Source organism: Brevundimonas kwangchunensis, assembly GCF_039523815.1.
Classification (GTDB): domain Bacteria; phylum Pseudomonadota; class Alphaproteobacteria; order Caulobacterales; family Caulobacteraceae; genus Brevundimonas; species Brevundimonas kwangchunensis.
This window is the reverse complement of record NZ_BAAAGA010000002.1, coordinates 131884-185819: the sequence shown is the minus strand read 5'-3', so window position 1 is coordinate 185819 and position 53936 is coordinate 131884. Positions and strand designations below refer to the sequence as shown.

The 53936-nt window shown below is 69.0% G+C and carries 61 protein-coding genes (1 of these 61 running past the window's edge); 14 read left to right on the top strand and 47 right to left on the bottom strand.

The features are described from left to right. Both ABDZ95_RS05815 and ABDZ95_RS05810 read left to right on the top strand, forming a co-directional pair. Positions 1–654, top strand: the final stretch of a protein-coding gene (locus ABDZ95_RS05815; protein ID WP_343791628.1) for an MFS transporter. 1038 nt of this gene lie to the left of the window's left edge; 654 of the gene's 1692 nt are visible here — the last part of the coding sequence; its start codon lies off the left edge, out of view; its stop codon occupies positions 652–654. Between the two features lies 1 nt (position 655). Beyond that, positions 656–1777: an HlyD family secretion protein gene (locus ABDZ95_RS05810; protein ID WP_343791626.1), complete on the top strand. Its 1122-nt coding sequence runs from the start codon at positions 656–658 to the stop codon at positions 1775–1777. Positions 1778–1879: 102 nt separating this feature from the next. Here ABDZ95_RS05810 and amaB read toward each other — a convergent pair whose 3' ends face one another. After that, complete coding sequence (gene amaB, locus ABDZ95_RS05805; protein WP_343791624.1) at positions 1880–3376, bottom strand: L-piperidine-6-carboxylate dehydrogenase; 1497 nt, start codon at positions 3374–3376, stop codon at positions 1880–1882. Positions 3377–3488: 112 nt separating this feature from the next. Between amaB and ABDZ95_RS05800 the strand changes: the two genes are divergently transcribed. The 3 genes from ABDZ95_RS05800 to ABDZ95_RS05790 all read left to right on the top strand — a co-directional run bounded on the left by ABDZ95_RS05800 (position 3489) and on the right by ABDZ95_RS05790 (position 6499). Continuing rightward, entirely contained in the window at positions 3489–3899 is a 411-nt protein-coding gene (locus tag ABDZ95_RS05800) for a CBS domain-containing protein (RefSeq protein ID WP_343791622.1), read from the top strand. Positions 3900–3974: 75 nt separating this feature from the next. Then, entirely contained in the window at positions 3975–4553 is a 579-nt protein-coding gene (locus ABDZ95_RS05795) for a hypothetical protein (protein ID WP_343791620.1), read from the top strand. A gap of 92 nt (positions 4554–4645) precedes the next feature. Next, the gene (locus ABDZ95_RS05790; protein WP_343791618.1) at positions 4646–6499 is read left to right on the top strand and encodes a PAS domain-containing sensor histidine kinase; all 1854 of its coding nucleotides are present in this window, start codon (positions 4646–4648) and stop codon (positions 6497–6499) included. Here ABDZ95_RS05790 and ABDZ95_RS05785 read toward each other — a convergent pair. From ABDZ95_RS05785 to ABDZ95_RS05710, 16 genes are all read right to left on the bottom strand, one after another. After that, complete coding sequence (locus ABDZ95_RS05785) at positions 6496–7002, bottom strand: periplasmic heavy metal sensor (protein ID WP_343791616.1); 507 nt, start codon at positions 7000–7002, stop codon at positions 6496–6498. The two genes, ABDZ95_RS05790 and ABDZ95_RS05785, sit on opposite strands and share 4 nt — an antisense overlap. Continuing rightward, complete coding sequence (locus tag ABDZ95_RS05780) at positions 6999–7427, bottom strand: hypothetical protein (RefSeq protein WP_343791614.1); 429 nt, start codon at positions 7425–7427, stop codon at positions 6999–7001. The genes ABDZ95_RS05785 and ABDZ95_RS05780 overlap by 4 nt, the downstream gene beginning before the upstream one ends. Positions 7428–7431: 4 nt before the next feature. After that, a complete protein-coding gene (locus ABDZ95_RS05775; protein ID WP_343791612.1) occupies positions 7432–7995 on the bottom strand; it encodes an RNA polymerase sigma factor in 564 nt (187 codons plus the stop codon). Between the two features lie 67 nt (positions 7996–8062). After that, positions 8063–8701, bottom strand: a complete 639-nt coding sequence (locus ABDZ95_RS05770; protein WP_343791610.1) for an EF-hand domain-containing protein — start codon at positions 8699–8701, stop codon at positions 8063–8065. A 65-nt stretch (positions 8702–8766) separates the two neighbouring features. Continuing rightward, positions 8767–11634: a bifunctional [glutamine synthetase] adenylyltransferase/[glutamine synthetase]-adenylyl-L-tyrosine phosphorylase gene (locus ABDZ95_RS05765; protein ID WP_343791608.1), complete on the bottom strand. Its 2868-nt coding sequence runs from the start codon at positions 11632–11634 to the stop codon at positions 8767–8769. Beyond that, a complete protein-coding gene (locus ABDZ95_RS05760; RefSeq protein ID WP_343791606.1) occupies positions 11631–13046 on the bottom strand; it encodes a sensor histidine kinase in 1416 nt (471 codons plus the stop codon). Before ABDZ95_RS05760 ends, ABDZ95_RS05765 begins: the two co-directional genes overlap by 4 nt. A 9-nt stretch (positions 13047–13055) precedes the next feature. Beyond that, positions 13056–13727 (bottom strand): response regulator transcription factor, encoded by a 672-nt coding sequence (locus ABDZ95_RS05755; protein ID WP_343791604.1) that lies wholly within the window; start codon positions 13725–13727, stop codon positions 13056–13058. Positions 13728–13796: 69 nt separating this feature from the next. Beyond that, complete coding sequence (locus tag ABDZ95_RS05750) at positions 13797–15344, bottom strand: trypsin-like peptidase domain-containing protein (protein ID WP_343791602.1); 1548 nt, start codon at positions 15342–15344, stop codon at positions 13797–13799. A gap of 112 nt (positions 15345–15456) precedes the next feature. Then, positions 15457–15948, bottom strand: a complete 492-nt coding sequence (locus tag ABDZ95_RS05745) for a cytochrome c-type biogenesis protein (RefSeq protein ID WP_343791600.1) — start codon at positions 15946–15948, stop codon at positions 15457–15459. Continuing rightward, positions 15945–17924, bottom strand: a complete 1980-nt coding sequence (locus ABDZ95_RS05740; RefSeq protein ID WP_343791598.1) for a heme lyase CcmF/NrfE family subunit — start codon at positions 17922–17924, stop codon at positions 15945–15947. The genes ABDZ95_RS05745 and ABDZ95_RS05740 overlap by 4 nt, the downstream gene beginning before the upstream one ends. Further along, a complete protein-coding gene (gene ccmE / locus ABDZ95_RS05735) occupies positions 17921–18409 on the bottom strand; it encodes a cytochrome c maturation protein CcmE (RefSeq protein WP_343791596.1) in 489 nt (162 codons plus the stop codon). The genes ABDZ95_RS05740 and ccmE overlap by 4 nt, the downstream gene beginning before the upstream one ends. Then, positions 18406–19209 (bottom strand): c-type cytochrome biogenesis protein CcmI, encoded by an 804-nt coding sequence (gene ccmI / locus ABDZ95_RS05730; RefSeq protein WP_343791594.1) that lies wholly within the window; start codon positions 19207–19209, stop codon positions 18406–18408. Before ccmI ends, ccmE begins: the two co-directional genes overlap by 4 nt. Before the next feature lie 37 nt (positions 19210–19246). After that, complete coding sequence (locus ABDZ95_RS05725; protein ID WP_343791592.1) at positions 19247–20539, bottom strand: hypothetical protein; 1293 nt, start codon at positions 20537–20539, stop codon at positions 19247–19249. Between the two features lie 152 nt (positions 20540–20691). Continuing rightward, entirely contained in the window at positions 20692–22128 is a 1437-nt protein-coding gene (locus ABDZ95_RS05720) for an ATP-binding protein (protein ID WP_343791590.1), read from the bottom strand. Next, the gene (locus ABDZ95_RS05715; RefSeq protein ID WP_343791588.1) at positions 22125–22805 is read right to left on the bottom strand and encodes a response regulator transcription factor; all 681 of its coding nucleotides are present in this window, start codon (positions 22803–22805) and stop codon (positions 22125–22127) included. The genes ABDZ95_RS05720 and ABDZ95_RS05715 overlap by 4 nt, the downstream gene beginning before the upstream one ends. 8 nt (positions 22806–22813) lie before the next feature. Then, complete coding sequence (locus ABDZ95_RS05710) at positions 22814–23116, bottom strand: hypothetical protein (RefSeq protein WP_343791586.1); 303 nt, start codon at positions 23114–23116, stop codon at positions 22814–22816. Between the two features lie 262 nt (positions 23117–23378). Here ABDZ95_RS05710 and ABDZ95_RS05705 point away from each other — a divergent pair, with 262 nt between their 5' ends. Next, on the top strand, positions 23379–23759 hold the full coding sequence (locus ABDZ95_RS05705) for a hypothetical protein (RefSeq protein WP_343791584.1): 381 nt from the start codon (positions 23379–23381) through the stop codon (positions 23757–23759). A gap of 63 nt (positions 23760–23822) precedes the next feature. Here ABDZ95_RS05705 and ABDZ95_RS05700 read toward each other — a convergent pair whose 3' ends face one another. The 9 genes from ABDZ95_RS05700 to ABDZ95_RS05660 form a co-directional block, all read right to left on the bottom strand. Further along, on the bottom strand, positions 23823–24119 hold the full coding sequence (locus tag ABDZ95_RS05700; protein ID WP_343791582.1) for a nucleotidyltransferase family protein: 297 nt from the start codon (positions 24117–24119) through the stop codon (positions 23823–23825). A 2-nt stretch (positions 24120–24121) separates the two neighbouring features. Next, the gene (locus ABDZ95_RS05695) at positions 24122–24607 is read right to left on the bottom strand and encodes a YxiG-like protein (protein ID WP_343791580.1); all 486 of its coding nucleotides are present in this window, start codon (positions 24605–24607) and stop codon (positions 24122–24124) included. A 56-nt stretch (positions 24608–24663) separates the two neighbouring features. Next, a complete protein-coding gene (locus ABDZ95_RS05690; protein ID WP_343791578.1) occupies positions 24664–25236 on the bottom strand; it encodes a nucleotidyltransferase family protein in 573 nt (190 codons plus the stop codon). Next, positions 25233–26036, bottom strand: coding sequence for a bifunctional hydroxymethylpyrimidine kinase/phosphomethylpyrimidine kinase (gene thiD, locus ABDZ95_RS05685; protein WP_343791576.1), 804 nt, complete (start codon positions 26034–26036; stop codon positions 25233–25235). The genes ABDZ95_RS05690 and thiD overlap by 4 nt, the downstream gene beginning before the upstream one ends. A 20-nt stretch (positions 26037–26056) precedes the next feature. After that, positions 26057–26875: a dihydropteroate synthase gene (gene folP, locus ABDZ95_RS05680; protein WP_343791574.1), complete on the bottom strand. Its 819-nt coding sequence runs from the start codon at positions 26873–26875 to the stop codon at positions 26057–26059. Then, positions 26872–27471 (bottom strand): YdeI/OmpD-associated family protein, encoded by a 600-nt coding sequence (locus ABDZ95_RS05675; protein ID WP_343791572.1) that lies wholly within the window; start codon positions 27469–27471, stop codon positions 26872–26874. The genes folP and ABDZ95_RS05675 overlap by 4 nt, the downstream gene beginning before the upstream one ends. Then, a complete protein-coding gene (locus ABDZ95_RS05670; RefSeq protein ID WP_343791570.1) occupies positions 27471–27773 on the bottom strand; it encodes a winged helix-turn-helix domain-containing protein in 303 nt (100 codons plus the stop codon). The genes ABDZ95_RS05675 and ABDZ95_RS05670 overlap by 1 nt, the downstream gene beginning before the upstream one ends. A gap of 3 nt (positions 27774–27776) precedes the next feature. Continuing rightward, complete coding sequence (locus ABDZ95_RS05665; protein ID WP_343791568.1) at positions 27777–28418, bottom strand: hypothetical protein; 642 nt, start codon at positions 28416–28418, stop codon at positions 27777–27779. A 63-nt stretch (positions 28419–28481) separates the two neighbouring features. Then, complete coding sequence (locus ABDZ95_RS05660; RefSeq protein ID WP_343791566.1) at positions 28482–29699, bottom strand: acyltransferase family protein; 1218 nt, start codon at positions 29697–29699, stop codon at positions 28482–28484. A 286-nt stretch (positions 29700–29985) separates the two neighbouring features. On the opposite strand from ABDZ95_RS05660, the gene ABDZ95_RS05655 reads away from it, so the two are divergent. Then, positions 29986–30402 (top strand): GreA/GreB family elongation factor, encoded by a 417-nt coding sequence (locus tag ABDZ95_RS05655; RefSeq protein WP_343791564.1) that lies wholly within the window; start codon positions 29986–29988, stop codon positions 30400–30402. Positions 30403–30463: 61 nt separating this feature from the next. On the opposite strand, the gene ftsH is transcribed toward ABDZ95_RS05655, so the two are convergent. From ftsH to ruvC, 15 genes are all read right to left on the bottom strand, one after another. Further along, positions 30464–32422, bottom strand: coding sequence for an ATP-dependent zinc metalloprotease FtsH (ftsH, locus tag ABDZ95_RS05650; protein ID WP_343791562.1), 1959 nt, complete (start codon positions 32420–32422; stop codon positions 30464–30466). Positions 32423–32459: 37 nt separating this feature from the next. Beyond that, complete coding sequence (locus tag ABDZ95_RS05645; protein WP_343791560.1) at positions 32460–33620, bottom strand: tRNA lysidine(34) synthetase; 1161 nt, start codon at positions 33618–33620, stop codon at positions 32460–32462. A 116-nt stretch (positions 33621–33736) separates the two neighbouring features. Next, the gene (locus tag ABDZ95_RS05640; protein ID WP_343791558.1) at positions 33737–34642 is read right to left on the bottom strand and encodes a tetratricopeptide repeat protein; all 906 of its coding nucleotides are present in this window, start codon (positions 34640–34642) and stop codon (positions 33737–33739) included. Between the two features lie 41 nt (positions 34643–34683). After that, complete coding sequence (locus ABDZ95_RS05635; protein WP_343791556.1) at positions 34684–35763, bottom strand: DUF3667 domain-containing protein; 1080 nt, start codon at positions 35761–35763, stop codon at positions 34684–34686. A gap of 109 nt (positions 35764–35872) precedes the next feature. After that, the gene (pal, locus tag ABDZ95_RS05630) at positions 35873–36433 is read right to left on the bottom strand and encodes a peptidoglycan-associated lipoprotein Pal (RefSeq protein ID WP_343791554.1); all 561 of its coding nucleotides are present in this window, start codon (positions 36431–36433) and stop codon (positions 35873–35875) included. 127 nt (positions 36434–36560) lie between these two features. Continuing rightward, positions 36561–37919 carry a Tol-Pal system beta propeller repeat protein TolB gene (tolB, locus tag ABDZ95_RS05625; RefSeq protein ID WP_343791552.1) on the bottom strand — a complete coding sequence of 453 codons (1359 nt, stop codon included), beginning with the start codon at positions 37917–37919 and terminating at the stop codon, positions 36561–36563. A gap of 106 nt (positions 37920–38025) precedes the next feature. Continuing rightward, on the bottom strand, positions 38026–38847 hold the full coding sequence (locus tag ABDZ95_RS05620; protein WP_343791550.1) for a TonB C-terminal domain-containing protein: 822 nt from the start codon (positions 38845–38847) through the stop codon (positions 38026–38028). 3 nt (positions 38848–38850) lie between these two features. Further along, positions 38851–39345, bottom strand: coding sequence for an ExbD/TolR family protein (locus ABDZ95_RS05615; RefSeq protein WP_343791548.1), 495 nt, complete (start codon positions 39343–39345; stop codon positions 38851–38853). Between the two features lie 2 nt (positions 39346–39347). After that, positions 39348–40070: a protein TolQ gene (gene tolQ / locus ABDZ95_RS05610; protein WP_343791546.1), complete on the bottom strand. Its 723-nt coding sequence runs from the start codon at positions 40068–40070 to the stop codon at positions 39348–39350. Between the two features lie 150 nt (positions 40071–40220). Then, entirely contained in the window at positions 40221–40658 is a 438-nt protein-coding gene (locus ABDZ95_RS05605; RefSeq protein ID WP_343791544.1) for a hypothetical protein, read from the bottom strand. Further along, positions 40655–41116 (bottom strand): tol-pal system-associated acyl-CoA thioesterase, encoded by a 462-nt coding sequence (gene ybgC / locus ABDZ95_RS05600; protein ID WP_343791542.1) that lies wholly within the window; start codon positions 41114–41116, stop codon positions 40655–40657. Before ybgC ends, ABDZ95_RS05605 begins: the two co-directional genes overlap by 4 nt. Further along, positions 41113–41478, bottom strand: a complete 366-nt coding sequence (locus ABDZ95_RS05595; RefSeq protein ID WP_343791539.1) for a hypothetical protein — start codon at positions 41476–41478, stop codon at positions 41113–41115. The genes ybgC and ABDZ95_RS05595 overlap by 4 nt, the downstream gene beginning before the upstream one ends. A gap of 39 nt (positions 41479–41517) precedes the next feature. Then, entirely contained in the window at positions 41518–42543 is a 1026-nt protein-coding gene (gene ruvB, locus ABDZ95_RS05590) for a Holliday junction branch migration DNA helicase RuvB (protein WP_343791537.1), read from the bottom strand. Between the two features lie 142 nt (positions 42544–42685). Beyond that, complete coding sequence (gene ruvA / locus ABDZ95_RS05585; protein WP_343791535.1) at positions 42686–43306, bottom strand: Holliday junction branch migration protein RuvA; 621 nt, start codon at positions 43304–43306, stop codon at positions 42686–42688. Continuing rightward, entirely contained in the window at positions 43303–43818 is a 516-nt protein-coding gene (ruvC, locus tag ABDZ95_RS05580; RefSeq protein ID WP_343791532.1) for a crossover junction endodeoxyribonuclease RuvC, read from the bottom strand. Before ruvC ends, ruvA begins: the two co-directional genes overlap by 4 nt. Positions 43819–44025: 207 nt before the next feature. Between ruvC and ABDZ95_RS05575 the strand changes: the two genes are divergently transcribed. Together ABDZ95_RS05575 and ABDZ95_RS05570 are read left to right on the top strand one after the other, a co-directional pair. Beyond that, positions 44026–44439 (top strand): MarR family winged helix-turn-helix transcriptional regulator, encoded by a 414-nt coding sequence (locus ABDZ95_RS05575; RefSeq protein ID WP_343791530.1) that lies wholly within the window; start codon positions 44026–44028, stop codon positions 44437–44439. Further along, the gene (locus tag ABDZ95_RS05570) at positions 44432–45664 is read left to right on the top strand and encodes an MFS transporter (RefSeq protein WP_343791528.1); all 1233 of its coding nucleotides are present in this window, start codon (positions 44432–44434) and stop codon (positions 45662–45664) included. The genes ABDZ95_RS05575 and ABDZ95_RS05570 overlap by 8 nt, the downstream gene beginning before the upstream one ends. 123 nt (positions 45665–45787) lie before the next feature. Here the strand turns inward: ABDZ95_RS05570 and ABDZ95_RS05565 are convergent, their stop codons facing one another. Then, positions 45788–46474 carry an MgtC/SapB family protein gene (locus ABDZ95_RS05565; protein WP_343791526.1) on the bottom strand — a complete coding sequence of 229 codons (687 nt, stop codon included), beginning with the start codon at positions 46472–46474 and terminating at the stop codon, positions 45788–45790. Positions 46475–46545: 71 nt separating this feature from the next. After that, positions 46546–47238: an MgtC/SapB family protein gene (locus tag ABDZ95_RS05560; protein ID WP_343791524.1), complete on the bottom strand. Its 693-nt coding sequence runs from the start codon at positions 47236–47238 to the stop codon at positions 46546–46548. Between the two features lie 107 nt (positions 47239–47345). Between ABDZ95_RS05560 and ABDZ95_RS05555 the strand changes: the two genes are divergently transcribed. Together ABDZ95_RS05555 and ABDZ95_RS05550 are read left to right on the top strand one after the other, a co-directional pair. Further along, positions 47346–48767, top strand: a complete 1422-nt coding sequence (locus tag ABDZ95_RS05555) for a M20/M25/M40 family metallo-hydrolase (protein ID WP_343791522.1) — start codon at positions 47346–47348, stop codon at positions 48765–48767. Positions 48768–48921: 154 nt separating this feature from the next. Beyond that, complete coding sequence (locus ABDZ95_RS05550; protein ID WP_343791520.1) at positions 48922–49128, top strand: hypothetical protein; 207 nt, start codon at positions 48922–48924, stop codon at positions 49126–49128. 4 nt (positions 49129–49132) lie between these two features. On the opposite strand, the gene ABDZ95_RS05545 is transcribed toward ABDZ95_RS05550, so the two are convergent. Next, the gene (locus tag ABDZ95_RS05545; protein WP_343791518.1) at positions 49133–49594 is read right to left on the bottom strand and encodes an energy transducer TonB; all 462 of its coding nucleotides are present in this window, start codon (positions 49592–49594) and stop codon (positions 49133–49135) included. Positions 49595–49660: 66 nt separating this feature from the next. Next, positions 49661–50434 carry a YebC/PmpR family DNA-binding transcriptional regulator gene (locus ABDZ95_RS05540; RefSeq protein ID WP_343791516.1) on the bottom strand — a complete coding sequence of 258 codons (774 nt, stop codon included), beginning with the start codon at positions 50432–50434 and terminating at the stop codon, positions 49661–49663. Positions 50435–50566: 132 nt separating this feature from the next. Between ABDZ95_RS05540 and ABDZ95_RS05535 the strand changes: the two genes are divergently transcribed. Then, a complete protein-coding gene (locus tag ABDZ95_RS05535; protein WP_343791514.1) occupies positions 50567–50767 on the top strand; it encodes a hypothetical protein in 201 nt (66 codons plus the stop codon). Here ABDZ95_RS05535 and ABDZ95_RS05530 read toward each other — a convergent pair. Continuing rightward, a complete protein-coding gene (locus ABDZ95_RS05530) occupies positions 50764–51201 on the bottom strand; it encodes an acyl-CoA thioesterase (RefSeq protein ID WP_343791511.1) in 438 nt (145 codons plus the stop codon). The genes ABDZ95_RS05535 and ABDZ95_RS05530 overlap by 4 nt on opposite strands. A gap of 152 nt (positions 51202–51353) precedes the next feature. Here ABDZ95_RS05530 and ABDZ95_RS05525 point away from each other — a divergent pair, with 152 nt between their 5' ends. Then, a complete protein-coding gene (locus ABDZ95_RS05525) occupies positions 51354–52487 on the top strand; it encodes a zinc-dependent alcohol dehydrogenase family protein (protein ID WP_343791509.1) in 1134 nt (377 codons plus the stop codon). 24 nt (positions 52488–52511) lie between these two features. Continuing rightward, positions 52512–52937, top strand: a complete 426-nt coding sequence (locus tag ABDZ95_RS05520; protein WP_343791507.1) for a hypothetical protein — start codon at positions 52512–52514, stop codon at positions 52935–52937. A 147-nt stretch (positions 52938–53084) separates the two neighbouring features. Here ABDZ95_RS05520 and ABDZ95_RS05515 read toward each other — a convergent pair whose 3' ends face one another. Continuing rightward, positions 53085–53837, bottom strand: coding sequence for an SseB family protein (locus tag ABDZ95_RS05515; protein WP_343791505.1), 753 nt, complete (start codon positions 53835–53837; stop codon positions 53085–53087). Between the last annotated feature and the right edge of the window lie 99 nt (positions 53838–53936).

Here is a 53936-nt window from a genome sequence, read left to right as displayed (position 1 = left end):
GGCTCGCTGGTCAGCGCGTTCACGATGAACCCGGCCAAGCTCTACAAGCCCATCGCCATCGCCTTGGGGCTGATCGCGGTCGGGGCCTTCATGGATGCACACTCGACCGTCCTGACCCGTCCGGCGCAGCTGTACTTCAGCCAGATCCTGCTGGCCTTCGCCGCCGCCTTCTTCATCGGGCCGGCGATGATGACCGGCATCGTGCAGGTCCTGCAGAAGGGCGCGCAGAACATGGTCAGCTTCATCGTCGTGTTCGGCATCGGCCAGAACGTCGGCGGCCTTCTCGGCTCGGCCATCGTCGGCACGATCCAGACCGTGCGCGAGAAGTTTCACTCCAGCCAGCTGAGCGAGAGCGTGAACCTCGGCGACCCGGATGTGGTGCTGCGCCTGCAGCAGCTGTCCGGCGCCTATGCCCGCGTGATCGGCGATCCGGCGCAGAGGACGGCGCAGGGCCAGCATATGCTGCAGCAGCAGATCAGCCAGCAGGCCCATGTGCTGGCCTACAACGACGTCTTCCTGCTGATCGCCGTGTTCGCCGCCATCGGCTGCGTCTGGGTGACGCTGAATGACCTTCGCCCCCGCTTCGAGACCCGCCGGGCCGCCCGCAAACAGGCTTCCGCAGATGTCGCGGCTGCCGCATCCGCCATCGACTGACATGACCGACACCGCCGCCTCCCCCGCTCCTCCGCCTTCCGCTCCGGCGCAGCCCGCCCCCGCCCCCGCCCAGCCGGCCGGGCCGCCGCGCAAGCGCGTGCTGATCTCGGTGCTGCTGGGCCTGACCGCCGTGGTCGGCGTGTTGCTGGTGCTGTGGGCCTGGCGTCTGCCGCCGTTCACCTCGGGCGTCCAGCACACGGACAACGCCTATGTGCGCGGGCAGGTGACGGTGATCGCCCCGCAGGTGACCGGCTATGTCACCGCCGTCGAGGTGCAGGACTTCCAGACCGTCCGGCAGGGGCAGGTTCTGGCGACCATCGACGACCGCATCTATCGCCAGCGGCTGGAGCAGGCGCGGGCGCAGCTGCACGCCGCCGAGGCCGCGCTGGCCAATTCGGCGCAGAGCCAGACCTCGGCCCGCGGCTCGGTCGCACAAACCCGCGCCAGCATCGCCGGCGCGCAGGCGGGCGTGACGAAGGCGCAGGCCGATTACGACCGCTCGCGTCGCCTGTTCGAGGGCGGCTGGGTGGCTCAGGCCCAGGTCGATGTGACCCGCACCGCCCTGCAGGCCGCGCAGGCGCAGCTGGCGGCCGCTCGGGCCTCGGAAGGCATTGCGGAGACGGGCGTCACCTCGGCCGTTGTGAGCCGCGGCTCGCTGGAAGCCGCTGTCGAGAACGCGCGCGCCGCCGTGCATCTGGCCGAGATCGATCTGTCGAACACCCGGATCGTCGCCCCGCGCGACGGACGGCTGGGCGAGATCAGCGTGCGGCAGGGCCAGCAGGTGGCCGTGGGCGCGCAGCTGATGGCGCTGGTGCCGGACCGCATCTGGGTGACCGCCAACTACAAGGAAAACCAGCTGGGCGACATCCGCGTCGGTCAGCCGGCCGAGCTGTCGGTCGACGCGCTGGGCGGTCAGGTGTTGACCGGCCGGGTCGAGCAGATCGCCCCGGCCACGGGCTCGGAGTTCAGCGTCATCCGCCCGGACAACGCCACCGGCAACTTCACCAAGGTGGCCCAGCGCGTGCCCGTCCGGATCGCGCTGGATCCGGGGCAGGAAGGGCTGGACCGCCTTCGCCCCGGCCTGTCGGTGGTGGCGCGGGTGGATACGCGCAGTAGGGATTAGGGGCTAGGGATTAGGGATTGGGTTGCCAAGGCCCGGATCTCTGTCGGCGAACAGGATGCCGCCGCCGGTAATCCCTAATCCCTAACCCCTAATCCCTCTCGCCTAGACATCGAACTTCACGCCTTGGGCCAGAGGCAGGTCGCGGCTGAAGTTCACGGTCTGGGTCTGGCGGCGCATGTAGGCCTTCCAGGCGTCCGAACCGGATTCGCGGCCGCCGCCGGTGTCTTTCTCGCCGCCGAACGCGCCGCCGATCTCGGCGCCCGATGGGCCGATGTTGACGTTGGCGATGCCGCAGTCCGAGCCCCAGGCCGACAGGAATTGCTCGGCCTCGCGGACGCTGTCGGTGAAGACGCAGGACGACAGGCCCTGAGGCACGGCGTTCTGCATCTCGATCGCCTCGTCGAAGTTCTCGTAGGCGAACATGTAGAGGATCGGGGCGAAGGTTTCGTGCTTCACCAGATCGGTCTGGCCCGCCGTTCCCATGCCGATCAGGGCCGGCTTCACATAGACGCCCGGCCGATCCAGCCGCTCGCCGCCGACGATCAGGACACCTTCCTTGGCGCCCTGATCCACCGAGGCGCGGAAGGCGTCATAGGCCGCCTCGTCGATCAGCGGACCGACCAGCACGCCGGGCTCACGCGGATCGCCGACAGGGAGGCTGTCGTAGGCCTTCGTCAGGCGTTCGGCGAACTGCCCGGCCACGGACTGGTGCACGAACAGGCGACGCAGGGTGGTGCAGCGCTGGCCCGCGGTGCCGACGGCCGAGAAGGCGACGGCGCGGACGGCCAGATCGAGATCGGCCGACGGCGCCACGATCATCGCATTGTTGCCGCCAAGCTCGAGCAGCGAGCGGCCGAGGCGGGCGGCGACAGTCTGCGCGACCTCGCGGCCCATCCGGGTCGAGCCGGTGGCGGAGACCAGCGGGATGCGCGCGTCGGCGGCCAGCGTCTCGCCAGCCTCGCGGCCACCGATGACGACCTGCGACAGGCCATCCGGCGCATCGCCGAAGCGGGTCAGGGCGCGCTCGAAGATCGCCTGCGTCGCCAGCGCGGTCATCGGCGTCTTCTCGGACGGCTTCCAGATCACCGGATCGCCGCAGACCAAGGCCAGACAGGCGTTCCACGCCCAGACCGCGACCGGGAAGTTGAAGGCCGAGATGACCAACACCGGGCCCAGCGGCTGCCACGTCTCGCGCATGTGGTGGCCGGGACGTTCGCTGGCCAGCGTCAGGCCGTAGAGCTGACGCGACAGACCGACGGCGAAGTCGCAGATGTCGATCATCTCCTGAACCTCGCCGAGCCCCTCGGACGTGACCTTGCCGGCCTCGAGCGTGACCAGGGCGGCGAGATCGTTCTTGGCGGCGCGGAGCTCCTCGCCGAACAGGCGGACCAGTTCTCCACGACGCGGCGCCGGCAGGCGTTTCCACGCGGCGAAAGCCGTGGCCGAGCGGGCAATGACGCTCTCGATGTCCCCTGTCTCGCGGACCGGGGCGCCGAGCGAGCCGTCGATCGGGGAGCGGGTCGGGAGCCCCTCGCCCCAGGCCGCTGCGGGCACGCCCAGACGGTCCAGAATGGTCTTCGCCTCGTTCGCTGCGGCCATGGTTTGCGCTCCCTCGTCAGCCGCCTCGTCTAGCCCTCCCTCGGGCGGCGGGGAAGCGGAACCGCCGCCCGGTCGCGCGGGTTCTGTGTGCAACCGTTCAAGGAGACCACCGATGAAAGTTCGCGATCTGATGAGCAAGGATGTGCAGGTGGCCCGGCCGGGCGACAGCCTGCAGGACGTCGCCCGCCGCATGCAGGCCGGCGATTTCGGCTTCATGCCCGTGGCGGACGGCGACACCCTGATCGGCACGATCACCGATCGCGACGTCGTCGTGCGGGCGATTGCAGGCGGCGCCGCGGCGACCTCGCCGGTCGTCGAGTTCATCACCCGCGATCCGCACGTCGCCCGCGCCGACGATGACCTGAAGACCGTTCTGGACACCATGAGCAGCCGCCAGATCCGCCGCCTGCCGGTGCTGGACAAGAACGATCGGCTGGTGGGCGTGGTATCGCTGGGCGACCTGTCGACGCGGGTGAAAGAGAAGTACGCCGGCGAGGCGCTGGAAGGCATCTCCCGCGCCTGATCGTTGCGTTAACCGTTTCGCCAAACCCGCTGTTCACCCGCCATCGGCATTGTGTCGGGGTTTGAGGAGTGGGTCATGGCGCGCGCGCAGTTCCAGAAGGGCCAGAAGGTCTGGGTCGAATGCGTCGGCGCATGGGCCCAGATCGAGAAGGTCCAGCCCGTCTGGGCCAAGGGCTTCGAGGAGCCGGTTCGCGTCACCTATGACGTCGGACTTGGCCGCGAATTCCTTGCCCACGAACTGCTGGCCCCGGTCGAGGACCGGGCCGCCGAGGCGGGCCAGCAGTGGCGCCTGATGCGCGCCCGGAACAAGTGGCAGACGGCCGAGGATACGCCGCACCATCCCTTCCCCGGCACCTACCCCGTTGTGGTCACCGACAAGGCGGACTGGGGCGGCTGGCGCGTGCCTGGGGCCGAATACGACCGCGATCCCGAACAGATCGAGTTTCAGGCGCGCCTGATCGCCGCCGCGCCCCGCCTGATGGCCATCGCCGAGCGCATGGTCGCCAGCGTCGACGAGGCTCCGGACGATGCGCCCCCCGAGATGGTCGCCATGGCCCGCGAGGCCCGCACCGTGCTGAAAACCATCACCAGCGTTCTGGCGTCGCCGGCTCTCGAAGCGGGCCCAAGTGCGACTCCTGTGACTCACGCCGCCTGAAAGCGTTGATGAGGGGTTAAGCCCTTCTCGACACGAATCCGCGACGCAGCCTAGATTCCTGTGATCGTCGTCGAATCGTCCGGGAGATCGCCTTGCGCGGTGAAGAGCGCCGCATAACCCAAGGGCGAAGGGCCGCTGATCGTCAGCGGGGCGCGCCTGCGTGGCTGCGCATCTCCATCCTCGCGCTGGCGCTGGCGATCACCGCCCATGTGATGCTGGTCGCGCGCGGGGCCACGGGCCCGGCATCGAATACGCTCGCCTCCGACCTATGGGTGCTCGGTCCGCCGATCGGCATTGGCCTGTTCACCCTGATCCTCGTATTGCTGATGCAGCGTCGGCAGGTGGGGATCAGCAGGGAATGGGCGGCGTCCGAACGGCGCTTCCGGGGCGCCGTCGAGGCCGCCCAATGCGGGGTCTGGGACTGGGATACGGACACCGGTCAGGTCACCATCTCCGACTACATGGCCCGGCTCATGGGTCTGGAACACAGCGGGCCGGTCTCGGAAGAGGCCGTGATGAAACGGATCCATCCGCGCTACCGCGACGCCGTCCAGCATGCCCTGCGTCAGGCGCAGACCTACGGCGCCTTCGAGGTCAGCTTCGCCGTGCCGGACGAGAACGGACGCGCCCGCTGGATCGACGCCCGGGGTCAGGCGCGGGGCGAGCGCGGCGAGGAAGGCTACAGCTCCATTCTCGGCGTCGCGCTGGACACCACCGAGGCCCGACGCGCGAAGGCCCAAGCCCAGTCCGCCGAGGGGCGTCTGCGTGACGGCATCGAGAGCGTGTCCGACGCCTTCGTCCTGTTCGATCGCGGCGGGCGTCTGATCCTGTCGAACCAGGCCTTCCAGGACGCCTTCGGCTTCGAGGACGGCGTAATCCGCAAGGGCGCGTTCAAACAGGACCTGAACCGCATCGCCGCGCTGGCCATCAAGTCGGAGCATCCGGCAGCGGGCGGCCGGGCCGGCGCGCGGGAGGTCGAACTGCATGACGGCCGCTGGCTGCAACTGATCGAGCGCTTCACCTCGGACGGCGGTTCAGTGGTCACGGCGGCGGACATCACCGCGATCAAGCAGAAGGAAGCCGAGCGTCAGCGCGCGGTGGAGCGCCTGCATGCGACCATCACCGAGCTGGAGGACCGCGAGGAGAAGCTGTCCCTGCTGGCGCGCAAATACGAGGTCGCCATGACCCGCGCCGAGGCCGCCAACCAGGCCAAGTCCGAGTTCCTCGCCAACATGAGCCACGAGCTGCGCACCCCGCTGAATGCCATCAACGGCTTCTCGGAAATCATGGCTGGCGAGATGTTCGGGCCGCTGGGCGACCAGAAATACAAGGGCTATGCGGGCGACATCCTGAAGTCGGGCCAGCACCTGCTGAGCCTGATCAACGACATCCTCGACATGGCCAAGATCGAGGCCGGCAAGCTGACGCTGCACTACGAGACCGTGTCGGTGAAGGAGATCGTCGACGACGCGGCCCGCCTGATGCGCGGCAAGATCGACGAGGCCGGCCTGAGCCTTCTGGTCGACGCGCCGGATCTGCCGGACATCGAGGCCGACCATCGCGGGCTGAAGCAGGTTGTTCTGAACCTGATCTCCAACGCCGTGAAGTTCACGCCGGAGGGCGGCGAGATCGTCGTCGCCCTATCGCAACTGGACGACTATCGGGTCCGCGTGGCCGTGACTGACACCGGCATCGGCATCGCGCCCGAGGATCTGGTCCGTCTGGCCCGCCCGTTCGAGCAGGTCGAGGGCCAGCACTCGAAGACGACCCAAGGCACCGGTCTGGGCCTGGCGCTGACCAAGTCGCTGATTGAGTTGCACGGCGGCGAGCTGAAGATGGAGAGCGAGCCGGGTCGCGGCACGACCGTCAGCTTCGACCTTCCGATCCGCAAGCCAGCCGTCGCGTCGGCCCCGGCCGACGCCGAGGCTCAGGCCCGCGCGGCCTAGTTCGCTCTTTCCGCCTGCGGCTGCGCAGGGCGCGGATCGCGGGCGCCGTTGCGGCCCCGGCGATTCAGGATATCGGACACCGCAGCGCGATCCGCCGGCTCGAGCGTGCCGAGCAGTTGAACCGCATCTGCTTCCAGCCGCGAACGTCCCCGCAGTTCGGCGGCACGAGACTCGTTCAGCAGGGTTGTGATGCGCGCGGCGTCGAACCCGTCGCTGGCGGCCAAGGCGACCGCCTCGCGGCGCTTGGCTCGGGCCTCGTCGAAATCCGGCCGGGCGGCGAGCGCCGAGGCCTTCAACGTCGATTTGACCCGCTGACGTACCTCGGGGTCGAGACGCGTCATCACGGCATGGAACGGCGCACGGTCGCGCGGCACGCGCTGCTGAGCCTCGATCCGTTGCTCCTCGCGCGCCTGGGCCACGACCGTGGTCACCCCGGCCGCTATGGCGAACAGGTTCAGGGCCACAGAGGCGGCAAGAGCGATCTTGAGGGCGCGCGCGCTCAACCCAGAACCTCCACATCATCCACGCCGAACAGCGAGGCCTGATACAGGACGGCGTCGGCGCGGGCGTCGGCGGTCAGGTGGGACGTCAGCAGCACGCCGGCCATCACGCCGGCCGCGGTCACGGCCACGCCGCCCGCGCCGAACGCGAGGGCCAGCTTCGCCATCCAGCGGCCGCCATGACGGCGCGCCTTCAGACCTGCCTCGGTCGCCGAAGCAATGACGCGGTCGCGCAGGGCCATCGACGGCTGCGGATTGCGCGAGGCGAACAGCAGGTCGTCGACCGCATCGGCCTCGGCCAGTGCGTCCTGCGCGACCTCGGGTTGGGCCAGCGCGAAGGCGCGGGCAGCCTCCCGCTCGCTGTCGGGCCAACGCCGTGCATCCGCCCCATAGGCGGCGACGAGGGCGAGGAACCGTTCTGCCGTCATCACTCTACGCTCCTTCGGCGCCCGGCCGCATGTCGGCCAGCGCCTGCCTCAAGGCCCGCCGTCCACGCGACAACAGGCTTTCCAGTGCTTCGACACTGACCGACATCAAGGCCGCTGCCTCGATATTGGTCAGCTCCTGATAGTGGCACAGCACGATGGCCTCGCGCTGGCGATCGGGCAACCGCGCCAACGCCGCATCCACGCGCACGCCGACATCGGCCGCCAGAAGTCCTCGATCCGGCGCAGCGCTCTCATCCGGGCGCTCGGGCACTGCGTCGGTCACGACCTCGCGCCTCTTGCGCAGGCGGTCGTAGCAAAGGTTCAGACCGACCCGGTGCAGCCAAGTGTCGAACTTGGCCTTGCCAGGGGTCCAGCCCGGAGCCTGCTTCCAGGCGCGCAGCAAGGCGTCCTGGGCCACGTCCTCGGCCTCGACCGGATCGCCCAGCATCCGCTGCGCCAGCGCCAGCATGCGCGGCAGCTTGCGTGCGACCATGGCCTGAATGGCCGCGGGGTCGCCCTGACCCACGCGGCGCACCAGATCCTCGTCGGGGTCGGCGGTCAGCGCCAATCCGGTCCTCGTCCCTCTGAGCAGAAGGACTGGCCGATCGAGAATGACCGTCGTCCCCGACATTCCCTTACTCCGAAGCCGGGGCCTGAGGCGACGCCTGTTGTGCGGTTCTGGCCGCCCGACGTTCGGCCATCCGCTCGCGGCGCTGTTCACGCATGGCGGTGCGAGCCGAGGCGCGCTCCTCGGCGGTGACGAAGCCGTCGTTGTTCGCGTCCAGTCGGGCGAAGGCTTGTTCGGCGCGGCTGCGGGCGTCGGCGATCACGATCGGGCCGCGGTCAGCACCACGACGCATGCCCGCGTGCTGGGCGCGAGGGCCACGATGGCCCCGTTCGCCGCGCATCCGCTGCGGACCACGCTCGCCGCGAGCCTCGCGGGGGGCGTCGAACTCCGCGCGGCTGATCGAGCCGTCGCCATTGGCGTCCAGCTTGGCGAAGCGGGCATCGGCGCGCTGGGCGCGGTGCGCCTGACGGACGGCCTGCATTTCCTCGCGGGAGACGGAGCCGTCGCGATTGGCGTCGGCCGTCGTCAGGCGGGCCACGCGGGCGTCCACGAATTCGGCGCGACTGATGCGGCCGTCATTGTCCGTGTCGCCACGGGCGGCGCGGACGGGGCGCTCCTGCGACGGAGCCTGCTGGGCGGCCGCCGCGCCGGCGGCGACGGTCAGGGCCACGGCGGCGAGGCCGCCTGCGATAAGGGTCTTTCTCACTTCGATGATCTCCACGGCCGTGCTCCGGCCTGTCGTCCCTGTCAGGAGATCAAACGCGGTTCGCCTCAGTCTCCGTCGCGGAGGGCTGGAAGTGAGGTCTCGAAGGCCTCGCGCGCCGCCGCGCGGACAGCCCTGAGATGGGCCTCCAGCGCCGGGAAATCGGGCTGGCCGCCGGCCTCGGCCAGCAGCTGGCGGAAGCGTTCGGGCTCAACCGTTGGATCGACCTTGTCGTCGAAGGCGGCGGCCATGACCTGATTGAGCGCCTGCTGCAGTCGCCAGGCTTCGGCCAGCGCGGGCTGATCCTTCAGGGCATCCAGCGTGGACGCCGTCAGCGAGCCGCCGCCGGCTGCCTCCACAAGCTGACCAGTCTGGGCCACGAACTCGGCGTCGACCTGACCGCCGGGCGCGAGCTTCAGGTCCCAGGCGCCATGGCCGGGCCGTTCGCGCGCCATCAGATCGCGCATCCGGCGGGCGTCGGCGCGGATGTCCGCGTCGGGACGGGGGCGGCGCAGGATGGCTTGGAGCGAGGCCGCGACCCGGTCAGCGAACGCCGCATCGCTGGCCCAGACCACCCGGGCGCGGGTCAGGGCCATGAACTCCCAGGTGTCGCCCTCGGTCGCGTAGTACTCCTCCAGCGAGGACAGGCGCAGGGACACCGGCCCCTTGGCCGCGCCGGGGCGCAGCCGCATGTCCACCTCGTACAATCCGCCCTCGGCCGTATGCGCGGACAGGGCCGCGATCAGGCGCTGGGTGAAGCGGGAGAAGAAGACCCCGGCCGCCCAGCCCTTGCTGTCCGACATCGCCTCGGCGGGCGCGTCGTAGAGAGTCATCAGATCGAGGTCCGAACTGGCGGTCATCTCGCGCGATCCGGCCTTGCCCAGAGCCACGACAGCCACCGCGCCGCCGGGAAGCGCCCCGCCCTGCCGTTCGGTCTCGGCCATGGCGGCTGGAGCCAGAGCGGCCATGACGGCGTCAGCCAGGGCCGTCCAGGCGCGGCCGGCGGCTTCGGGGCCAGCACGGCCTGTCAGCGTCTGGATGCCGATGCGGAACTTCTGATCCCGGTGGATGCGGCGCACGGCGTTCATGGCGCCCTCGAAGTCCGCAGACGCTCCCGCCTCGGCCGCCATCAGATCCGCGACTCCGCTGTCCTCGTCGATCGAGCGCTCGAAGCGGGCATCCAGCATGCTGTCCAGCGCGGCCGGATAGCGGCCCAAGGTGCGGGCAAGACGCGGCGCGAAGGCCATGACGCCGACGACCAGATCGAACAGCTTGGGCTGGGCCAGAAACAGAGCCTGCACCTGCACCCCGCCGCTCAGGCCGGCGAAGAAGACGGCGAACCGGCGGAAGGCGTCGTCCGCCGTACCGGTGTCCGCCATGGCCGTCAGCAGGCGCGGAGCCAGACGGGTGAACAGCTCTCGCCCCCGCGCCGAGCGGGTCGCGAGGATGCGGCCGTGGTGCCAACTGCGGATGGTGTCGGCTACGGTCGCGGGCTCGGTGAAGCCCATATGCGCGAGGGTCTTCAGCGTCTCGGGATCGTTCTCGACGCCGGTGAAGACCAGCGAGCCATAGGGCGACGACAGCTGCTCCTCGCCCTCGAACAGTTCGCCGTAGCGACGGTTCACGCCGACCAGCAGGGCCTCGACGCGACGATCGAAGGCCGCGAGATCACCCTCCCCGGCCAGTGCGCCGACAGCCGAGCGACGCGTCGGATCGAGCGGCAGGCTGTGGGTCTGCTCGTCGTCCAGCATCTGCACACGATGCTCCAGACCGCGCAGCTCGACATAGGCGGCGGTCAGTTCGGTGCAGACCTCGGCGGTGACGTGACCTGCCTCACGCAGGGCCGCAAGGGCATCGACGGTACGAGGCGTGCGCAGGGCCGGGTCACGACCGCCAAGGATCAGTTGTTGGGTCTGGGCGAAGAACTCGATCTCGCGGATGCCGCCACGGCCCAGCTTCAGGTTCGCCCCCGCCGCCTCCAGCCCCTCGCCGGTCTTATGGACGTGGATCTGACGCTTGATCGACTGGATGTCGAGGATGGCCGGGTAGTCCAGGCTGCGGCGCCAGATGAAGGGGATCAGCGCCTTCAGGAAATCCCGGCCCTCGGCCTCGTCGCCCAGCATGGCGCGCGCCTTGATGAAGGCCGCCCGCTCCCAGTTCTGGCCGACGCCTTCGTAATAGGTCAGGGCGAAGGGCACGGCGACGACCGGCGGGGTCGAGGACGGATCGGGACGCAGGCGCAGGTCGACGCGGAAGACATAGCCGTCGCCGGTGCGCTCCTGCATCAGGCCGGAAAACGCGTGGGCGACGCGGTCGACGAAGCGCTGCGGCTCGACGCCGTCCAGAACCGGCTCCAGAACCTCGGGCGACCAGAACAGGCTGATGTCGATGTCGGACGAGTAGTTGAGCTCATCCGCCCCGTGTTTGCCCATGGCGAGGCCGAACAGGCCGGGGATGGGGCCGCGCGGATCGTCGGGCGCGCTGGTCAGCTTGCCGCGCTCGCGCTGGTCATGGGCGACGGCGCGCAGGGCGGCGCGGGCCGAGGCGTCGGCGAACCGGCTGAGCGCGCCGGTCACCTGATCGAGGTCCCACAGGCCGCCGAGGTCGGCGAGCGCCGTCAACAGATGGAGTTCGCCCTTCATCTTCCGCAACGGGACACGGGCCTCGTCGGCGCCGCCGGTCAGGGCGTCCGTGCGGGCCAGAAGATCAGCGAGGCGGGCGTCAGGCCCTCCGACGAGCAGCAGGCGCAGATGCTCGGGCCAGCGCCGGGCGAGACCGAACAGGTAGGGCGAGGCGGCGAACGCTGGGGCCAAGGCGGGCCAGGCGGCCTCGAGTTCGGCGCTCCAGCCAGCCTCGGTCGCGACCTCGGACAGGCGTTCGTGCGCGCGGGCGGCAGCGTCCGCGTCCAGCACCGGGCCGCAGGGCTGCAGCCTCATCCGTTGGCCGCCGGGAGAACGAGGGCGACGCGCAGGCCGGGGCCGAACTCGCCATAGGCGCCGGGGCCCTCGTCGAGGGTGATGCGCCCGCCGTGGGCCTCCATGACCGCGCCCACCAGAGACAGGCCGAGGCCGGAGCCGGGCTCGGTACGGCTGTTGTCCAGACGGACGAAGCGCTGGATCACGCGCTCGCGGTCCTCCTCGGGCACGCCGGGGCCGGTGTCGGTGACCGAGAACTCGATCTCGCCGGACGAGCGACGACGGGCCCGCAGCATGACCGCGCCGCCGGTCGGCGTGTATTTGATGGCGTTATCGATGATGTTGGCCAGCGCTTGGGCGAGGAAGGGCCGGTTGGCGTCGACCATGAGGCCGCGCTCGATCTCGGCGGAGAAGTCGAGGCCCTTGTCCTCGCTGGCCGGCTCGTACAGCTCGGCCATGTCGGCAGCGAGGTCGGCGGCGTCGAAGTTCGCCGGATCCGGCGTGCGGCCCGATCCGGCGGCGGCCTGCAGGCGGGCGATGGCCAGAACGGTATTGAAGGTCTTCAGCAGGTTGTCCGCCTCGGACAAGGCGAGCTCGAGCGCATCTGTCCCATCGATCCGACCGGCCTCGGCGTCGATCAGGGCGACCTCCAGCTTGGCCCTCATGCGGGTCAGCGGCGAGCGCAGGTCGTGGGCGATGGCGTCGCCGGCGTGGCGGATCGAGGCCATCGAGGCCTCCATCCGGTCGAGCATGACATTCAGCCCCTGCCCCAGCTCATCCAGCTCGTCGCCGGAGTTCCGAACGGCGACGCGCGCCTTCAGATCGCCATCCTGCACCGCGCCGACCACCTTGTTCAGCCGGGTCATGGAGCGTTCGAGGTTGCGGCTGACCAGCAGCCCACCCGCGAGGCCGAGCAGCAGGACGATGCCCATGGCGGCCCAGAGCGCCTGGGTCAGGCGGGCCAGATAGGCCTCGGTGTCGCCCATGGACCGGGCCACGAACAGCATCTCGCCGCCCGACAGCCGGATCTGTACACCCCGCGCCTGCGGCCGGGTCACGCGCCCGTCGGGATCGGTGTCCGTGTACGGATAGGTGATCCACTGCTCGCCTGAGGTGTAGTCCGTCACCGGAGAGGCGGTCAACGAACCGGTAATGACCCCGCCATCGCGGTCCATCAGAACATAGAGGAACGGACCGTCGTTCAGCAGCCGGTCGATCATGACGCTGTTCAGAGCCGCGGACCCGCGTTGATCGTAAACGCCCTTCAGGGCGCGCAGCTCGGACCGGACGGCCGCCTCGGCGCGCACGCGGGCCTCCTGGGCCGACGCCACATAGACGTAGCCCAGGATCGCGCTGGCCGCCGCCGCGAACATGGCGAGGAACAGCAGCGTCAGCCGGAAGGGCGTGCGGCGAAGGAGCGAGGGGAGCTTCATGCGGAGGCGTCAGGCCTCCAGACGGTATCCCGCCCCGCGCACGGTCTGCAGCATGGCCTTGTCGAAGCCCTTGTCGATCTTGGCGCGCAGGCGGCTGATGTGGACGTCGATGACGTTGGTCTGGGGGTCGAAGTGATACTCCCAGACCTTCTCCAGCAGCATGGTCCGGGTTACCGACTGGCCGGCGTGGCGCATGAGGAACTCCAGCAGTTGGAACTCGCGCGGCTGCAGGTCGATCTCCTGCCCGGCGCGGTGCACCGTGCGGGCGATCAGATTCATCTCCAGATCGCCGACCTTGAGCATGGTGGCCACCGAGCCAGTCTCGCGACGGCGCGACAGGGCCTCGACGCGGGCGATCAGCTCGGCGAAGGCGTAGGGCTTGACCAGATAGTCGTCGCCGCCGGCCTTCAGGCCCACAACGCGATCCTCGACCTCGCCCAAGGCGGACAGGAACAGGACCGGGGTCTGATCGCCGTCCTTGCGCAGGGTCTCGACCATACCGATGCCGTCGAGGCGCGGCATCATCCGGTCCACCACATAGACGTCGTAGCCACCCTTCTGCGCCTCCAGCAGGCCGAAGGCGCCGTCGACGGCATGGGTGACCTCATGGCCAGCCTCACTTAGCCCACGGACCATGGCGGTCGCGGCCTCGGCGTCATCCTCGACCACCAGAATTCGCATAGTCAGCCCCCGAAAAACGAGATTCGTCGCGGAGTGTAATGCATCCGCGACGATCCCGTCAGTTAAGCCTTATTCAGACTTCGGAACTTCGAGCACGCCGGTGCGCACGCCAGCCGGTGTCCAGAACATCAGGAAGACGCCGGTGTTGTTCTGGCGAGCCGCCTCGACGGCCGCCTGCAACTGGGCGACGGTCGTGACGGGGCCGTTTCCTGCACGCATGATAACGGTGCCCGGCTGAACCCCTTGTGCAGCTCCGCGACCGGGCTGGGTGACGACGAGCCCGCTGATGCGCTCCGGCACTTCGTGCTGACGACGCAGCGCCGGCGTCATCGGAGCCACCGTAAGGCCGACAACTTCCGTGCCCGCGGACGGTGCGCCCTGAGGCGCTTCCGGCGTCTGCCCGATGCCGCCACTGGCGTTCAGCTCGCTTTCGGACGGACGAGTGATCGCACGGATCGTCACCGTCTCGCGCCGACCATCACGAAGGATCTGGAGGCGCACGGTTTCGCCGGGACGCACCTGCCCGATGCGACGGGTCAGGTCATTGCTGTTCTGGACTTCCTGACCGTTCACGTGGGTGACGATGTCGCCCAGTTGCACGCCGCCGGTGTCGGCCGGACCACCCGGCGTCACAGTGCCGACGTAGGCGCCCTTGAAGCGGGCATCCAGACCCAGGCTGGCGCGCTCTTCGCGCGAAAGATCCTGAATACCGACGCCGACATAGCCGCGGGTGATCGACTCACCGCGGCGCAGTTGGTCCGTAATCGGCTTGGCGACCGAGGCCGGGATCGCGAAGCCGATGCCGACCGAGCCGCCGGTCGGCGACAGGATCGCGGAGTTCACGCCGATGACACGGCCGTAGATATCGAAGGTCGGGCCGCCCGAGTTGCCCCGGTTGATGGCCGCGTCGATCTGGATGTAGTCCGTATAGGGCGTACGGGCGTCGAGCTGGTTGCGGCCCAGACCCGAAACGATACCGGCCGTCGCCGTGCCGCCCAGACCGAACGGGTTGCCGACGGCGATGACCCAGTCACCGACGCGGGGCTGAGCCTCTTCCTCGAAGGTCACGAACGGGAAGTCGGTCCCGTCGACCTTGATGACGGCCAGATCGGTGTTCTCGTCGCGGCCGATCACGCGGGCCGGCAGCTCGCGCGAGTCCGCCAGCTTGACGGTGATCTCAACGGCATCGGCGACGACGTGGTTGTTGGTGACGATGTAGCCGTCGGCCGAGATGAAGAAGCCCGAACCCGCGCCCATGGCGGTCGGAGCTTCGCCCTCTTCGCCTTCGCTCCCGCCCTGACCGCCCGGCGCCGGAATGACGCCGAGGCCCGGGATCTGGATGAAGCCGCCGCGCGGGCGCTCGACCCGCGCCTTGACGTCGATCTGGACGACGGCCGGAGCGACCTGCTGGAAGATGTCGGCGAAGCTGAGCGGCGCGCCCTGCGGCGGCGCGAAGGCGAGGCCGGCCGCGCCCGCGCTCGGCGCAAGACGACCGGAGACCCCGGCCACCGGACCCGCCGCAGCGGTCGGCCAGCTGATGACCCCGCCGGCGGTCGCGGCCGCCGCGAAGGTCAGGCCGACCACGGCCCCGAGAATGAATTCCTTGCGCTTCACCATGGGTATCCTGCGATCCTCTCGTCGGGCGACAAATGACGCCCGTTAGGCCCTAGATAGAGGGCGTGTGTCGCAACACCAACGCCCGTGGCGGAATGTTGGGTCCCGCGCAGTGTCAGTCGTCAGACGGCTTTGCGTCATGACTACGGCGAAGATCGCCGTTCGCGAGAATATCGGCCAGCCGGGCTTCCTCAACTGACGAAAGCGGTTCGATTTCCGCTCTCCGGCGACGGCCGACGACCAACAGGACGGCGCCGACCAGCAGCAGGGCGACGAACGGACCGAACCACAGCAGCCACGTCCCGACCCGCACCGGCGGCTTGAACAGAACGAAGTCGCCGTAGCGGGTCACCAGATCCGCCCGGACCTCCGCATCGGTGCGACCGGCCGCGATTTCCTCGCGCACCAGACGACGCATGTCGGAGGCGATGCCGGCGGGGCTGTCGGCGATGGCCTCGTGCTGGCAGACCACGCAGCGGATGCCGTCGAACAGGCGCTGGGCCCGCGCTTCCTGCGCCGCATCTGGCAAGGGCGTGTCGGGCGCGGGGATGGGTTCCGCGGCGATCAGGCCGACGGCGGCGATGGCGACCAGCAGGACCCGCTTCATCCCGTCTTCCTCCCGCCGGCCCCAATCCTCAGACGACGATCCAGCAGCGACAGCAGCCCGCCCAGCGCCATGATCGCCGGTCCAAGGAAGATCAGCCGCGCCCAGGGATTCCACCAGACCCGCACGCTCCAGCTCGGCTGGCCATCGACGAGCGCCGCGCGTTCGCCCAGCACCACATAGACGTCGTCCAGTCCACGGAAGTCGAGGCCGACCTCGGTCGTCGTCTGGCCGCCTGCGGGGAAAAAGCGGCGCTCGGCGGTCAGGGTGCGGGTCCTGCCGCCCTGAACCTCAATGGTGAACCGGCCCTGCTCGGCCAGATAGTTCGGGCCCTCGACGACCCGGACCTGATCCAGTCGGACGGAATAGCCTGCAGCCTCGATCGACTGACCCACCTGCAGTGGGCGGCCGGTCTCGATCCGGTAGCCGGTCTCGACCACGGCCCCGAGCACGAAGACGCCGAGCCCGGCATGAGCCAGCGTCATGCCCCAGGCGCCGAGCGGAAGGCCCTTCGCCCGGCGGAAGACCTCGGCCAGAGGCGCGCGGAAGAGGCGCACCCGCTCGGCGGTCTCGGCCAGGGCGCCGACGATCAGCCAGAAGCCCAGCGCCAGACCGGCGGCGGCCAGCGCCTTCTTCGGTTCGAACATGGCCCAGCCGGCGAGGCCCAGGGCGACGGCCAGCAGGGCCGCGACCCACAAGCGTTGCAGGGCGCCGTTCAGGTCGCCGCGCTTCCACGCCAGCAGCGGGCCAGCGGGCAGGATCAACAGCGCCACGGCCATCAGCGGCACGAAGGTCAGGGCGAAATAGGGCGGGCCGACCGAGATGGTCGCGCCCGACGCCGCCTCGAGGATCAGCGGATACAGGGTGCCCAGCAGCACCGTCGCGGCGGCGGCGGTCAGGAACAGGTTGTTCAGCACCAGCGCGCCCTCGCGGCTGACCGGGGCGAACATGCCGCCGCCCTTCAGCTGCGGCGCCCGCCAGGCGAACAGGGCGAAGGCCGCGCCGGCGGTGACGCCGAGGATGGCCAGCAGCATCAGGCCGCGCTTCGGGTCGACGGCGAACGCGTGAACGCTGGTCAGCACGCCCGAGCGCACGAGGAAGGCGCCCAGCATGGAGAAGGTGAAGGCCAGCAGGGCGAGGAAGGTGGTCCAGCCGGCCAGCGCGCCGCGGCGCTCCGTCACCACCGCGCTGTGCAGCAGGGCCGCGCCGGCCAGCCACGGCATGAAGCTGGCGTTCTCGACCGGGTCCCAGAACCACCAGCCGCCCCAGCCGAGTTCGTAGTAGGCCCAGAAGCTGCCCAGGGCGATGCCGACGGTCAGGAAGGCCCAGCTGGCGAGCGCCCAAGGCCGGACCCAGCGGCCCCAGGCCGGCCAGAAGCTGGCGTTGGCCCGTCCCTCGATCAGGGCGGCGACGGCCAGCGAGAAGCAGACCGAGAAGCCGACGTAGCCGAGGTAGAGCAGCGGCGGATGGAAGGCGAGCGCCGGGTCCTGCAGCAGCGGATTCAGCGACCCTCCCTGAAACGGCGCGGGTTCCAGCCGCGCGAACGGATTCGACGTGAAGACCGCGAAGGCGAGGAACAGGGCGCCCAGCACGCCTTGCGTCGCGACGGCCGAGGTGCGCAGGCCGAAGGGCAGGTTGCGGGCGCGGGCCAGGGTTGCGCCGAAGCCGGTCATGACCAGACACCACAGCAGCAGCGAGCCCTCGTGGCTGCCCCAGGCGGCTGCCACCTTGTAGAGCATCGGCTTGTCGGTATGGCTGTTGGCCGCGACGTTGGCGACCGAGAAGTCCGACGCCGCGAAGGCGAAGATCAGGGCGGCGAAGGCGACGGCCACGGCCAGCGCAGAAGCCAGCGCCGCGCCATCGGCTGCGCCCGCCAGCACCGGACTGCGACGCAGGCGGCCGACGCCGGCCATGACGGTCTGCAGCACCGCCAGGATCAGGGACAGGATGAGGGCGAAGGCCCCGACTTCGACGATCACGTTGTGGGGACTCCGGCCCGTGCAGGCGCGCCGTCCTCGGGACGCCACTCACCGGTTTCCTTCAGGCGATCCGCGACCTCGCGCGGCATATAGTTCTCGTCGTGCTTGGCCAGAACCTGGGTCGCGCGGAAGGTGCGGTCGGGCTGGAAGGCGCCTTGGGCCACGATCCCCTGCCCTTCGCGGAACAGGTCGGGCAATTCACCGCGATAGACGATGCGCGTGCTGGCCAGATTGTCGGTGACGACGAAGGCGATCTCGCCCGTGCCGTCGCGCTCCACGCTGCCGGCCTCGACCAGACCGCCCAGACGCACGACACGGCCGGCGGGCGCGTTCTCGGCGGTCACCTCGGATGGCGAGAAGAAGAAGGTCACGCTGTCGCGCATGGCCCAAAGCGACAGGCCGACGGCGAGGGCGAGGATCGGGGCGACGGCAGCCACGACCCACAGGCGGCGGCGCGCCTTGGGAGACTTCGGCAACCAGCTCATTGACGGGCCTCCGCCGCGGCGAGGCGCGTGGTCAGCTCGGCCAGACGCGGATCCGACGGATCCAGCGACGCCATCAGCGGCCCCCACAGGGAGCGAAGCTCCGCCACGTCGCCGCGCGCCAGCGCGGCCTCGCCGAGGAAGTAGCGCGCCCCGCCCTGATTGGCATCCAGCGCCAGCGCGCGGCGGAAGGCGGCCTCAGCGTCACCACCGACCGCGCCGTCGTTGGCGCGGACGAGACTTTCACCGAGACGCGACCAGCTTCGGGCGTCGTTCGGTTCCAGCTCCAGCGCGCGGCGGAAGGCCGAGGCGGCACCGATGGGATCGCCGGCCTGGAAGCGGGCCGCGCCCAGCATGGTCAGGGCCTGATGGTTCTCGGGCTGGGAGCGAACCATACGATCGACCACGGCGGCGACCTGAACCGGCTCCAGCGCCTCGACCGAGGTCGCCCACTCGTCGACCCGTTGTTCATAAGGCTGATCGGGCAGGCCGGGAGCAGCGATCGCGAAATAGACCCCCAGCGAAACCAGCACCGTCGCGACGATCCCGCCCAGCACCCAGAAGCGATCCTTGCCGCCCGCGAGGATCGGCTGCGCCGTGCGTTCGGCCGAAAGGATACGGCGTCCGGCCTCGGCACGAGCGGCGGTCCATGAGGCCTCGTCCAGCAGGCCGCGCGCCTTCAGGCGATCCAGCTCCGACAGCTCAACGGCGGCCGAAGCTTCCGGCGCCTCGCCCCCGTCGGCGCCGCGGCGCGCACCCGTCAGCACCAGCAGCCCTGCCAGGGCCGCCAGAAGCGCTGTCATGATCCAGAAAAACGTCATCGCCGCGCGATGTAGCCGATCAAGCGGCCGCCGACGAGGCCCCCGCCGTCACGGCGCTTCCACCCGCCACTGCGGCGCGGCGACGCACGGTCTTCGCCGCCTCCTTCGCCTCGATCAGTTCGAGGTAGCGGGCGGCGACCGCGATCAGCGCCAGCGCGTGGTTCCGGTCCGTCGCTTCATCGTTGATCACGCCGAGGATCTGGTCCGCATACGACGTCAGCCGTTCGACCAGTTCGTCCATCAAGGCCTTGCGCCCGGCTTCGGCGCCGAAGGTCGACGCCGCGCCACGGGTTACGCCGACCAGCTTCATCAGGGCGAAGGCCGTCTCGGCCGCCTCGCCCCGGGCGGGGGCGGACAGGTCCGGGACCTGACGTGTCATCCGGCCGGACGTCTGAACGCGCGTCATCGGGAGAGCGGCGTCCACGGCCTTGTCCGCCTTGCGGTAAAGGGTCGTCATCCAGGCGGCGACGGCCAGACGGCTTTCGCGCACGCTCATGCCCCAAGGCGAGTCCGGCTCGAGCGTCAGGGTGACATCCAGCTCGGCCAGCACGTTGGCGCACCAGTCGAGATCAGCCATCACCGGCGCGATATCGTCCTTGCCGCCGGCCGTGGCCCAGGCTGTGAGGCGTTCGACCCGCTGGCTCACGCCGTTCAGCAGCCGCTCCACGAACTCGCCCATCTCGGACACGCTGAGGAAGCCGATACGGTCCGCCGCGCCGGAGGTGCGCGTCAGGATGCGAAGGACGAGTACGGCGTCCGCCAAGTGAGCAAAGAGGATTTCGACAAGCCGCCACGCCCCGTCGGCGTGAATCCCGGAGCCGTCCTTCACCATCAGGCGGAGCTCGGCCAGTTGATCGCCGTCCGGGCGTTTGAGCCACACGTCGATCAGCGGCAACGCCCTGCGCGCCAGATGAGCGAGGTCCAGGCTGATCACCAGATCTTCGAGCCCCTTGTCGCGGATGTCCGGACGGGACGCCTCGGGCCAGACGAGATCGGGCCGATCGCGCACGATCGAGGCGGCGGCCTGACAGATACGGTTCGCGACGATGATCTCGCCGCCCTCGTCTTCATCGAGACGAGGCAATAGTTGCGGCTCGCGACCGCTGGCGGCCTTCCAGAGCCGCGCCAGCACGTCGGGTGGGAAGGTGGTCGCAGGGATTCCGTCGGCGCGCTCGGCGAACATCGGCAGGATCGGCGCAAAGGCGACGGCGCGACGGCGTCGGTCCGTCATCTCCTCGGCCAGCATGCGGCGCAGGTCATTGGCCTTCTCACCAGGAAGGCCCGAAACCGTCGTCGATACCGATTTGAGCATCGCCTCGGAACAGCGCGCCAGAAGCGCGGCAAGGGCGACGGAATGGGCAGTCGAAAGCCCGGACATACAGAACACCTCGTGGCCGGGGAGGCCCGGACCGAAGCTCGACCATGACAGGACGCGGTTAACAGGCCCTATCCAGCCGGCTGGTCTCAAACCTCGGCGGTCGGCAGTTCCAGAAGCACCTTCAGCCCCCCCATGTCGCTGTCACCCAAGGTGATGCGACCGCCATAGGCGCGGGTCAATTCCACCACGATCGAGAGGCCCAGACCGGATCCCGGCGTGGTCTCGTCCATCCGCATGCCCCGTTGCAGGGCGGCCTCGCGCTGGTCGGCCGGCAGGCCCGGCCCGTCGTCCTCGACGACCAGCACCATCTGGCCGAGTCCGGTAGGGCCCGCGGAAATCCGGACCCGGCGCTTCGCCCATTTGCAGGCGTTCTCCATCAGGTTGCCGAGGATCTCCTGCAGGTCCTGTCGCTCGCCGCGGAAGCCCAGCTCGTCCGGCGCACGCCAGTCGATCTCGACGCCCTTGGTTTCGAACACCCGCTCCAGCATGACGGCCAGTTCGTCGATGACCTCGGCGATCGGCGTACGCTCACCCAGCAGCTGGGCGCGGGCGGCGGCGCGAGCGCGGCGCAGATGGTGATCGACCTGCGCCTTCATGATCTCGGTCTGCTTGCGGACCATGTCGGGCAGCTGGCCCTTCTGCGTACCGGCCTCGGCAAGCATGACCGACAGGGGCGTCTTCAGCGCATGGGCCAGATTGCCGACGTGGGTGCGCTGGCGTTCGACGGTCTCCTGGTTCTGGTCCAGCAAGCGGTTCACCTGCTCGGCCAGCGGCTGGATTTCGAGCGGATAGGTCTTTGCGATCCGCGCCGCCTTGCCCTTGCGGACATCGGCGATCTCGTTGCGCAAGCCGAAGAGGGGACGCAAGCCGATCTGCACCTGCAGGAAGACGGCGATGACCAGACCGCCGCCGAGCATGGCCAAGGCGATCCAGGTGAAGGTCGCGAACTGGCGGGCGTCGGCATCCAGTTCGGATCGGTCGAGGCCCGCCATCAGCACGACGGGCCGCTCCCGTCCCGGCAGGGTCTTGAGGCTGGCGGCGATGCGCAGCGGCGCCCCCATGGGACCGCGGCCGTTGTAGCTGATGGTCTGGCCGAAAGCGCCACGCAGGCGGGGCGGCAGGTCGCGAGGCACCGGCAGATCCTCTCCGGCCAGCGAAGGCGACCGTGCGAGGAAGCGGACGCCGCGATCACCATCGAGTTCGGCCACCGCCCAGTACTTGCCGGAGAGGGGGCGGAGGGTTCGTGCGTCCTTGATCTCGGCGACTGTCACGCCAGCGGGGTCGGCCGTGCTGGCGAGCACGACTTCATCGATCGTTATGGCCAGGACATTGCCGAGACGCCGCAGGGTGCTTTCGCTGTACTGCTTCGTCAGAGCCCATCCGGTAACCAGCAGGGCGATCAGAATCCAGGCGGAGGCCAGCCAGATCAGCCGACGCGTCAGGCTGCGGCCCGGACGGCCGAACCACCGGCCCCAGGTCTTCGGTTCCGCGACCGTCTCGCCTGCCCCCGCGTCGTCCGTCACGCCGCGTCGGACTCCCCGGCCAGCGGCGTCAGCCGATAGCCCAGGCCGCGGACGGTCTCGATGCGGTCAGAACCGATCTTCTTGCGCAGACGACCGACGAATACCTCAATGGTGTTGGAGTCGCGGTCGAAGTCCTGATCGTACAGGTGCTCGACCAGCTCCGTGCGGCTGATGACCCGGCCCTGATGCATCATCAGATAGTGCAGCAGGCGGTACTCCAGCGACGTCAGGCGCAGAGGCTCACCATTGACGCTGGCGCGGGCCGCGCGCGGATCGAGACGCAGGCCGCCGCACGACAGGGTCGCCGAGGCGATGCCGGCCGAGCGGCGCAGCAGGGCGCGCAGGCGGGCCAGCAATTCCTCGGTGTGGAACGGCTTGGTCAGATAGTCGTCGGCCCCGGCGTCGAAGCCGGAGACCTTGTCGGACCACGCTCCGCGCGCCGTCAGGATCAGGACGGGTGTCGCCTTGCCTTCCCGACGCCAGCGCTCGAGCACCGACACGCCGTCGATCTTGGGCAGGCCCAGATCCAGCACAATAACGTCATAGGGTTCGGTGTCGCCGAGGAAGTGGGCTTCCTCGCCGTCCGCGGCGTGGTCCACGGCGTAGCCCGCATCGCCCAGCGCCGTTTTCAGCTGGCGCGACAGGTCCGCGTCATCCTCGACCAGAAGAACTCGCATGATGGCTCCTAGCGGTAGGCGCTGACGGAAACGTTAAAGACCCGGCCGTCACGCTCGAAGGCGAACACATAGCGCCCGCCCTGGATGCCTTGCGAGCCCACGAAGCGGGCGCCGGGCCCGGCCTGCGACCGGGCGATGCTGGCGGCTTCGGAATAGCTGATCTGCGGCCGCTCCCGTTCGGGGCGCTCCTGCTGTTCCGAACGGTCGCGACGCGGGCCGCGATCATCGCGGTCGCCACGATCCTGCGCAGCCGCGCTCAGGGGCGCTGCGGCGATCAGGGCGGCCAGGGAAAGGGCGAGCATCCGTTTCATGTCGTCGGGTTTAATCCTCGGCCTCTGAACGACGGCTGAACGACCAGTGTATTCCGGTTTCAGCTTCAGGCCACCGCCCTCGCCTCGTGCGCGCGGACGAGCCTTTAGACGCGAGCAGAGGTCTCGTCATCCGCCCATGACGTCGATTTCACGCACATGAACGTTAACTGACCTGCCGTGTTCAGATGCGGCTCAGGCCGGGGGTGGTCTTCTCCACATCAACGCAGCCGATCCGGTTGCGGTGAACGCCAAGGAGAACGTCATGTTCAAGAAAGCCCTTATCCCCGCCCTCGCCCTGGCCGCGGCTACCGTGGCTGTCCCGGCCGCCGCATCGGCCTCCGCCGCCATGACCACCCAGTACCGTGGCGGCGGCTACGAGCAGAACCACCGCGGCTGGCAGCCGATCTCGCAGCGCAAGCACAACCTCGATCGCCGCATCGATGTGGGTCAGCGCAATGGCCAGCTGAGCCGCCGCGAGGCGACCCGCCTGCGCAACGAGCTGAACCAGCTGGTTCGCCTCGAATACTCCTATCAGCGCGGCGGCCTGAGCTTGCGCGAGCGTCAGGAGCTCGACGCCCGATACGACCGTCTGTCGCGTCAGGTGCGTGAAGAGCGCCGCGATTGGGACAACCGTCGTCGCTAAGGCGACCTGAGACATCCTCCCCGATGTCCGAGGGGCGCGATCCGGAAGGGTCGCGCCCCTTCCTCATGCCTCGACGCGCAGCTCGGGCCAGCGGGCGGAAGCGCTGGCGACGGCCTTGTCCCAGTCTTTCGCCAGAGGGCGACGCGGGTTGGGACGCAGGACCATGGCGAACATGTCCTCCAGTCCGAAAGGCGCGGCGATGCTGATGCTGTCGTCCCCCTCAAGCCGGATTCCGATCGCGAAGGCCGGGGCGACGAAGCGGCTCAGCGCCGTATCGGTGTCGGGCAGGGCCTCACAGGGCTCGCCGAAACGGTTCTCGAACCACAGATGGACGCAACTCTGTTTGTATGTTCGGACCATTTTCAAGCCAACGGAATGATCACCTGTTTGACCAACGAGGTGTCATCCGTGACCATTTCGGATCGCAGAGAGTGGAAGATCAGCCGCAGGCTAAAGCGGTCCGTTTCCAGCGTCGCCGCATACATTGGCCGACGCACCTTGCGTGTCCACTCGTCGGCCTCGTAGTCGCCGATCAGAGCCGTGATCCCCGGATAGGCCAGTGACCAGTTCGTCCCCCAGACGTAGCCGTCCAAGTCTTTCGAAAGCTCGTAGTCGAGGAATATGTCATCCCACGATCCCGACCAGCCATCGGCAGACAACGCGGTCTGACAATCCGCCCGCACAACATGTGTGAATGTGAGCCGATGTGTTCCGGGCCGCGCGCTGATCATGTCCTGAATAATGATCTGATAGTCGCGCCCGTGCGTCATGAATCCATGGTTCATGACCGCGAAATCGCACTCCGGGAGCCATTCGGTCGTTAGTGCGGAAACGGGATGAACGGTCATGACCTTGGTCGCCAACTTTTAATGCCCAAAGCTAACTCGTTTGGGCAGGTCCGCAATCAGACCTGAACGATATTGAGTTCCGGCCAACGCGCCTTCGCCTTATCGATAATGCGATCCCAGTCGTTGGCGATGGGCCTGTCCGGGGTCGGACGGATGGTCAGATTGAACACGTCACCCAGCCCAAATGGCGCGGCCACGGTGATTTCTCCGTCCTTTTCGAGCCTGACACCGACCGCGAAACACGGCGCGACGAAGCGTGTCAGGGCCTCATCCGTGTTGGTCAAGGCCGGGTAGGAGCCACCGAACTTCGCCGGATGCCAAATGTGAACCCGCGCCTGGTTCCTCACCTCGACGATGTCCCGGAAGGGCGGTTCGAAGACGGCGGCGACGCGTTTGATGACCACGTCCTCGGCGTCCCAGCTGGTGTCCGGGCCGAAATAGCCGAGGTCGTAGTCCTTGATGCCGTACCCGGCGGGGCGGCCGGTCACGTCATTCCAGACGGCCTGATAGACGGCGCCGGAGAAGACCCGCCAGTCGTTCAGCCCCAGACCGCGCACGGTCGTCAGGACATGCATCAAATCAGGGCTGGCGCGGACGATGTCGGCGAGGCGGGTTTCGAGATCGCTCACCGGTCGCCCCGCATCGGCCAGGCGTGGTCCAGCGGGCCGTGGCCGCCGCCCAGACCGGGCGCGCGGCGGATGGCCTCGGCGACATAGGCCCAGGCTTCAGTCACGGCGGCCTCAAGCGAAAGCCCCTTCGCCAGACCGGCCGCGCAGGCGCTGGCGAGGGTGCAGCCGGTGCCGTGGGTGTGGCGGGTATCGACCCGTTCGCCCTCCAGCAGGGTTTCGCCATCCTCGGTCACCAGCACGTCGATGACGCGGTCGCCGGTGGCGACATGGCCGCCCTTCATCAGCACGGCCTTGGCCCCCATCCCGATGAGGAAGGCGCCGGCGCGACGCTGGCCGTCCAGATCGGCGACCGGAAGGCCGGTCAGGGCCTCGGCCTCGGGCGCGTTGGGGGTCAGCAGGGTCGCGCGGGGCACCATCAGGGATTTCACCGCTTCCACCGCCTCATCGGGCAGCAGCGGGTGGCCGCCCTTGGCGATCATGACCGGGTCGACGACCACGGGCGCGTCGGAGCTGTCGAGGATGGCGGCGACGCGCTCGACGACGTCGGTCGAGCCCAGCATGCCGGTCTTGATGGCGTCGGTTCCGATGTCGTCCAGCACCGCCCGCGCCTGCGCCTCGATCAGATCGAGCGGCAACGGATGGACGCCATGGACGCCGAGGGTGTTCTGCACCGTGATCGCCGTGATGGCGGTGGCCGCGAAGCAGCCCAGGGCTGTCACGGCCTTCACATCCGCCTGTATCCCCGCCCCGCCGCCCGAGTCGGAGCCGGCGATGATCAGAACGCGTCCCAATGAGGTCATGACGGGCAGATGGCGGAGACTCAGCGCGGACGCAAGCCAGCGTCCAGAGCCACCTGCACCTTGAGCGCCTGAACCGTCTCGCGCACGTCGTGGACGCGGACGATGCCGGCGCCGCGGCGGGCGGCCTCCAAAGCGAGGGCCAGCGAGCCGCCGAGGCGATCCATGGGATCGGTTGCGGTCGGATCGATGCCGGCGATCGTGCGCTTGCGACTGGCGCCGTACAGGACCGGCAGGCCCGATGCGCCGATGCGGTCGAGGTGTGCGGTCAGCAGCAGATTGTGCTCGACCGTCTTGCCGAAGCCGATGCCGGGGTCCAGCCAGATGCGATCGGGCGCGACGCCGGCGGCCATGGCCTCGCCCGCCCGATGGTCCAGCCAGTCGGCGACCTCGGCGACCACGTCGTCATAGTGCGGGGCGTCCTGCATGGTGCGCGGCTCGCCCTTCATGTGCATCAGGACGATGTCGCAGCCGAGCGCGGCGGCGGTCTTCATGCCGTCCGGCGCATAGCCGAGCGCGGCCACGTCGTTCCAGATCGTCGCCCCGGCGGCGACGGCGGCGCGGGCGACCTCGGGCTTCATGGTGTCGATGCTGATCGGCCCGCCCCAGGCCTTCGCGAGGCCGGCGATGACCGGCGCGGTGCGGGCGATCTCCTCGTCCACGCCCACAGGCTCGGCGCCCGGCCGGGTGCTCTCGCCGCCGACGTCGAGGATGTCCGCGCCATGTTCGACCAACTTCAGCCCGTGGGCGACAGCGGCCTCGACGCCATCGTGCCGGCCGCCGTCCGAGAAGCTGTCCGGTGTCGTGTTGACGATGCCCATGACGCGGGGAAGGCCGGTCATGACTTGCTAGCCTGCGGATAGATGGTCTCGCCCTTGCGCAGCATGTTGAGGGTGGCCTCGATGCGCTTCCTGCGGCCCGCCTCAGTCTTCAGCGACTGCAGGCGGAAGATCAGGGCGAACCGGTTCTGGGCGGTCAGGGTCTCGAAGAAGGCCTTCGCCTTCGCGTCGGCATCCAGTGCGGCCTGCAGGTCGTCCGGCACGGTCGAGCCCTTGACCCGATAGGCGGCGTCCCAGCGGCCATCGGCCTTTGCAGCCTCGACCTGTTTGAGGCCGTGTTCGGTCATGCGGCCCGCCTCGATCAGGCGGGCGACATTGGCGACGTTGACCTGGCTCCAGACGCTTTTCCTGCCGCGCGGCACGTAGCGCTGGAGAAAGCTCTTCTCGTCGAAGCCCTTCCGCACCGCGTCAATCCAGCCCCAGCACAGGACGGCGTCGATGGCTTCGATGTGATTGATGGACGGCAGGCCCGAGCCCTTCTTGTGGATCTTGATCCAGACCTCAGGCGCGCTGGCGTGGTTGTCGGCCAGCCAGCCGTAGAAGGCGTCGAAGTCGACGAACTCGCGGACGTGCTTCGGATCGACGACGATGGGGGCCATCAGTCGCGCCCTCCGATCAGCTTGCCGATGGCCTCGAGATAGACGCCGAACGCCTTGCGGCCCTCGGTGGTGATCGAGACGCGGGTCAGGGGCTTGTTGTCCTTGAAGCTCTTGGCGATGGCGACATAGCCCGCCTCTTCCAGCTTCTTCAGGTGGACGGACAGGTTGCCTTGGGTCGCCTCCAGCACGGTCTTCAGCTCGGTGAAGTCGGCGCTGTCGACGTCGGCCAGATAGACCATGATCCCCAGCCGCATGCGGCCGTGGATGACGTCATCGATCCTGCCGAGGTCGGCCAGTCCCATGTGTCAGGCCGCCTTCCCTGCACGGGCATCGCGGAAAAGGATCCAGCCCGGCAGGGCGAACAGCAGGAACAGGGCGACGGTGCAGACGCCGAGATAGGCCACCGGCTCGCGCACCAGCACGCCCAGCGCGACGGCCGTGACCCAGCCGCCCAGCGAGGTCGCCAGCATCCACGGCCGCTTCTTCAGGTTCCACGCCACCAGCCAGGCGGCGGCCTGAAGGGCGAAGACGATGGCGGCGTAGTAGAGCCAGATGGCGAAGTCCTGATCGCGAATGGCGCCGACGGCGAAGACGATGACGACGGCGGCGTTGGCCATGCCGGTGGCGCTGAAGACCGCGCTGGTCATCCGGGCAGCCAGCGGTCCCCGGTTCGACGGACCGGCCTTGCGATCATGCAGGATCGCCCAGGTCAGGATCACGAGGAAGGCCACCGTGATGCCGACGACAAAGATCAGATTGGCCAGATCGGGCCAGCGGATCAGGCCGATCACCTGCCCGACATGGAACAGGCACTGCAGACCGTAGAGCAGGCCGCCGGCGAGGTAGCAGATGGCGAGGGTCATGGGTGGCCGGCCCGAACCCTCGACGATCGAGCGCATGAAGGCGAGGTCGTCCTCAGGGGAATGCAGGCGGGGCTTGGAGGGCATGTGGGCGATTCTCCGGAACCGGCTCGTCCCGATTGGGTGGACGAGCCGGTCGGGCTTGGCAAGCTATTCGGCGGGGATGGCGGCGGCGGGCGCCGGGCGACGCCAAGGGATGCGGCGGCCGTTCAGCCACTTGCCCATGAAGCCGTGACGGACAGTCAGTTCGTAGGAGATCAGGCATACGGCGAAGACGCCCAGCGAGACTCCAGCCAGCTTCAGCCACCACGGGCCGGCCCAGTTCTGCACCCAGACCTGCGCCAGCATGACCAGCGGCAGGTGCAGGATGTAGACCCAGTAGGAGGCGTCAGCGAGGTAGCGACGCATGGGGCTGTGGCCGGACAGGAAGCGCAGGCACAGGCCGACGGCGGCCAGTGCGGAGCTGAAGACGGCAATGGCGACGACAGCCGCGGCGATGGCCTTGGCCTGCGTCGGCTCGGTCATCGGGGTCAGGCTGGGTCCGCCGGCGAGGACATAGCTCCACACGCCCGACACCACGGCCAGGATCAGATAGACAGGCCACCAGCCGGCAAGGCGGGTCAGCAGGTCGCGGCGGCGATCCAGCAGGAAGCCGAGCGCGAAAGCCAGGCCGAAGCCGACGAGGGCGGCGGTGTGCGGGATCAGGCCGGCGTCGGGCGTCGGCACGGCGAAGAAGGCGATCCATTTCGGGTCCAGCCAGAAGGCCAGAGCCAGAGGCGCGGCCAGCAGGAAGGGCGTCCACCAGCCAATCAGGGCGCCGGTCAGGCGGTCGACCAGACGACCCCAGCCGCCATTTCGATCCAGCGCAGCGAAGGGCGCGCGCAGGATCAGGGCGACGATGCAGAACAGGCTGAGGACGTAGAGGAACCACAGGTGGGTCAGCGGGATGTTGGTCCAGTCATAGGTCGGCGGCGGGGGTGGCGGCGCGCCCGGCGTGACCAGACCGTTGGCGTGGGCGTTCCAGACCAGGGCCGTGACGATGCCGGCCATGACCGGGAACCAGAAGGCCAGCAGCGGGCCGGTGATGCGGACGGCGCGATCCTTCGCGAAGCCGAACCAGCCCTTGCGGGCCAGCATCATGTGGGCGAACAGGCCGGCGATCAGGAAGAAGGCTGTCATCCGGAACAGGTGGATGGCGAAGAATAGCCCCGCCGCGCCGATCGAGCGGCTGTCGTCGGCGACGATCCAGATTTGCTGCGGGAAGAAGGACAGGCTGGCGTGCAGGACCACGCCCAGCAGCAGGGCGCCGCCGCGCAGGGCGTCGAGGCCGTGAAGGCGCTCGGGCAGATGGGTTTCGGACGCGGACATGACGGCTCCCCTCGGTTGAGGATCGACGATGTAGCGCGGACTTGTTTGCTTTGCAAACTTGTCTTCGAAGACTTACGCCTGCCTGATTTGACTTCCTCAGCCGTCGGCCTAGCTTCGATCCATGATCGGAATGTCCGAGCAGGGCCGGTTGCTGAACCACGCGGGACGCCTCGTCGCAGGCGGATGACCCGGGGACGATGACGCGTGTCTCGTCTCCGGGTGACACGGCCTCTGCCTCAACTCAGGGCCATGCCGTGGACGGCGGGCCCGAACTTCGAGATTTCCAATGCCCATCCGCACTTCCGGCGACGCGCCGGCACGCCTCCCGGCCATCCAGCTCAGCTCTGCTGATCACGCCCTGCTGTCCACCCTTGTCGGGGAGGTCGAAGGAGACGGCGTCGCCGGCCTGCTTCGGCAGGAACTCGATCGGGCCCGCATCGATCATTCCGGACGACGCCTCCACACGGTGGGCCTCGACTGCTGGGTCCACTACGTCGACGATCGCGGGAGCAGACCTCGCAGGATCAAGATCGTGCCGCCCTCTGAAGCCGATATCGACCTCGGCCTTGTCTCGCCGCTTTCGCACGTCGGCGCTGGCCTGCTGGGCCTTTCGGCCGGCCAGTCCATACGGTGGCCCGATCCCTCGGGTCGCCTGCGCAAGCTGACGGCGGTCCTGATCGAGGACGAGGACACCCTGGTCTGAAAACAGAAAGGGCCGGAGATTGCTCTCCGGCCCTTCGCCATACGCTTCGTCTGACCGGTCCTCAGTGGACCGTCTGGGTTTCGACCTCGGTGCCGTCGGACACCGGTGTGATCGGGACCGAGACCGAAGGTCCGGCGTTGGGGAAGTTGTTCTCGTCGCGGTTCGGCGTGACGCCCTTCTCCAGCAGGTCCTTGATCTCCTCGCCCGACATGGTCTCGTACTCGAGCAGGGCCTGGGACAGCTTCTCGTGATCCCCGGCCTTCTCGGTGAGGATCTTGCGAGCCTCGTCCCAGCCGTTGGTGACCAGACGCTTGACCTCTGCATCAATGGTGCGGGCCGTCTCTTCCGAGACGTTCTGGCTGCGCGCCACCGAGTGCCCCAGGAAGACCTCTTCCTGGTTCTCGCCGTAGGCCACGGTGCCCAGGATGTCCGAGAAGCCCCAGCGGGTGACCATCGCGCGGGCCAGCTTGGTGGCCTGTTCGATGTCCGACGAGGCGCCCGAGGTGATGTTCTCCTTGCCGAAGATCAGCTCCTCGGCGACGCGGCCGCCGGCCATGATGGCGATCCGGTCGATCATCTGCTGGTACTTCATCGAGTAGCGGTCGCCTTCCGGCAGTTGCATCACCATGCCCAGCGCGCGGCCGCGCGGGACGATGGTCGCCTTGTGCACCGGGTCGGCCATCTTGACGTTCATGGCGACGATGGCGTGGCCGGCCTCGTGATAGGCAGTCAGGCGCTTCTCTTCCTCGTTCATGGCCATGGAGCGACGCTCCGAGCCCATCAGGACCTTGTCCTTGGCGTCCTCGAAATCGCGGTGCGTGACCATGCGGCGATCCTTGCGGGCCGCCGTCAGGGCCGCTTCGTTCACGAGGTTGGCCAGGTCAGCGCCCGAGAAGCCGGGGGTGCCGCGTGCGATGGTCTTGACGTTGACGTCGGCGGCCAGCGGCACGTCCTTCATGTGGACGCGCAGGATGCGCTCGCGGCCCGAGACGTCGGGGTTCGGAACCACGACCTGACGGTCGAAGCGGCCGGGACGCAGCAGGGCCGGGTCCAGAACGTCGGGACGGTTGGTGGCGGCGATCAGGATGATGTTCTCCGAGGCTTCGAAGCCGTCCATCTCGACCAGCAGTTGGTTGAGCGTCTGCTCGCGCTCGTCATTGCCGCCGCCCAGACCGGCGCCGCGGTGACGACCGACGGCGTCGATCTCGTCGATGAAGATAATGCAGGGCGCGTTCTTCTTGGCCTGCTCGAACATGTCGCGGACGCGGCTGGCGCCGACGCCGACGAACATCTCGACGAAGTCGGAACCCGAGATGGAGAAGAAGGGCACGCCGGCCTCGCCCGCGACGGCGCGGGCCAGCAGGGTTTTACCCGTACCCGGAGGGCCGACCAGCAGGGCGCCCTTCGGGATCTTGCCGCCCAGACGCTGGAACTTGCCCGGATCCTTCAGGAAGTCGACGACCTCCTGCAGTTCGTCCTTGGCCTCGTCCACGCCGGCGACGTCCTCGAAGGTCTTGCGGCCCTTGTGCTCGGTCAGCAGCTTGGCCTTGGACTTGCCGAAGCCCATGGCGCCGCGGGCCCCGCCCTGCATCTGGCGCATGATCAGGATCCACAGGCCGATGATCAGGATGAAGGGCAGCAGGCCGATCAGGGCGCTGACCCAGATGGGCTGACGGGCCGACTGGGCGTCGACCTCGGCGCCCGAGGCGATCAGGGCCTCGACGGTTTCGGCGTTCGGCATCGGGGTGACGACCTTGACGACGCCGCCCTCGCGCAGGGTCGCGGTGATCTCCTCGCCGCGCACCTTGGCCTCGGTCACCCCCTGCGCGGCGATGGCCTTGCGCAGGTCGGAATAGCTCATCGGCTGCGGACGGCTGTTCGCGGCAGCCTTCGCCGTGGCGGGCGCGGCGGCTCCGGGTGCGGTCGCGTTCTGCAGCGTGCCGCCGCGGTTGAGCACCACATAGGTGCCCAGCAGGGCCAGCAGGACCGCGCCGATGATGGCCAGGTTGCGCAGGTTCATTCTCGTCTCGACTCCTCGATCCGCCGGCGGCGGACCGTCACTTCGTGATGTCAGCGCCCGAAAATAGGTGGTTCCAAGGCGTTGCGCCATGCATGGCGTGCCCAAGGTCCCGTTCGTGCGTCATTCGGTCCAGCGCGAGGGCCAGTCGTTCGCCGACCAGACAGCGCGCTTTAACCGCCTCTCCTGCAAGAACCGGGGCAGGTTCGCCGTCCCGCAGCAAGACAGGACGGACAGCGCGGGCGGACGGCGCATGATCCAGAAGGATGCGACGATCGGCGTCGCACAGACGCTTCATTCGTCCCGCGACGGGACCGGCGCGCCAGCCGGACGAGGGCGCCGTCACGGCCCAGCGCCCGTCCCAGATCGTCTCGACGCCGGATTGAAGCGGGACAACTTGCGTGGCTGAGCGGCGGAACTCCCCGGCTTCACGGATAACGAAGACGGCGTCGCCCCGCGCCTCAAGCCGGGCGCCGCATGTGGTCGCGGTGAAGGCCTCGCCCGAACGGAGGCGCGAGAGGTTTACAGCGAGACGGTCTCCGCGCGGAGGACGGTCGCCGCCGCCGGCGCAGACGAGGGCCGCCGACAGGGCGCGGGCGCAGACGTCGCAGCTCAGGCGGATGAGGTCGTCCTCGACAGAGAGGACGCCGTGGACCGGGCCCGGTTCGGCCGGTTCGCTGCGGGCGCCGGAGAGACGGGCGCGGGCGCGGCTGCGGGTGTGGTGAGTGTCGGTGTTGGCCGGATCGTCGATCCAGTCGGCGCCCTGCCCTGTCAGCCAGTCCCGAAGCTCGGCTCGCCCGGCGTGGAGCATGGGGCGCAGCAGCATCAGGCCTCGGCCTTCGGGCCATGCGGGGGATGGCGACCATTCGCGCAGGCGGCCCAGGGTCGAGCCCTCGGCCCGCATCAGATCGGCCTCCGCAATATCGTCGGCGGTATGGGCGAACAGGATCACCTGTGCACCGGCCTGACGGGCGGCTTCGGCGATCAGGGCGTGGCGGGCGGCGCGGGCCGCGGCCTGAATGCCCGTCGCGGGTTTGTCGTCGGTCCAGCGGAGGGGCCGCCAGTCGGCGCCGAGCGCCCTCGCCTGCTCGCCTGCGCGGGCGGTCCAGGCGGCGCTGTCGGGGTTCAGGCCGTGGTCGACGGTGAGGGCCAGCAGACGGCGGCCGTTCGCCCTCGCCCACTCCGCCGCGAGGTGCAGCACGGCGACGGAATCGCCGCCGCCGGACAGGGCGACGGCGACCGGATGATCGACATGGGTCTCGAGCCGGCGGTCGAGGATCGCCCTCGCCTGCCTCAGCCCGTCAGGAGCGACAGGGCTCAGCCGGGTCTCCGCGCCGGCGGACGGGCGGCGGCCGGAGCGGCGCAGGCGAAGCGCGTGCGCATCTCGGTCGCCCGCGTGCGCAGGGCCGCCGAAGCGCCCTCGGCATAGCGGTTGGTGAAGTCGACCAGGGCGCTGCAGGCGGCGGTCTTGTTGTCCGACTGGAACAGGGCGTTGGCCAGCTCCAGCACGGTCGCCGGGGCCCACTGGGTGGTCGGCCAGCCACGCAGGGCCGAGGCGTAGGCGCGCACGGCGTTCTCGTGGTCGCCGGCGGCGACGCGCAGGTCGCCCAGACGGCTGTTGGCCTCGCGGGCCTGCGGCGTGTCGGGCCAGGCGGCCACGACGGTCTGCAGGGCGCGGTCGGCCATGGCCGGGTCGGTCGAGATCAGGCGCACGGCGGCGGTCAGATCGCGGGCCGGGTCGCCAGTCGGCGAGGTGGTCGGGATCGGGCTGTTCAGCTCGCGGTCGCGGGCGGCGGTCGTCTCTATGGCGCGGACGCGATTGTCGGCCTCGCGCAGGCGGGTCGACAGGGCTGTGCTTTCGCGGCGCGACTCGTCCAAGGCGAAGGTCAGGCGCTCCAGATCGCCGTTGACGCGTTGGACGGTGGCTTCCAGATCCTGAAGGCGGCGGTCCATCAGATCGACGCGGCCCTGCAGGGCGATGACCTCGGGGTCCGGCTCGACCAGCACCGGCTGACCGGCGGCGTTGCGCTGGGTGACGGCGCGCTCGAGGCGGCGGACGTTGCGGTCCAGCTGGTCGAGACGGCGCTTGTCCCACTGCACCGGCTCAAGCGGCGCGGTCTGGGCGACGACCGTCGTCGTGCCGGCGATCAACGAGATGCCGACGAGCGTCAGGATCGCCTTGCGCGAGAAGAGGAGCGAACGAAGTCGGGACGTCTGGATCATGGGAAAAGGTATCCTTGGCTTTGCGGCGACGGCAAGGCCGCTCAGGTCCCGACCGCCAGCCACAGCACCATGAAGGTGAACAGCAGCGAGGTGATCAGGCAGAAGATCTGCAGGAAGAAGAAGCGCCAGATGGTCGACGGCCAGCTGAGCGAATAGCCGCCCTTCAGCTGGGCGAACTGGTGGACGGGGAAGCCGAAGATGATGGCCATCCAGGCCAGGCCGCCGAGCCACGGGCTGATGAAGCCCAGGCCGATGGCGATGACGCTGATCATCGTTGCGAAGGTCAGGGAGTAGAGGACGAAGACGCCGTGGTCGTAGAGCGTCGCCTCGCGCCGCCACAGGAACAGCAGCGCCATGAACGGCACAGACAGGGGCACCAGCAGGAAGGCGAATTTGTAGAAGGTCTGCTGGATTTTATAGAGCGCCAGATCCGGGTTCATCAGCTTCTTGGCGAACTTCTTCGCCATCGGGCCGCTGTCCGGGTTGTTGTAGATATAGCCGGCGATGTCGCGCGTGCCCGCCTGCCAGGTGTTGGGCGTCAGACCGTCGGCGCGAGCGCGGGCCGGCTCGGCCTTGTAGCCGGAAATGCCGGCCAGAACGTTGTCGGCGACATCGAGCGCGACCTGGTCTTCCGCGCTGATGGCGGTGGCTCGCGCCTCGGCGATCTGACGCCGCCCCTCTTCGAATTCTGCAGCCCCCTCGGCGCCGGCCACCGTGGCCACCGGATGGAGGCTGGGCTGCGGGATATGGATGAAGCTGAGGGCGAAGAAGGTCAGGAAAACCGTGAACAGGAAGATCGCCAACGGCGAGACATAGGTCGCACGCTTGCCGTGAATCCATTCGCGGGTCAGGCGTCCGGGGTTGAAGGCCAGCAGCGGCAGGGTGCGCCAGATGCGGGCGTCGAAATGCAGCACCCCGTGCAGCAGCTCCTCGCCCAGGTGCAGCAGGGTGCGGTGGACGTGGGTCGGCTGACCGCAGTTCGAGCAGAAATTGCCCGAGGTCTCGGCTCCGCAATCGGAACAGATGTTGTCCTCATGCTCGCCGGCATGGCCCGCAGGCTTTTCGACCGCGCCGGCGATCAGGCCCGCGGTCACGGCGCCGCCTGCTGCTTCGAGATCCATGGTCCGTACCCCCTGCCCGGAATCGCCGGGACTTTGCGGACCGGGCGCTCAAAAGAAAAGGGGCGCCGGCCGCGCCGACGCCCCTTTCCGGACTTCAATCAACCGATTGTCAGCGCACGGCGCCCGAGACGATCGCCGTGTGGGCGTTGCGGTTGCGGGCCCACGAGTCCTCGTTCGAGCCGGCCGCGATCGGACGTTCCTTGCCGTAGCTGATGGTGTCGATGCGGGCGGCCGAGATGCCGCGCTGGATCAGATAGGCGCGAACCGACTCGGCGCGACGGGCGCCCAGTGCCAGGTTGTACTCGCGGGTGCCGCGTTCGTCGGCATTGCCTTCGATGCGGATGGTGACGTTGGGATAGCGCTGCAGCCAGGCGACCTGGGCGTCCAGACGCGGGAAGGCTTCCGAGCGGACCGAGTAGCTGTCCAGGTCGAAGTAGATGCGGTCGCCGACGTTGACGACGAAGTCCTGCTCCGAGCCGGGAGCGGCCGCGCCGCCGATGTTGCCGCCGTCCACACCGCCGTTGTTCACCGGCGGATACTGCGGGCCGGTCGGCGGCGGTACGTTGTTGCCGGCGCCCGTGTCCGTGGCCGGACGCGGCGTACAGGCGGCCATCGCGGTGACGGCGACGCCGACGGCGGCCAGACGAACCAGGGTGGAAGGCTTGAACATGAGAGTCTCCTTGAGTGCCGGGGCTCCCCGCCCCGGAAGATAGCTTTGCTGTACTCGTCGGTACTGTGCCGTCAGGCCTTTCGCCAGCCGGGTAACGCGGGAGTGAGCCGAAAGGCTCCGCTTGTGATCAGTTCGAACAGGCGTCGGCCCCGCCGCCGCCGCGCGCCGGCTGCTCGTCGAGCAGCGGCGACCACGCCGGGTCGGTGCCGCGACCGCTGTAGCCGGACTCGTTCACGACGCGGCCGGACAGGTCCACGGTCCAGAGGCGGGCGTCGCCGCCCGGGGTCTGGCGCGAGAACATGATGTAGCGGCCGTTCGGCGCCCAGGACGGGCCCTCCTCGAAATAGCTGGACGACAGGATGCGCTCGCCCGATCCATCCGGCGCCATGACGCCGGTCGAGAAGCGGCCGCCGCCCTGTTTGGTGAAGGCGATCAGGTCGCCGCGCGGGCTCCAGTTCGGAGCGGTGTAGATACCGCCGCCGCGGGAGATCGGACGCTGGCCCGAACCGTCGGCGTTCATCACATACAGGCGAGCGGAGCCCGAACGGTCCGACGTGAAGACGATGCGGCTGTTGTCCGGGCTGAAGGACGGTGAGGTGTCGATGCCGGGATCGGACGTCAGGCGACGCAGCTGGCGGCTGGCCAAATCCATCACATAGACGTCGGTGTTGCCGCCGCGAATGATCGAGAAGGCCAGCTTGGAGCCGTCGTTGGAGAAGCGCGGCGCCAGCACCTGACCATCGAACTCGCCGAGGCTTTCACGCCGGCGGGTCTGCAGGTTGAACAGATAGATGCGGCTGTAATCGCGGCCGAGTGCGACATAGGTGATCTCGTTCGGATCGCTGATCGAGAAGCGAGGCGACATGATCACTTCATTGACGTCATGGCTCAGAAACTCGGGATTGAAGCCGTCCTGATCCGAGATCGCGAGCCGCGAAATGCGGTTCAGCTGGGTGCCGCTTTCCGAGACGAAGACCACGCGGCTGTCGAAGTAGCCGGTCTCGCCGGTCATGCGGGCATAGACCATGTCGGCGATCTTGTGCCCGACCCGGCGCCACTGCTCGGGCGTGGCGGTGAACTGGTACGAGGTCAGCTGGCACTGGCGCTGGGGGTCGTACAGGCGGAAGCCGAAATCGTTGCGACCGTCCGCGCGCGGCGTGACCGAACCGTAGAGCACCGCCTGGGCGCCGATCGAGGTCCACTGCGGGAAGTTCGGGGCGTTGGCCAGGGTCAGGCCCGTCTCGACGAAACTGGACGGATCCATGGGTTCGAAGTAGCCCGAGCGACGCAGATCCGAACGGATCACGCCGGACAGGTCAGAGCCATTGGCGCCGCTGAAATCGGCCACGGCGATGCGGAAGGCCCGGATCACGCCCTGGTCGACAATGATCTCCTGTCCGCCCGCCTGAGGCGTCTGGGCGGCGGCGGCGAACGGGGCCAGCACCGCGGCGGCGGCGACCGTGGCGATCAGGACCTTCATACGCATGTAATCCTCCAGGCATTCTTCGTGGCGTCGGCCGAACCTCGCGCCAGCCCCAGCTTCAGGCTGAATACGGCGACTTTCCGACAGTCGTTTGATTGATCAGGTCCGGTCAGCGGTTTCGACACATCGGTTCGGTTCTGAACGAGAAGCGCAGTTCCTGCTGCTCATAGCCATCGGGCATCGAGAACGGCGCGGTGGCGCGGATGGCGCGCTCGACCCCGTCGGCGATGGCCCGGTTGGCATGCTGGGCGCGAATGGGGCCGACGATGCGGCCGCGCTCGTCGAGGGTGACGCGGGTGCTGATCACAGCATCGTCGCCGCCCGGCAGATCGCAAGGCAGGGCCCAGTTGGCATAGATTTGAGAGGCGAGCGCCTGCAGGTCGCCCTGCCCGACGGCCTGCGGCGCAGACCCACGCCCCTGCTGGCCCGTCGCCGGTCGTGTGCCCGGTCGGGTCGCGGTGCGCGGCGGTCCCGCCAGGCTGTCGAGGTCCAGTCCCTGTTCGCGCGGCGGGTTCGGGCGCGCCGGCGGGGGCGTGGCCGGACGTGGCGGGTTGGGACGCGCCTTCTCCGGCGGTGCCGGTCGCGGGGGCGTGGGCCGCGGTGTCGGGGTCGGCGTCGGACGCGGCGGCGTCGGTTCAGGACGCGGCTGCGGACGCGGGGTCGGCGGCGGAGGCGTCGGCTCGGGCGGAGCCGGTTTCGGCGGGGCGGCGACCGGCGCGGTCGAGGCGTCCTCGGTCACCAGTTCCTCGGACGGATTATCGGGCGCCGCGGCCTCGATCACGATGGTGTCAGAGACGATCGACACCGGCACGGCATTGACCACCGGCGTCGGCGGCCGGGTCCAGCCCAGCAGCACGGACGCGGCGATGGCCCCTGCCACGCCCGCGTGGACCAGGATCGAACCGACCAGTGATGCGCCGGGACGCTCCAAGCCTCAGCCTTCCGTAGCCGGGGTCGCCGGCGCGGCGGCCGGGGCGGCGGCTGGCGCCGCCGTGTCGGTGATCAGGTTCAGCTTGCTGAAGCCCTCGGACGACAGACGCGCCATCACGCGGGCCACGGCCTGATAGGGCGCGCGGCCGTCGGCGCGGATGAAGATAGGCTTCTCGCGCGCGTCGGCGCCGCCTTCGCGGGCGACGGTCAGCACCAGCCGCTCCCACTCGACCTCGTTCTCACCGACGAACATCGCGCCGTTGCGGTCGATGGTGACGGTCACCGGCTGCGAGTCCGTGTTGACCGAGTTGGCGTCGGTCTCGGGCAACTCCACCTCGACACCGGTCGTCAGCAGGGGCGCCGAGATCATGAAGATGATCAGCAGCACCAGCATGACGTCCACCAGCGGTGTGACGTTGATCTCGCTCAGGGGACGCTTGCGCGCCCGTCTGCGGCCCCGGACGTGTCCGCCCGCGCCGCCGCCTCCGCCCAGCGCCATGCTCAGATCTCCCGGCGGGTGTCGGCGGTCGGAGCGGAGCCCAGACGGCGGGCCACCGCAGCCTGCAGGTCGTCGGCGAAGCTCTCCAGACGGCCGGTGAACTTGCCCGCGTCGATCGAGAATTTGTTGTAGGCGATGTAGGCCGGGATTGCCGCCGCCAGACCGATGGCGGTGGCGAACAGGGCCTCGGCGATGGCCGGAGCCACCGTCGTCAGATTGGTGTTGCCCGCCGCGGCGATGTTGCCGAAGGCGTTCATGATCCCCCAGACCGTGCCGAACAGGCCGATGAAGGGCGACGAGGTGGCGACCACCGACAGGACGCCGAGGCCGTTCTCGACCTTCTGACCCTCGCGGGCGATCAGGCTGTCCAGCGCGCGGTCGGTGCGCGCCATCAGCATATTGGCCTGGGCCTCGTTCAGCGGGCCGCGCGCGCGGGTCTCACGCCAGTCGCTGAGCGCAATGACCAGCATGCGCGGCAGGGGATGCGCCGGGTTGGGGCCCGCCTGCGCCGCGATATCCTCGAGCGATCGACCGGAGCCGACCGCGTTCTCGAAGGCCGTCGCCTGCCCGTTCAGCGCGGCGAAGCGGAAAGCCTTGTCGATGATCACGGCCCACGACCAGACCGAGGCGATAGCGAGGCCGACCATGATGCCCTTCACGACGAAGTCCGCCTCCATGAACAGGGTCACGGGGTTCAGGATCGAGGCGTCAGCGGCGATAGTCATGGGCGTCCTTCCGTCTGTCCGTCCTGTCGAGCGGACGGGCGTGGCGGTTCTGTGGCGATTCGCCCGCGCGAAACGGGCTTTAGCTGCGGTGTAGCTTGGCCGTCGCCTGTCTGCACATGACAGGATCGCGAGCGGGGAATTTACCCGCCGTTACTCGGACCGGCGCGGCGTGTTGGGCTGGACGGCGACCGAGACAGGCGCGCCGACGCTGATGATCACGCCCTCATGGCCTTCCTTGGCGATGGAATAGGTCGCGGCGTCGCGCAGCAGCTGGTCCTCGCAGGCCCGGTCGTTCGGGCGACCCAGATCCTCGCAGCCCTTCTTCGCGGCGTCCGCCCAGCCCCGGACACGGCGCGTGGCCGCCTCGGCGCGGGCCACGGCGGCCTCGTCCTCGGCGGCGGCCTGCGCGACCAGCGCCTGCCGCGCGCCCTGCTGGTACTGGAGCTCGGCCTGACCGGCCATCTTGCGCTCCCAGACCTTGTAGTAGGGGCAGCCGACGAGGCCGCCGCTGACCAGAATGAGGGCCAGCAGGCCGAACACGATCAGGACGGTCCAGCCCTGCCGTTCGGTCATCTCGGTCTTGCTCATTGCGTGTCTCCCTCTCCGCTCGCCAGCCAGGGCGAGACCTTCTCCATCAGCAGCTTCGTCGGACGACGCGGGCGGCCGTCCATATGGATACAGACCACCTCGACGTCGGCCCGGCACAGAGCCTCGTGTCCGCGGGCCACGTCCTGCCGGATCATCATGCGCGGGCCTTTCACGGCCTCGTACCAGGTGCGCACGACCAGCTCGTCGTCGATCCGGGCAGGCTTCAGGAACTTCAGCTCCATCTTCGAGACCACGAAGGCCATCGGCTGGTCGCCGTCCAGCAACTCGGCATGGCCGATGCCCATCAGCCGCAGGCAGTCCGACCGGCCGCGCTCGAAATAGCGGACGTAGTTGGCGTGGTAGACCAGACCGGTGAAGTCGGTGTCCTCGTAGTAGACGCGGACCGGCAGGCGGTGCTCGCGGCCCTCGAAGCGGCCGGCGGTGGGACGGTCGGTCATCGGGCGGCCGGGGGGCGCCGGAGGAAGCCGGGGCACAGGTCGCCCTGCAGCTGGTTGAACTCGGCTCTCAGGGGATCGGTCTCCAGCATCAATCGGTTGGGGCGCGAGATGAAGGCGATCACCTGCCCCTCGTCGGCGACATAGCCGCAGATGGCGCTGCGACGGCCTTCCTCGGTGTAACGGATACGCGCACCGGGGCCCATGTGCTCGCGGACCTGATCCCGGGCGCGGTCCTCGGGCGAAGGCCCCGGCGGCCCGAAGCCATTCTGCGTGACCAGCCACAGGCTGAGCGCGCCGAGGGCCAGAACCACGGCCCCCAGCAGGAAGATCAGACGGTCGATGGACAGGCGGCGGCGCGTCATCGTGCGACCATGCCGTCATTCGCCGCCCGGCGGAACCCGTCAGCCGAACAGATCGCCCGCCTGTGGGACTTTGGGCGGCTCGGCCAGACCCAGATGCGCATAGGCTTTCGCACAGGCCATGCGGCCGCGGGGGGTGCGCTGGATGAAGCCCTGCTGCAGCAGATAGGGCTCGATCACATCCTCGACGGCGTCGCGCGCCTCGGCGATGGCGGCGGCGAGCGTGTCCATGCCGACGGGGCCTCCGCCGTAGTTCTCGATCAGGGCCTTGAGGAAGCGGCGGTCGTTGGAGTCCAGCCCGACCTCGTCGATCTCCAGCCGGGCCAGAGCGCGGGCCGCGGCCAGCCTGTCGATGGCCGGAGCCCCCTCGGCGGTGGCGAAGTCGCGGACCCGGCGCAGCAGGCGCCCGGCGATGCGGGGCGTGCCGCGCGAGCGCGAGGCGATCTCCAGCGCGCCATCCTCGGTGATGGCCGCGCCCATCTTGCGCGCCGTGCCCATGACCACCCGGGTCAGTTCCTCGGGTGAATAGAATTCCAGCCGCAGGGGGATGCCGAACCGGTCGCGCAGCGGCGTCGCCAACATGCCCGCCCGCGTCGTGGCGCCGACAAGGGTGAAGGGCGCCAGATCGATCCGGACCGACCGCGCCGAGGGCCCCTCGCCGATGATCAGGTCCAACACATGGTCTTCCATGGCGGGATAGAGGATTTCCTCCACCGCCGGATTCATGCGGTGAATCTCGTCGATGAACAGCACGTCGCGCGGTTCGAGATTGGTCAGGATGGCCGCGAGGTCGCCCGCCTTGGCGAGGATCGGGCCGGAGGTGGCGCGGAAGCCGACCCCCAGTTCCCGCGCCACGATCTGCGCCAGTGTCGTCTTGCCCAGCCCCGGAGGGCCGAACAGCAGGACGTGATCCAGCGCCTCCTGACGCGCGCGGGCGGCGTCGATGAAGACCTTGAGATTGGCCTTGGACTGCTCCTGCCCGACGAAATCCTGCAGCACCTGCGGACGCAGTGCGCGATCGAGGGCGTCGCCGGGAGCCTGTTCGGGAGAAATGATGCGGTCGGTCATGCACCGCTCCTTTGGCAGGCGGCGCACGACCCGGGAGTGAAAAGTGCTGGTGAGCGAGAAGTGAGCGGAAGAGCTGCAAGCCTTGCGCAGGCAGGCTCACTGCTTTGCTCATCTCCACGCTCACTGTTCACTCGCCACGCCCTCATCGGCCCAGCTCCTGCAGGGCGGCGCGGATGACGGCGGAGAGGTCGGCGTCTTCGCCCAGACGGATCAGGGCGTGGTCGACGGCGCGGCGGGCGTTGACCTCGGCGACGCCGAGGCCGAGCAGGGCCGAGACGGCCTCGCCGGTCAGGCTGGGCGCAGGCGGCGCGGCGACCTCGACATGGACGCCCGGCGCGGTCGGGGTGAACGACGGATCGCCCAGCGACTTGCCCTTCAGCTCGGTGACGATGCGCAGGGCCAGCTTGGGCCCCACGCCGTTGGCGCGGGCGACCGCCGACTTGTCCTCGCGCGCGACGGCCGAGGCCAGCTCGCCCGGCGGCAGGACGTCCAGCACCGACAGGGCCGCCTTGGGGCCCACGCCCTGAATCGCCAGCAGGGTGGTGAAGGCGCGGCGCTCGTCGCGTGTCAGGAACCCATAGAGACGCGGGCCGGCATCCTCGCTCCATTGCGAATGGACATGCAGGGTCGCCTCGTCGCCGGGCGCGGGAAGGCGCTGGAGGGTTCGCGCGCCACAGGAGACGACATAGCCGACGCCGGCGCAGTCGATCAGGCAATGATCCTGATCCACCTCTGCCAGCATGCCGCGAAGACGACCGATCATGCGGCGCCTCGCAGGCTCTCGAGGAGGGTCCGCTTGCGCAGCTGGGCGTGGGTGATGGCGACGGCCAGGGCGTCGGCGGCGTCGGCCTTCACCTCGCCCGCGCCGGGCAGCAGGCGTTTGACCATGAAGGCCACCTGGTCCTTGTCGGCCTGACCCGTACCGACCACCGCCTTCTTGATCAGGCTGGGCGAATATTCCGCGACTGGCAGGCCCGAGCGGGCGGGCGCCAGCATGACCGCCGCGCGGGCGTGGCCCAGCTTCAGCGTCGAGGTCGGGTTCATGTTGACGAAGACCTCCTCGATCGCCGCCTCGTCGCACGACCATTCGGCGCAGACCGCGCCGACATGATCCAGAAGGTGCAGCAGGCGCTCGCTGAACGGAGCGGTCTCGGGCGGGATCACGACCCCGTGCGCGATCCAGCGCAGACGCGAGCCCTCCGCCGCCACGATGCCCCATCCGGTGCGTCGCAGGCCGGGGTCCAGCCCCAGAATCCGAGTCGTTTCGTTCGCCATCCGTTCCGGTATGCCCGAGAGATGCCTAACGGACAATGACTGCGTTTCCCTTCTCCCCTCGCGGGAGAAGGTGGCGGCCGAAGGCTGACGGATGAGGGGGACATTCGGATCGACAAACCCCTCATCCGGCCCTTCGGGCCACCTTCTCCCGCAAGGGGAGAAGGAAGCGCTGTTGCATATGCAACACCGCCATGCTTTGCATATGCAATGGAAGACGCCTCCCCCTGCGTGTGCGGCCGCCTGCGCCGCGCCTCCCGCGCCCTGACCCGACTGTACGATGAGGCGCTGGAGCCGGTCGGGCTGACGGTGACCCAGTTCTCGGTGATGCGGACGCTGAGCCGGCACGACCGGCCGACGCTGGCCGAACTGGCCGAGGCGACGGCGCACGAGAAGAGCGCCCTGTGGCGGACGCTGCAGCCGCTGGCGAGGAAGGGCTGGATCGATGCGGCGTCGAGTGAGGGCGAGCGCGGGCAGAGGCTGGCGCTGACCCCGGCGGGCCGCGAGAAGCTGAACGACGCCATGCCGCCGTGGCGCGAGGCGCAGGCGCGGGTCAGCGAGACCCTCGGCCCTCGCGAGGCCGCCCTGATCGAACTGCTGAAGGAGGTCGAGGCCCATGTCTGACGCCGGCGCCCCCTCCCCCGCACTGTCGCGCCGCGCATGGATCATGATCCTGGCAGGGGCGGTGATCGTCACCCTGTCGATGGGCGTGCGCCAGTCGTTCGGCCTGTTCCTGACGCCGCTGGGGATGAGCCTGGAGGTCGACCGGCAGACGTTCGGCCTGATCGTGGCGGCGCAGAACCTGCTGTTCGGCATCCTGCAGCCCTTCGTCGGCGCCTGGGCCGACAGGCATGGGGCCGGGCGGATCGCGGTCGTCGGGGCGGCGGTCTATGCCTTGGGGCTGGTGGTGGCGGCCACGGCCGCCAACGCGGTGGGTCTGGCCATCGGCTTCGGCGCGCTGGTCGGACTGGCGATGGCGGGCTGCACCTTCACCGTCATTCTCGGCGCCGTTGGCAAGATCGTCCCGGCCGAGAAGCGGACGCTGGCGTTCGGCATCGTCACAGCGGGCGGATCGTTCGGCCAGTTTCTGGTCGTGCCGGCCGCGCAGGGTCTGCTGGACGCCGTCAACTGGCGCATTACCCTGTTCGTGCTGGCCGGGATGGTCGCCCTGATCGTGCCGCTGGCGCTGGGCGTGGCGGGCAAGCCGCCGACGCCCGGAGGCAAGGAAGACGGCCAGCCGATCGGCGAGGCGCTGAGGGAGGCCTTCGCCCATCCGTCGTTCTGGCTGCTGAACGCGGGCTTCTTCGTCTGCGGCTTCCACATCGCCTTCGTCGGCACCCACCTGCCGGCCTATATCCGCGATCAGGGCCTGCCGGCCGAGACCGGCGCCTATGCGCTGGCGCTGATCGGCCTGTTCAACATCCTCGGTTCGTGGCTGTGGGGCGCATGGGGGTCGAAGCATTCCAAGAAGGGGCTACTGGCCCTGCTCTACGCCCTGCGCGGCGTGGCCGTGGCGATCTTCCTGGTGGTTCCGCTGTCGTCGCCGAGCGTGCTGGTGTTCGCCGCGACCTTCGGCTTCCTGTGGCTGGGCACGGTGCCCCTGACCAACGGCCTGGTCGCGCAGATCTACGGGCTGAGACACCTGTCGGCGCTGGCCGGCATCGTCTTCCTGAGCCATCAGGTCGGCGCCTTCCTCGGCGCCTGGTTGGCGGGCGTGGCCTTCGATGCGACCGGGTCCTACCTCGTCGTCTGGCTGGCCTCGATCGCGCTGGGCTTCCTGGCCGCCGTCGCCAACCTGCCGATCCGCGAGGCGCCGATCGCGCGGCCTGCACAGATCCCGGCCGAATGACCCGCAAGCTGGCCATCGGCGCGGGCGTCGCCGCCCTGATGGGGCTGGGCCTGTGGCTGTGGAGCCGTCACGGCCTGGCGGTCTTCCTCGACGCCATGATCGCCTTCTGCACCTGACGGCCGACTACTCGTCGCGAGGCATCACCGAGAAGCCGACCAGATCGCGCTCGTCCGACAGGCGGGCGACGAGGCCGTCGATGTCCATCGGCATGGGTCCCTTCACCTTCATGTGGTGCTCGTGGATCTTGCCGTCATGGGCGATGACGTGGCCAAGGCGCACGGCCTTCAGCCCCGCGTCCTTCAGCAGATTGCGCACCCGCGCCTCGGCCGGGGCCGCGCCGCGCTTCCAGCGCAGGGTGACGTCCATCACCCCGATGTGGGGCAGTTTGGCGTCGGCGAGACGCAGGACCGCCAGCACGCCCAGCGTCGCGCCCGCCGCGACCAGCGCCAGCTGCCACATGCCGACGCCCAGCAGCACGCCGATGGCCGAGGTGACCCACAGCGACGCCGCCGTGGTAAGGCCGTGGACCGAAAAGCCCTCGCGGAAGATGACGCCGGCGCAGAGGAAGCCGATGCCGGTCAAAAGGCCGTGCGACATCCGCGTGGGGTCGATCACCACCGTCTGGCCCGTCAGCGCCGTGAAGGCCCAGGTCGATTGGTGCATGGCCGCCAGCATCAGGACGCAGCTGGTCAGGCAGACGAGAATATGGGTCCGGAAGCCCGCCGGATGCCCGTGATAGGTTCGCTCGACCCCGATCAGCCCCCCGGCCGTCATGGCCGCGAGCACCGGCCAGACCAGATCCCATGTCATCGCTGAAATTCGCTCCGCAAACTGACGAATCCCGAGCGTAAGCCCGCCAAGCGGAGCAGATCAAGCGGGCGTCAGTCGTCGCGCGGATCCAGCTGATAGCCGACCACGCCGTCGATGCTGCGCAGGCGGGCGGCGAGCGCTTTCAAACCAGGCTCGCCGTCGATCTTGAACCGGAAGCAGCGGCGCAGCATTTGGCCGCCCTCGATCATGTCGAACCGGTCGGCGCGATGACCGCGATCCAGCCCGGCGAGCGCCGCCTCGATGCGGTCCTCGGCGCCGCTGGCGTCGCGTCGCCAGACGATCTCGGCGTCGACGACGGAGTTCTGGGGCAGGCGGCGGCTGACCAGTCGCAGGGCCACGAGGATTGCGACCGTCAGCGCGGTGCCGGTGGCGCCCAGACCATAGAGGCCCGCGCCAAACAGCAGGCCGATCGCCGCCGTGATCCAGAGCGAGGCCGCTGTCGTCAGGCCGTGGATCGAAAAGCCCGCGCGGAAGATCACCCCGGCGCACAGGAAGCCGATCCCGGTCAGGACGCCGTGCGCCATACGGGCCGGGTCGGTGATGATCTCCGTGCCGGGCATGGTCGCGAACCGCCAGGCCGCCTGCGAGACCGACAACTCCATCAGCAGGGCCGAGGCCAGGCAGACGAGAATGTGGGTGCGGAAGCCCGCCGCACGGCCACGCCATTCGCGCTCGAAGCCGATCAGTCCGCCGGCGAGCACGGCGGCCAGCAGGGGCAGGGCGAAGTCGGGCAGGTCCGTCATGTCCATTTGCGACGAACGGCGTCCGGGGCGCGCCGTTCCCGCGACGCTTGATGCGAGACAGGCCGTCGCAGGCGGGCTAGCGTCCGTCCGGGACCGGAGAAATCGTTATGTCGATCGTGTCGCGCGTCGTTGCGCCCTTCCTCGCCGCCGCCCTGACGGCCACGGCCGCGATGGCCCAGACGCCCTCGCCGCGCCCGGACCAGACCGAATTCCGCGAGCTGTATCGCGAGCTGATCGAGACCAACACGACCCTGTCCGAAGGCAACTGCACCCTCGCCTCGGAGCGAATGGCTGCCCGCCTGCTGGCCGCCGGCTTCCCGCAGGAGGATGTGCAGGTGCTCGTGTTCAATGAGCGGCCGAAGGACGGCAATCTGGCCGCCGTGCTGCGCGGCTCCGATCCGTCGGCGCGGCCGATCCTGCTGCTGGCCCACATCGATGTGGTCGAGGCCCGGCGCGAGGACTGGGAGCGCGATCCGTTCACCCTCGTGGAAGAGAACGGCTATTTCCACGCCCGCGGCGCGCACGACGACAAAGCCCAGGCGGCGATCTGGGTCGACACCTTGATCCGACTGAAGCAGCAGGGGTTCACCCCGCGCCGGGACATCAAGATCGCCCTGACCTGCGGCGAGGAGACGTCGGACACCTGGAACGGGGTGTCGTGGTTGCTGGAGACGCACCCCGACGCACTGGACGCCGCCTTCGCCCTGAACGAGGGCGCGCGCGGGCGGCTGGACGCCGAGGGGCAGCGGATCGCGCTGGAGATCCAGGCCGGCGAGAAGATCTATCAGGACTACCGGTTGGAGATCACCAATCCGGGCGGTCACTCGTCCCGCCCGGTGCGGGACAACGCCATCTATCGCCTGTCCAACGCCCTGTCGCGGCTGGGCGCCCATGCCTTCCCGACCGAGCCGAACGAGACGGTGAAGGCCTATTTCGGGGCCATGGCCGCCGCCACGCCGAACCATGCTGCAGACATGCGCGCGATAGGTGCGGCCTCGGGCGAGACGATGATGCAGGCGGCGACGCGGCTCTCGGCCGCCGATCCGGCATGGAACGCCATCCTGCGCACCACCTGCGTGGCCACCATGGTCGACGCCGGCCATGCGCCCAACGCCCTGCCACAACGCGCGACGGCCAATGTGAACTGCCGCATCCTGCCCGGCCATGAGCCGCAAGAGGTGCGTGCCGATCTGGAGCGGGTGCTGGCCGACCCCGGCATCGCCGTGACCATTCCCGGCAACATCGACCCGACCTCGCCGCCCCCTCCTCTGTCGGACGAGATCGTCGGCCCGATCCGCGAGATCGCAGGCCGCATGTGGCCGGGCGTGCCGGTGGTCCCGTCGATGAGCCCCGGCGCCACCGACGGCCGCTTCACCAATGCGGCCGGCATCCCGACCTATGGCGTCACCGGCCTGTTCGCCGATCCGGACGGCGGCGGCGTGCACGGTCTCAACGAACGCATCCGCGTGCGCTCGCTCTACGAGGGCCGCGACTTCCTGTTCGATCTGGTGAAGGCCTACGCCGACTGAACTGCGGCTACCCAGGTATTCTTCCGGAGGTCAGCGGCTCGTCAGGTCAAACAGGAAAAATCAGAGTAAACCGAAGGTTACCAGTGCAACCCGGGCGCGACTGCGGGGAACCCCAGCCCTGCCTTGTGCTCTTTCGTTGGCGAAGGAGACGATCATGCCGCCGCGCCCGCAACGCCGTGTGAATGCCGAGCACTTCGAGGCCCTGCGCGCCGAGGTGATCCGCGCGGCCGTGGAACTGTCGGACGACCAGTTGAGCGACCTGACCGAGGCCCTGCACGGCATGATCCGGCTACGCCGCCCGCCCCGCCCCATCGGCCGTCCCTCAGGCTGGCTGGAGGCAGAGTCGCCCTACATCGTCTGACAGGTCAGTCGGGCAGGACGTAGCGCACCCGGAAGTCGACGCGTGCGCCACTGGGAACCTCGCCGGCCACGCGGGCGTCCCCGGCCGCCGCCAATGCGCTGCGGCCGAAACCCAGACCCGACGGCGCTTCCTCCACGACCAGGCAGTTGGTCAGGCTGCGATCCGGTTGCACCGTGCAGATCAGCCGGACGACGCCCTTGGACACCGAAAGCGCGTCCTCAGGATAGTCCGGCACGGGAGGCCGGTCCCAGCGCGGCTGGACCACGGCGAAATGCACCGGCGGCGAGCTGCCATCCGCCGACGCCGCATCCGCATCGGCCGGCAGCGGCTCGGCGGTGATGACCTCAACCGTTTCGACCTTTGGCCTCGGGAAGCCGAACTCCGGCAGGCGAAACTCGATCCTGGACCCCGCCTGCCAGATCAGTGACCCCACCGCGATCGCTGCGAGCGTGACCCCGATGATCAAGGGCCACGGCGTGCGTTTCGGCTCCTCGACAATCCTCGGTCTGCGCTGCGGAGCGGGCTCCACGGATCAGCCCGCGTACTTCGCGGCGTCCTCGTCCGAGATGTCCTCGTTCGAATAGACGTTCTGAACGTCGTCCTCGGCGTCGAGCGCATCCAGCAGCTTGAACAGGGTGCCGACGGCCTCGCCGGTGACCGGCACGTCCGACTGCGGCTTCCAGACGATGGCGGTCGACTTCGGATCGCCCAGCACCTTCGACATGGCCTCGGCCACTTCGTTCAGGTCCTCGAAGGCGGTCCAGATGGTGTGGCCCGGCGCGTCCTCATAGATGTCCGGCTTGACCAGATCGCTCTCGACGTCCTGGGCGCCGGCCTCGATTGCGGCTTCCATGACGGCGTCCTCGCTGCCGGCCTCGGCGGCGTAGGTGATCTTGCCGACCTTGTCCCACATGAAGGCGACCGAGTTCATCTCGCTCAGCGAGCCGCCGTTCTTCTTGAACGCCGCGCCGATGTTCGAGGCCGCGCGGTTGCGGTTGTCGGTCAGGGCCTCGACGATGATGCCCACGCCGCCGGGGCCGCGGCCCTCATAGCGGATTTCTTCCATCGTATCGGCGTCGCCCGACGAGGCCTTGTTGATGGCGCGCTGGATGACGTCCTTGGGCAGGCTTTCGGCCTTGGCGTTGTTCACGGCCAGACGCAGGCGCGGGTTCATGGCCGGATCGGGCATGCCCGACTTGGCGGCGACGGTGATGTCGCGCGACAGCTTGGAGAACAGCTTGGAGCGCGCGGCGTCGGCGCGACCCTTGCGGTGCATGATGTTCTTGAACTTGGAATGGCCGGCCATGGTTCGGTCTCTGGTCGTCGTCAGCGGTAGAATGTCGGAGCCGCGATCTAGCCGAAGGCGGCCACGGTGTCACGGTTCAGGAACCGGTAGAGCTTTACGGGCATTTTCACACCGACCAGACGGAGAGCCCCCATGACCGCCGAAGACGCCATCTACGAAGCCGAGGGCTATCACGACGACGATCTGCACGAAGCAGACATCGTCGAATGGTACGAGGCCCGTCCGATGACGGTCTCGACCTACGTCGCCACCGGCGCCGTCATCGGCGCCTTCGCGCTGGGCGTGCTGACCGCCGTCGGGGCCCTGGCCCTGATGGGCCGCCTCGAGGACTAGGTCTTCAGGCTTTCGAGGAAGCCGCGCATCTTGTCGTCGACCGGAACGGGGCGTTTGCTCTCCCGGTCGACATAGACGTGGACGAAATAGCCCACGGCCGCGGCGTCCTGCTCGTTGTTGCGAAACAGACCGATCTCGTAGCGTACCGAGCTTGAACCGACGTGGGCGACGCGGACGCCCGCCTCGATCTCGTCCGGGAATGCGGTTGGCGAGAAATAGCGGCAGCCCGTTTCGGCGACCAGGCCGATGGTCTTGCCGTTGTGGATGTCCAGCACGCCGTTGACCACCAGCAGCCGGTTCACCGCCGTGTCGAACCACGAATAATAGACCACATTGTTCACGTGGCCGTAGACGTCATTGTCCATCCAGCGGGTCGAGATCTGCTGGAAGCGGCGGTAGTCGCTGCGTTTGGTCCGTTCGATGGCGCCGGTCATGAAGTCTCCCTGAGATGCGCTATCGCTCGCGACGCGATCGCTCGCTGCATGAGCGCAGACGGTGTTGGCGTTTCCCGGAGCGCCTCTTCGTGCGCTTCCGATACTGACGCTCGGACTTGGCGGACGCCGCGTCAAGCGCCTAGCGTCAGGACATGAGCACGATCACGTCACGCGCCGCCGTCCTCAACGCCATGGGCGCCGCACGCCCCTATGCCGACAGCCGGCCGCTGGGGATCGAGACCGTCACCCTGGATGCGCCCGGCATGGGCGAGGTGCGGGTCGCGATCCGCGCCGCGGGCCTGTGCCACTCGGACCTCAGTGTCATCAATGGCGACCGACCGCGCCCCATGCCGATGGCGCTCGGGCACGAGGCGGCCGGGGTGGTCGAGGCGGTAGGCGCGGGCGTCAACGACCTGCAGCCCGGCGACCATGTCGTCATGGTCTTCATGCCGTCGTGCGGCCACTGCAACCCTTGCGCCGGCGGACGGCCCGCCCTGTGCGAGCCCGGCGCGGCGGCAAACGGCAAGGGCGAGCTGCTGGGCGGCGGGCGGCGCATCCACGGCCGCGAGGGCGAACTGAACCACCACCTCGGCTGCTCGGCCTTCGCCGACCGGGCCGTCGTGTCGCGGCGCTCGCTGGTGAAGGTGCCGGCCGACCTGCCGTTCGAACACGCGGCCCTGTTCGGCTGCGCGGTCCTGACCGGCGTCGGCGCCGTGGTGAACACCGCGGGCGTGCGGGCGGGCCAATCGGTGGCCGTGGTCGGTCTGGGCGGGGTGGGTCTGGCCTCGGTGCTGGGCGCGCTGGCGTCGGGCGCGACGCCGGTGGTGGCCGTCGATCTGTCGGACGAGAAGCTGGCGCTGGCCCGCACCCTCGGCGCCGTGCACACCGTCAATGCCGCCGCGCCCGACGCGGTGGAGCAGGTCCGCGCCCTGACCGGCGGCGGGGCGGACTTCGTGTTCGAGATGGCCGGCTCGGCGCGGGCGCTGGAGAACGCCTGGAAGATGACGCGGCGCGGGGGGACCACCGTCACCGCGGGTTTGCCGCCGCCGGACGCGGCGCTGGCGGTCAACATCGTCTCGCTGGTCGCCGAGGAGCGCACGCTGAAGGGGAGCTATATCGGCACCTGCGTGCCCGCGCGTGACATCCCGCGCTATGTCGCCCTGTTCCGCGAGGGGCGGCTGCCGGTCGATCGCCTGCTGAGCGGGACGATCGCGCTGGAGGACATCAATGCCGCCTTCGACGATCTGGCGGACGGCAAGGCGGTGCGGACGGTCGTGACCTTCTGACCGGCGTGTGTCAGACCACGCGTCATGACACAGCCCCTGCGCCGCCTGATCGACCTGCCCGGTATCGACGACCTGGAGATGAAGGCGCTGATGAAGCCCGGCCACGCGGACCCGGATCGCCGCGACGAGTTTCCGGAGATCGACGAGACCGCGAAGAAGGCCTTCGGCCTGTCTCTGGACGAGGCGGAAGCGGTCGCCCTGCCCGACGACTGGGACGATATTCACCGGCTCGATCCCATGGATCAGATCGACGCCTTCGAGGCCGAAGGCTGGGATGTGCGGGACAGCCGCCGCAAGCCGCTGCGGATGCTGACCCACTGGGCGCTGCCGCTGGCGCTGGCCATGCGTGGCGTGGCGGGCGAACTGCCCTTCCACGCCGAGCCGGACCAGAAGGAAACCGACTGGGGCTCCAGCCTCGCGGCCGAAGCCTCCCGCTTCCGGAAGCGTTAGACTTTCCGACTGCCGCTCATCCCCGCGAAGGCGGGGACCCAGTACATGTAGTGGTTCAGTTCCGGCGCTTCGCAGCGCGCTCCGGATATCCTGCGCTCGAGTCCGCCAGCCGCACTGGATCCCCGCCTTCGCGGGGATGAGCGGAAGTCAGAGCCGGATTCCAACCCCGTCCTCGCCGCCCGGCTTGCTGACGGCGACGTCGAAAGTTTCACCGGCGGCGTCCAGGCCGCGCAGGGCGCGTCCGACGATGGCGCGGACGGTGGCGGGCTCCTCCGGCGTGCGGATGTCGACGTACCAGCCGGTCTGGCCGGTTTCGACCCAGCGCGAGCGGGCCAGCCAGGCGGACTCGGCGCGAATGCTGGCGAACACCTCGTTCAGCGCCTCGATGAGCGCGATGGGATAATCGACCGGCCGGACGTCCGACAGCTCGACCGTGCCTGTCGGGCGCACGGGTTCCGGCACGGCCGGCGCGTGTTCAAGAACAGCCTTCAGCTGATCGGGCTGGAGCAGGAGCCCCTTGCCGCCGTCCGGGTTCAGCAGGACGACCTTGTCCTGCACCATCTCCAGCAGCCGGCGGCCGTTCATCGCCAGGATGCGGCAGTCGTCGCCGAAGATCGGCGGCGCGCGGCGCGGATCGGTGAACAGGGTGACCGTGTCGCGGCCGTCATTCAGCACAAGCCCGCGCAGGATCAGTTGCTCGCCTTCCTTCAGCACCTTGTGCCCGTCGTCGCCGTGGACGCCGCCCGGCGTGCCCGGCTCCGGAACCGCGAACAGATCGACCTCGAGCATCAGGCGCTCGAAGGCCCCCATCTTCGTATGGTCCGCCAATCCCTCGTAGAGAGCGACCTCCAGCGGGTTCATCGGATTGTCGGTGAAGGTCAGGGGAACGGCGTCGGTCATGGTCGGCTCTATGGGGACTGGGCCGGACACAAGATGCGACGCGATGCGCGGCGTCAACGGCCCGGCGTCAACGGCGCAAAAGAGAACGGCCGCTTCCCG

Coding starts and splice junctions, on each gene's coding strand:
- ABDZ95_RS05810 (WP_343791626.1), top strand. CDS start 656: ATGACCGACACCGCCGCCTCCCCCGCTCCTCCGCCTTCCGCTCCGGCG.
- amaB (WP_343791624.1), bottom strand. CDS start 3,376: ATGGCCGCAGCGAACGAGGCGAAGACCATTCTGGACCGTCTGGGCGTG.
- ABDZ95_RS05800 (WP_343791622.1), top strand. CDS start 3,489: ATGAAAGTTCGCGATCTGATGAGCAAGGATGTGCAGGTGGCCCGGCCG.
- ABDZ95_RS05795 (WP_343791620.1), top strand. CDS start 3,975: ATGGCGCGCGCGCAGTTCCAGAAGGGCCAGAAGGTCTGGGTCGAATGC.
- ABDZ95_RS05780 (WP_343791614.1), bottom strand. CDS start 7,427: ATGACGGCAGAACGGTTCCTCGCCCTCGTCGCCGCCTATGGGGCGGAT.
- ABDZ95_RS05765 (WP_343791608.1), bottom strand. CDS start 11,634: ATGAGGCTGCAGCCCTGCGGCCCGGTGCTGGACGCGGACGCTGCCGCC.
- ABDZ95_RS05760 (WP_343791606.1), bottom strand. CDS start 13,046: ATGAAGCTCCCCTCGCTCCTTCGCCGCACGCCCTTCCGGCTGACGCTG.
- ABDZ95_RS05755 (WP_343791604.1), bottom strand. CDS start 13,727: ATGCGAATTCTGGTGGTCGAGGATGACGCCGAGGCCGCGACCGCCATG.
- ABDZ95_RS05750 (WP_343791602.1), bottom strand. CDS start 15,344: ATGGTGAAGCGCAAGGAATTCATTCTCGGGGCCGTGGTCGGCCTGACC.
- ABDZ95_RS05745 (WP_343791600.1), bottom strand. CDS start 15,948: ATGAAGCGGGTCCTGCTGGTCGCCATCGCCGCCGTCGGCCTGATCGCC.
- ccmE (WP_343791596.1), bottom strand. CDS start 18,409: ATGAGCTGGTTGCCGAAGTCTCCCAAGGCGCGCCGCCGCCTGTGGGTC.
- ccmI (WP_343791594.1), bottom strand. CDS start 19,209: ATGACAGCGCTTCTGGCGGCCCTGGCAGGGCTGCTGGTGCTGACGGGT.
- ABDZ95_RS05725 (WP_343791592.1), bottom strand. CDS start 20,539: ATGCTCAAATCGGTATCGACGACGGTTTCGGGCCTTCCTGGTGAGAAG.
- ABDZ95_RS05715 (WP_343791588.1), bottom strand. CDS start 22,805: ATGCGAGTTCTTCTGGTCGAGGATGACGCGGACCTGTCGCGCCAGCTG.
- ABDZ95_RS05710 (WP_343791586.1), bottom strand. CDS start 23,116: ATGAAACGGATGCTCGCCCTTTCCCTGGCCGCCCTGATCGCCGCAGCG.
- ABDZ95_RS05705 (WP_343791584.1), top strand. CDS start 23,379: ATGTTCAAGAAAGCCCTTATCCCCGCCCTCGCCCTGGCCGCGGCTACC.
- ABDZ95_RS05700 (WP_343791582.1), bottom strand. CDS start 24,119: ATGGTCCGAACATACAAACAGAGTTGCGTCCATCTGTGGTTCGAGAAC.
- ABDZ95_RS05695 (WP_343791580.1), bottom strand. CDS start 24,607: ATGACCGTTCATCCCGTTTCCGCACTAACGACCGAATGGCTCCCGGAG.
- thiD (WP_343791576.1), bottom strand. CDS start 26,036: ATGACCTCATTGGGACGCGTTCTGATCATCGCCGGCTCCGACTCGGGC.
- folP (WP_343791574.1), bottom strand. CDS start 26,875: ATGACCGGCCTTCCCCGCGTCATGGGCATCGTCAACACGACACCGGAC.
- ABDZ95_RS05675 (WP_343791572.1), bottom strand. CDS start 27,471: ATGGCCCCCATCGTCGTCGATCCGAAGCACGTCCGCGAGTTCGTCGAC.
- ABDZ95_RS05670 (WP_343791570.1), bottom strand. CDS start 27,773: ATGGGACTGGCCGACCTCGGCAGGATCGATGACGTCATCCACGGCCGC.
- ABDZ95_RS05665 (WP_343791568.1), bottom strand. CDS start 28,418: ATGCCCTCCAAGCCCCGCCTGCATTCCCCTGAGGACGACCTCGCCTTC.
- ABDZ95_RS05660 (WP_343791566.1), bottom strand. CDS start 29,699: ATGTCCGCGTCCGAAACCCATCTGCCCGAGCGCCTTCACGGCCTCGAC.
- ABDZ95_RS05655 (WP_343791564.1), top strand. CDS start 29,986: ATGCCCATCCGCACTTCCGGCGACGCGCCGGCACGCCTCCCGGCCATC.
- ftsH (WP_343791562.1), bottom strand. CDS start 32,422: ATGAACCTGCGCAACCTGGCCATCATCGGCGCGGTCCTGCTGGCCCTG.
- ABDZ95_RS05640 (WP_343791558.1), bottom strand. CDS start 34,642: ATGATCCAGACGTCCCGACTTCGTTCGCTCCTCTTCTCGCGCAAGGCG.
- ABDZ95_RS05635 (WP_343791556.1), bottom strand. CDS start 35,763: ATGGATCTCGAAGCAGCAGGCGGCGCCGTGACCGCGGGCCTGATCGCC.
- pal (WP_343791554.1), bottom strand. CDS start 36,433: ATGTTCAAGCCTTCCACCCTGGTTCGTCTGGCCGCCGTCGGCGTCGCC.
- tolB (WP_343791552.1), bottom strand. CDS start 37,919: ATGCGTATGAAGGTCCTGATCGCCACGGTCGCCGCCGCCGCGGTGCTG.
- ABDZ95_RS05615 (WP_343791548.1), bottom strand. CDS start 39,345: ATGGCGCTGGGCGGAGGCGGCGGCGCGGGCGGACACGTCCGGGGCCGC.
- tolQ (WP_343791546.1), bottom strand. CDS start 40,070: ATGACTATCGCCGCTGACGCCTCGATCCTGAACCCCGTGACCCTGTTC.
- ABDZ95_RS05605 (WP_343791544.1), bottom strand. CDS start 40,658: ATGAGCAAGACCGAGATGACCGAACGGCAGGGCTGGACCGTCCTGATC.
- ybgC (WP_343791542.1), bottom strand. CDS start 41,116: ATGACCGACCGTCCCACCGCCGGCCGCTTCGAGGGCCGCGAGCACCGC.
- ABDZ95_RS05595 (WP_343791539.1), bottom strand. CDS start 41,478: ATGACGCGCCGCCGCCTGTCCATCGACCGTCTGATCTTCCTGCTGGGG.
- ruvB (WP_343791537.1), bottom strand. CDS start 42,543: ATGACCGACCGCATCATTTCTCCCGAACAGGCTCCCGGCGACGCCCTC.
- ruvA (WP_343791535.1), bottom strand. CDS start 43,306: ATGATCGGTCGTCTTCGCGGCATGCTGGCAGAGGTGGATCAGGATCAT.
- ruvC (WP_343791532.1), bottom strand. CDS start 43,818: ATGGCGAACGAAACGACTCGGATTCTGGGGCTGGACCCCGGCCTGCGA.
- ABDZ95_RS05575 (WP_343791530.1), top strand. CDS start 44,026: ATGGAAGACGCCTCCCCCTGCGTGTGCGGCCGCCTGCGCCGCGCCTCC.
- ABDZ95_RS05570 (WP_343791528.1), top strand. CDS start 44,432: ATGTCTGACGCCGGCGCCCCCTCCCCCGCACTGTCGCGCCGCGCATGG.
- ABDZ95_RS05565 (WP_343791526.1), bottom strand. CDS start 46,474: ATGACATGGGATCTGGTCTGGCCGGTGCTCGCGGCCATGACGGCCGGG.
- ABDZ95_RS05560 (WP_343791524.1), bottom strand. CDS start 47,238: ATGACGGACCTGCCCGACTTCGCCCTGCCCCTGCTGGCCGCCGTGCTC.
- ABDZ95_RS05555 (WP_343791522.1), top strand. CDS start 47,346: ATGTCGATCGTGTCGCGCGTCGTTGCGCCCTTCCTCGCCGCCGCCCTG.
- ABDZ95_RS05550 (WP_343791520.1), top strand. CDS start 48,922: ATGCCGCCGCGCCCGCAACGCCGTGTGAATGCCGAGCACTTCGAGGCC.
- ABDZ95_RS05540 (WP_343791516.1), bottom strand. CDS start 50,434: ATGGCCGGCCATTCCAAGTTCAAGAACATCATGCACCGCAAGGGTCGC.
- ABDZ95_RS05535 (WP_343791514.1), top strand. CDS start 50,567: ATGACCGCCGAAGACGCCATCTACGAAGCCGAGGGCTATCACGACGAC.
- ABDZ95_RS05530 (WP_343791511.1), bottom strand. CDS start 51,201: ATGACCGGCGCCATCGAACGGACCAAACGCAGCGACTACCGCCGCTTC.
- ABDZ95_RS05525 (WP_343791509.1), top strand. CDS start 51,354: ATGAGCACGATCACGTCACGCGCCGCCGTCCTCAACGCCATGGGCGCC.
- ABDZ95_RS05520 (WP_343791507.1), top strand. CDS start 52,512: ATGACACAGCCCCTGCGCCGCCTGATCGACCTGCCCGGTATCGACGAC.
- ABDZ95_RS05515 (WP_343791505.1), bottom strand. CDS start 53,837: ATGACCGACGCCGTTCCCCTGACCTTCACCGACAATCCGATGAACCCG.